Origin of the sequence: Kitasatospora sp. NPDC049258 (assembly GCF_040678895.1) — a bacterium.
Classification (GTDB): domain Bacteria; phylum Actinomycetota; class Actinomycetes; order Streptomycetales; family Streptomycetaceae; genus Kitasatospora.
Genome location: NZ_JBFAQT010000033.1, coordinates 1 through 57,671 on the forward strand (window position 1 = coordinate 1; position 57,671 = coordinate 57,671).

Below are 57,671 nucleotides of genomic sequence, written 5' to 3' on the forward strand. Positions count from 1 at the left end.
GGGGTGACCAATGTGTCGGTCTGGGCGCTGGGCGGCGGCAACGCCTGGTTCTCCGCGGGTGCGCTGGGCGGCGGCGGTGACACGCCCGCCGGCGCTCTGGTCTCCAAGGCGAGCGGGCGGTGCATGAACACCCCGTCGGCGGCCAACAGCACCCGGATCGAGGTCCGGGACTGCGACGGCTCGGGCGGCCAGAAGTTCAGCCCGCAGGCGGACGGTTCGCTCCGGGTGCAGGGCAGGTGCGTGGACGCCTCGGGCCGCAAGACCGCTCCCGAGACCCCGATCGTGCTCTACACCTGCAACGGCGGCACCAATCAGCAGTGGACCCTCAAGGCCGACGGCAGCATCGTCGGGGTGCAGTCCGGGCTGTGCCTGGACGTGATCGGCGGCGCGGTCGCCGCGCCCAACGGCACCAAGCTGGAGCTGTGGCCGTGCACCGGCCAGGCCAACCAGCTCTGGACCGCGAGCTGACCGCCGCCGGGCCGTGGCGAACCACCGCGACCCGGCGGCCCGTACTCCTGGTCGGGGGCGACTCCTCGCCCCCGACCAGGAGCTCAGGAGGACACCGATGATGCGCATCGACGGCCCGTGGCGGATCACCGTGGTCGGCAAGGACGCGGACTTCGAGCAGCGGGCGGTGGTACGGACCGCCTACGGCACCCACGTGCTGGCGGGCCGGGTCGGGGAGTTCCTCGACGTCCGCGAGGACTCCTGGGAGCTGATCCTGGAGCACCACTACCCGGGGCTCAGCTGGCGGCCGGACTTCAGGGTGGTGCCCGGTCCGGTGTCCTCGCACGGCGGCCGGCTCAGCCGGGTCGTCCAGGCCAAGGACGTGCTGTGGCCGCAACACCCGCACGACACCAGCGTCCGCAACTTCGTGATCCGCCTGGAGGCCCTCGGCGCCGAGGCCCCCCGCCGGTCCCCGCAGGCCGCCCCCGTCCCGTCCGCCACCCGCACCGCCCGCACCAGCTCCGCCCCCGACCTCGCCCTGATGCCCACCCCGGACAGCCGCAGCACCCCACGCACCGCCACCGGGCCCGCCGAGCACCTCGGCGAGGCACGGCGGTCGTCGACCACCGGCTCCTGGAGCCAGCACAGCGCCGCCGGCTGATCGGGTCTGCGGGCCTTCGGTGCACCTGACTGAGCGTCTCCGACGGTGGGTGGCAAGATGGCGTGCCGGGCGCCGGTCCTCAGGAGGAAAACATGCGGCAGCGACTCAATCTGATCCTGCTCGGTGTGCGCGATGTCGCCGCCTCGGTCGCGTTCTACCAGGCGCTGGGCTGGCGACGGTCCACGGCGGGCTCGGACGAGTTCGCGCTGTTCGAATTGGGCGGGGTCGCGGTCGCGTTCCAGTCCCGGGCGGCCTTCGCGGCCGACTCCGGTCTGCCCGATCGGGAGCCGGGTGGCTTCGCCGGCTTCGCCCTGGCGTATGTGGCCCGCAGCGCCGACGAGGTCTACCAGGTCATGGCCAAGGCCGCCGAGCTGGGCGCCACCGTCACCCACCCGGCCGGCCCGAATCCCTGGGGACACAGCGGATACTTCACCGATCCCGACGGCCACCTGTTCGAGGTGCTCTACGAAGACGGCTGGATCTTCGACGAACACGACGATCTGGTGCTCTGACTGCCGGTCCGTTTCTTTCGGCGGCACGGTCGACGGCAATTCGGTCGAAGTATGCCTTCTGGTAAATTCACGGTGCTGAAATCGCACACTGGCATGAATGTAAGGTGTGCATTTCGAATCGGGAAGCGATATCGTCGATCCCGAGGTCCTTCGGGACGGGAGACGTCCGTGAGCCGGCGGGTGGGAGGCCGATGATCTCGACAGTCTTCCCGACGCGCCCGGCCATACGGAACTGATCGACGGAGCGCTCGTTGGGCCAGGTGACGGTTCCTGGCGAGCCCGCGCCGGAGGTCATACCGTGCGCGGAATCTCGGTGGAGGTGGCGTGAGGGCGCCGTTACTGTCGGGCGCTATGCGACTTCTTGTACTTGGCGGCACCTCGTTCGTGGGCCGGGCAATCGTCGACGATGCGCTGCGTCAGGGTGCCGAGGTGACCCTGTTCGGCCGGGGCAGAACTGGCACCGACCTGTTCCCGGGTGTGCCCCGGCTGATCGGGGACCGGGATACCGGGGACTACGCGGCACTGGAAGACGGCAGCTGGGACGCTGTCGTGGACGTCAGCGGGTACGTCCCGCGTCACGTCGGGCAGGCGATGGAGGTACTCGGCGACCGGGTCGGCCGGTACCTGTTCATCTCCAGTCAAGCTGTGTATGTGCGGACGGGTGTGGGGCCCGGTTCGGACGAGGACACACCCCGTCGCCCGCCGGTGCGCGACACCGAGGAGCTGGACGAGGATACCTACGGGCCGTGCAAAGTGGCCTGCGAGGACGACGTGGTCGCCCGGTACGGCTCACGAGCGACAATCGTGCGGCTGGGGAAGGTCGCCGGGCCGCACGATGTGCAGGACGGGCTCGTGTACTGGGTTCGCCGGGCCGCGCGCGGTGGCCGGGTGGCCCTGCCAAGCAGCCCCGAACAGCCAGTTCAGGTGGTCGACTCCCGCGACGTGGCCCGCCTCGTGGTGCAGCTGCTGCTGGACGACAGGCCCGGCGCGTTCGACGCCGTCGGTCCGGCTGAGCCGACCACGATGGCCGAGCTGATCACCACCTGCGCCCAGGTGGCGGGCAGCCAGGTCGAGGTCGTTCCTGTGCCGGCCGATACGGTGTCGCCGTTCTTTCCGCTGACCCGCCCCGAATCGATGTGGCCGACCCAGCAGCGAAGCCCTGCGCGCGCCCGCGCCGCCGGAATGCCCGCAACCCCGTTGGCCGTGACCATCGCTGACGTACTGACCTGGGACCGTGAGCGCGGCGAACCGCCGCTCCGGCACGGGTTGTCCCCATCAGAGGAGGCGAAGCTACTCGCCAGAGCCTGACGGTCGCCGGGAAAGAGTCGTGATCACGATCTACGGCTGGAGTACTGGAAGGTGGGTCCGTCGTCAGGGGCGGTGGAGGAGGAAGTCGACCGCGCGGGTGACGGTGGCGTCGTCCGGGGGTGGGGTGGGGTGGGTGGCGGTGGTGCGGATGTGGGCGAGGAGGGCCGGGTCGGGGGCGAGGCCGTGGCGGTCGAGGAAGTAGCCGACGGCCTCGGTCCAGATCCAGTGGCCGTCGGTGAGAAAGCCGCCCGGGACCGCCTCGCCGGCCGCGGGGTCCAGCGGGTCGGCCATCCGGGCGGTGGTGCTGAGCACCGGGCGTCCGGCCGACAGGTGGGCGAGGACGTGGTCGCGGTCGGCGCCCTCGGGCAGGATCGGGTGGTCGGGCCGGAAGCCGGGGCCCAGGTCCGGGTCGACGTGGTCGAAGACGCGGGCGACCTCGAACTCCGGGCCGTCCGTGGCCACCGCGGCCCACAGCAGGAGCGAGTGGTCGAGCACGAGCCGCTGGTAGCCCACCACCTCGGATCCGATCGCGACCACCTCGACGCCGGCCTGCTCGTCGCCCACCGCGGCCAGCGCCTCGTGGAAGGTGCCGGCCAGCACGGGTGCGTCGTCCGGGTACTCGGCCTGCACCAGGTAGACCCGACGGTCCGGCTCGTCCGCGAACAGCGCGCGGCGCCAGCACCGCCAGACGCCGGTGACCTGGTCGGCGCAGGCCTCGGCGGTGAGCAGCACCGCCTCGTCCAGGAGGTCCGCCGCCAGCTCGGCGGCGTCGCCGAACTCGGTGAAGTCGTAGGGCGGGTCGGGTACCCGACCGACCGTCAGGAAGTCGTCCGGTGCCAGTTCCTGCGCCAGGAGCGCGCCCGCCGCGGCCAGCTCCGCCGCCGTCACCGGCCGCCCCTGCCCGGCCAGTTCGGCCAGGGCGAGGGTGGTCGCGGCGTGCACCCCGCCGTCGGCGAGCGCCAGCCGGGCCGATCGCAGCGGCGCGTCGGGGAGCCGCCCCGCCAGGGCGAGCAGCAGCTCGTGGCAGGCGGTGTCGCGCGGTCGTGGATCGGGCATGGTGCTGTCCTGTCGCTGTGCGGTGGTGGGGCGGGCGGTGGTGGGGTGGGCGGTGGTGGGGTGGGCGGTCGTGGGGTGGGCGGTCGGCCCACTCGGCGGCGGGTCTACTGGTCGATGTGGAAGCTCTCGCCGTAGACCTTCCAGACCAGCGGGGGCTGGAGGTCGAGGTTGCCGGCCTTCAGGAAGACCAGCTGTTCGGTGTCGACCCGGTCGGTCTCCTCGTGCGCGGCCTCGGTCTTCATCGCGGCCCTGCGGGCGTCCAGGAAGGCGGTCAGGTAGGCCTTCTCGTCACCGCCCTGGGCGGGTGTCCTCGCCTTCTTCATCGCGCTCGCCCGGATGCCGCCGAAGCTGGTCGAGTCGTCGCCCGGGCCGTGCATCACGATCGCGTCGTAGTAGATGAACTGGCCCAGCGCGCGCAGCCCGTCGCCCTGCGCCTGCATCACGGCGGGGCCGAAGTAGACCCGGTCGCGTTCGTCCTCCTGCGCCTTCTGGAAGGTCGGGTCGGTGGCGGCCTTCTTCCAGTCGGAGACGAAGTCCGGGTCGAGCCCGGAGTGCGAGGAGGAGCCGTTGAGCTTGCTCAGCGCGGGGAGGTACCTGGCGAGCGTGTTGTCCGGCTTCAGCTGCTGGTAGTGCTTGAGCAGGTCGTACATGTCGCCGGTGCCGGAGCAGAAGCCCACGATGCCGGCGGTGTAGCCGCGGCCGTCCTTGATGTCCTCGATGTACGGCACCTGGGCCTTCCAGTCCAGCGAGGAGTTCTCGGCGCTGGACACCAGCTGCTGCGCGATCTCCTTCAGCCGGGGGTCGCTCAGGCCGGTGCCGGCGGCCGCCGTGGAGGTCGGGGAGGCGCCGGTGGGCTGGGTCGTCCGGTGCGGGCGGGCGAAGGCCGCCGCGGCGGGGACGGTGCTCACCAGGACGGCCGCGAGCGCGATGCGCAGGGGGGTGGACCGGTTCGACCGGGCGTGCTTCGACCGCATAGAGGCTCCATGGTGTGTCTTCGCCGCTGCTTCGTCGGACATGCCGGAGGCATCCCCGCCACGGGGAACGGGTGGTGGCGGCGGCGGGGTTCAACCCCGGCCGGGCAGGGCCGGTGGGCGCCGGCTGAACCGCGACCCCCGTTGTGTGCGTCTTACCGTGCGCGGACGGTTCCGCCGTGCGAAGCCCCGATCCGAGAGGCAGATGATGTCGGTACAGTCGATCTCCCGCGCCCCGGCGCCAGGGGCGCGTCGCGTCCCGGCCGGCGCCCGGACGCCGCTGCTGGAGGCGGCCGCCTGCCGCCACGTCGACCCCGAGATCTTCTTCGGCGGTCGTACCGAGGACGCCGACGCGCGCAACGACGCCGCCAAGCGGATCTGCCGCTGCTGTCCGGTCCGCGAGGCGTGCCTGCACCGGGCGATGGCGCACGAGGAGAGCGCCGGGGTCTGGGGCGGCCTCACCCCGGCCGAGCGCCGGCACTTCGGTGACCGGATCCGTGACCTGCTCGACCTCGGCGAGGGTCTCGCCCGCCGCGGCGACCTCGACCTGATGGACCTGGCCAGGACGGATCGTACGGCCCGGCCCGGGGTGGTCCTGCTGCTGGTCGACCGCGGCTGGACCGAGCGCCAGCTCGCCGCCGCGCTGGGGATCGAACCGTCGGTGGTCCGCAACGCCCGGGTGGACGCCGAACGCGTGGTCGGGCACTGCCGGGCGGTCGGCATCGACGCGCCGAGCTGGGCCCGCTTCATCCTGCCGACCGGCGTCCGCTGACCGTCGCCCCGCCAGGCCCAGCTCCGTGCCCGGCCGACCGAGGCACCCCCTCGGCCCCGGACCGGGTCCCTAGGTCGCCGCGTCCCCGGTCGGTGCGGCGGTGCCGTGCTGCGGGAGGTCGATGCCCGGGCTGAGCCGGAAGCGTTCGGGCCGCTCCACCGCGCGGCGTTCGCCGGCGGCCACCTTGTCCCGGCGGGCCAGCCAGGTGTGCAGCCGCTCGCGCGCGCTGCGGTCGCGGTCCGCGGAGTCCGCCCCGGTGGTGGCGGCGGTCTCGCGCAGCAGCACCCGCGCGGGCCGGTCCGGGCCCCCGGCCGGGAGGACCTCGACCACCACGAACCTGGTCCCCGGCGCGAACACCACCTGGGCCTCCTCGCCGGTGGCACCGAACGCGGCCGTCCGCCGACCGGTGGTGGACCAGATCGCGAACTCCACCGCGGTGCCCAACGCGACCGCCGGCGAGGTCAGTCCGGCCAGCGGGGCCGGCTCCAGCAGCTGCCGGCCGACCGGGTAGGCGGCCAGCGCCTCGGCCGCGAGGTCGGCGCCGAGCAGCACCGCCCCGTGGTGGCTCGGCAGCCGCCGCAGGCCCGAACCCAGGCAGGTCAGGTACGGGGCCAGCCGCCCGGGGGCGCCGCTGCGGGCCGCGGCCACCAGCTCCGGCCGGCTTGCCGGGGTGCCGGTGTCGGTGTGGTGCAGCAGCACGGCGACCAGATCGGGCTTGATGTCGTCCTTCCCGTGCGACCGCAGGCCCGGCAGCCGGGTGGCGGCCTGCTCCACCCGGCTGGCGCAGCGCTGGTACTGGTCGCCGAGCAGGGCCCGCAGCGCGTCCCGGTCCGCGGGGCCGCTCACGGTGGCGGCCGGCGCGAAGTCCTGCGGCTCGAAGACCCGCCCGGTGGCCACCGGCTCCGGGACGGGCAGCGGCTCCGGGGGCGGTTCCGGGACGGGGACCGCTTCCGGCCCGGCGGCCGGGGCCGGCTCCGGGTCCACGGCGGGTGGGTACGGCGCGGGCGGCGGGTACGGCGTCGCGGGCTGGACCGGCTCGGGCGCGGGGGGCGGCTCGGCCGGGCCGCCACCGGGCGCACCGGGGCCGGACGGGGCGGGGCCAGGCAGCCCGGAGAGCGGTGCCGGCCCGGGCGGGAGCGGGTCCGGCTGCACCGCCGGATACCCCAGCGGTCCGGGGCCGGCGCCCAGCGCGTGGCGCTCCGGTTCGGCGGCGATGCCCTGCGTCGGCGGCGGTCCGGCCAGCCGACCGGCCGGGTGGCCGGTCGGGTTCGGCCCGGCGTACGGCATCGAGTAGCCGGCCGGGGCTGGCACCGGTGAGCCGACCGAGCCGAGCCACTCCAGCTCGTGCATCCGGGCCATGAACCTGGCGACCGTCTCGGAGGCCTGGTCGACCAGCCCGTGCAGCAGCAGGCCGAAGCCGCGCGGGCCCGGCGGCGGGAAGCGGTCGAGCAGGCTGCCGAGCTCCTCCCAGACCTCCTGGGCGATCGGCCGGGACTGCTCGCCGACGATCAGCAGCGGCCGGGCCGGATCGGGCCGCAGGAACCGCGGTGCCCAGGCGAACGGCGGCTCCGGCCGCAGCCAGAGCCCGGCCGGGACGGTCTCCAGCGCCCAGAACGGGAACGCCTGGAACATCCCCGGCCCGGCCGGCGCCCAGCGTGAGCCGCCGTCCCGCCAGGCGGAGGTGACGATGTTGTGGCGGTTGGTCGAGGTCAGCCGGAGCAGGTACGGCTCCCAGGTGGCGCCGCCGCCCTGGTCGAGCACCCGGCTGGTCCAGCCGGCCGGGCCGGCGACCGGCAGGCCGATCGCGGCGTGCACCGGCCGCCCGAGCCGCGCGGCCAGCGTGCCGGTGAGCACGGTCAGTGTCTCCGGGTCCGCCCAGGGGGCGCTGACCAGCAGCTGGGCCCGGCCGACCGGGAGCGCGGCCACGGCGTCGGCGAAGTCGACCGGGTCGACCACCGGCAGGGCCGGGGTGCCGACCAGCAGGACGACGGTGCCGGGCGGGGCCGCCAGCAGGCCGATCGCGGGCAGCGGAGCGTCCGGCCGGGCGGTCACATGGGTGAGCCAGAAACCGGCCGCGACCTTGGCCACCGCGACCGCGGACGGCATCGGCGGGCGGGCCGGGGCCACGGCCGGCAGCCCGGGCCGGGCCTCGGCCGGGGTGGTCGCGGTCACCGTCTCGCGCAGCCGCCGCGGCCGTTCGCCCGGCCGGCAGATCCACCAGGAGGCCCGTTGGCTCGAGCCGTTGGGCGCTGTGACCTTGAGCGTCCCGTCCGGCTGGATGGCGACCAGGCCGTCCGGCGCGATCACCGCCACGCCGGCTCTGTCGGCCACCTTCTCGGCCGGCCGGCGGCCGTTGGGGGCCAGCGCCGCCAGTCCGGAGGCGGCCAGGATCAGGGTGCCGGCCCCGCGCTCGCGGGCGAGCCGGCCGAGCGAGGCCATCTCGTCGCGCAGCACCGGGGCGGCGTCCGGGGCGGCGGCGATCACGATCAGGCTGTCCGGCACCGGGCGCAGCGCGCCGGCCGCGGCCGACAGCTCGTCATCGCCGACCGAGGCCGGGGCGATCACGAAGTGCGGCCCGAGCGGGCGCAGCACCGAGCGGCCGAGGTCCACCGCCGGTGCGGCCGACGCCACCGCCGGTACGGCCGAGGCCACCGCGGGCACCGCCGGCGCCTTCCGGCCGAACCTGCGGCGCGGGGCCGCCGGACCGTCGGGGTGGGTGCCGGCGTGCGCGGTGCTCACCGCGCTCCCCGGGCCGGGCGGGCCGTTCCCGCGGCGGTCCTGCGCGGCACCTGCTCGGCCATGGCGTCCGCCTCCACTGATCGCTCCTCAGGGCTCGCGCGCCGTCCCCGCGACCCCGCCCAGGTGAACGCGGTCCGCACCACCCCCGGTTCACCCCGCCCCGGCGGGCCCGGCCGGCTCCTCGACCAGGCCGGTCTGCAGCTGGAGCGTGCGGCGCCGGGTGATGTGCAGGGCCCGGCCGGGCGGCAGCTGGCGCGGCTTGACGCTGCCGAACAGCTGGCCCTCGCTGGGCGGGCAGGACAGCAGCACCGCATGGGTGTTGACGTCCTGGAGCCTGCGCAGCAGCGGATCGCTCATCGCCCGGCCGATGCCGTTGGCCCCGCGCGCCACGATCAGGTGCAGCCCCAGCTCGGTGCCCTGCGCGAGGTGGTCGAGCAGCGGGGCGAACGGGTGCGCGCCGACCGGGGCGGTGATCAGGTCGTAGTCGTCGACGATCACGAACAGCTCCGGGCCGGTCCACCAGTCGCGCAGCCGCAGCCGGGCCGGGGAGATCTCCTCGCTGGGCACCCGGCCCTCCATCGCCCGGGCCGCGCCCTGGACGATCTGCTTGAGCACGTCCACCGCCACCGCGTAGCCGAGCCGGTACTCCTCCGGCACCAGCTCGTACAGGCCGCGGCGGAAGTCGATCAGCATGATCCGGGCCTCGCTGGGGGCGTACGCCGAGGTGATCCCCTGGACCAGCAGCCGCAGCAGGTTGGTCTTGCCGGTCTCGCTGTCGCCGACCACCATCAGGTGCGGCGACTCCTCGAAGTCGTGCCAGAGCGGGGAGATCTCCCGGTCCTCCAGGCCGAGCGCGATCCGCAGCCGGCCCTCGGCGGGCGGCAGCGTGGCGGCCTCCAGCCGCAGCGGCAGCATCCGCACCTCCGGCGCCCGCGGGCCGCTCCAGTGGTCGCCCAGCGCGTCCACCAGGTCGGCCACGCCGTCGGCGAGGTCGTCGGTGGTGCCGCAGCCGTCCATCCGGGGCAGGGCGGTGAGGAAGTGCAGCTGTTCGTCGGTGATGCCGCGGCCGGGCACCTTGGGCACGGTCGCGGCGGCCCGCATGTTGACGGTGGAGTCCACCGAGTCGCCGAGCCGCAGCTCGAAGCGGGTGCCCAGCTGGTCGCGCAGCGCCCCGGTGATCTCGCCCCAGCGGTTGGCGGCGACCACCAGGTGCACGCCGTAGTTGAGGCCGCGTCCGGCGATCAGGCCGAGCACGGGGACGAAGTCGGGGAACTCCTGGCGCAGGGTGTTCCAGCCGTCGATCACCAGGAACACGTCGCCGTGCGGGTCGTCGGCCAACCCCAGGTCGCCCGCGGCCCGGCGCTGGCGGAAGGTGGCGGCCGAGTCGATGCCGAGGCGGGCGAAGCTCTGCTCGCGCCGGGCGATGATCCCGTTGATCTCCGCCAGCGTCCGGCCCACCCGCTCCGGATCGTGCCGGCCGGTCACCCCGCCCAGGTGCGGCAGGTCGCGCAGCGCCGAGAGCGTGCCGCCGCCGAAGTCGAGGCAGTAGAACTGCACCTCGCGCGGGGTGTGGGTGAGCGCCAGCGAGGTGATCAGGGTCCGCAGCAGGTTGCTCTTGCCGCTCTGCGGGCCGCCGGCGATGCCGACGTGGCCGCCGGCGCCGGACAGGTCGGCGGTGAGCAGGTCGCGCATCTGCTGGAACGGCCGGTCGATCACCCCGACCGGCACCGAGAGCGCGCCCCGGCCCGCCCAGCCGTCCGTGGTCAGCCCGTACACCGGGTGCGGGGCCAGCGGCGGCAGCAGCTCGTCCAGGGTGGGCGGTACGTCCAGCGGCGGCAGCCACACCCGGTAGGCCGGCGGACCGGCGTCCACCAGCAGCTCGGCCGCCAGGTCGAGCAGGGTGCGGGTGGACTCCTCCTCCTGCTCCACCGGCTCCTGCTCCACCGCCGGGAGCTGCCGGGGCGCCACGTACTCGGTGCCGTAGGCGACGATCTGGCCGGCCACCACCGCCTGCTGGGCGGGGGTGGAGCGCTGGTGCCGGTACGGCCCGGAGACGTACGCGGCCTTGAACCTGGTCAGCGTGGAGATGTCGCTGCGCAGGATGCCGTTGCCGGGCTGCGAGGGCAGCTGGTAGGCGTCCGGCACGCCGAGCACGCCGCGACTCTCCATCGCGGAGAAGGTCCGCAGACCGATCCGGTACGACAGATGCGACTCCAGGGCGTGCATCCGGCCCTCGTCCAGGCGCTGCGAGGCGAGCAGCAGGTGCACCCCGAGCGAGCGGCCGAGCCGCCCGATCATGATGAACAGCTCCATGAAGTCACGGTGCGCGGCGAGCAGTTCGGAGAACTCGTCGACCACCACGAAGAGCGTCGGCATCGGGTCCAGCTGCACCCCGGCGGCCCGCGCGGACTCGTAGTCGAGCAGCGAGGTGTAGTTGCCGGCGGAGCGCAGCAGCTCCTGGCGGCGCATCATCTCGCCGTGCAGGGCGTCACGCATCCGGTCGACCAGCGAGGCCTCGTCCGCCAGGTTGGTGATCACGGCCGAGGTGTGCGGCAGCTGGTCCAGGCCCAGGAAGGTCGCGCCGCCCTTGAAGTCGACCAGCACGAAGTTGAGCGTCTCCGAGGAGTGGGTGAGCGCCAGCGCCAGCACCAGGGTACGCAGCAGCTCCGACTTGCCGGAGCCGGTCGCGCCGATCAGCATCCCGTGCGGGCCCATGCCGCCCTGCGCCGACTCCTTGATGTCCAGGTCGACCGGCGTACCGTCGGCGCCGAGGCCGAGCGGCACCCGCAGCCGCTGCTCCCGCGGGCGCTGCGCCCAGGACTGCGGCACGTCGTGCCGGTGCAGGTCGTTGATCCCGAGCAGCGCGGCCAGGTCGAAGTCGCCCGCCAGCGGCTCGGCGGAGTCCACCGAGTCGCCCAGCCGGTACGGCGACATCAGGGTGGCGAAGCGCCGCGCGGCGGCCGCCCCGAGCGCGTCCGGCCGCCCGAGCGCGGTGACGCTGTCCTTGCGGTTGCGGTCCGCGCCGACCAGCTCCAGCGCGCCGTCCTCGATCCGCAGCCGGAGCGTGTATTTCGCGTGCTTCCACTCCAGCGCGCCGTCCACGTCCAGCACCGTCGCGTTGCGGTAACCCGCCAGTGCGGCCCGGCCGGTGGCCGGCAGCCGGACGCCGTCGAGCACGATCAGGGTGTACGGCTCGTCCCGGCCCGGCTGGGCGTCCGGCTCCCAGGGCGGGCGGCCGGCGAACTCCGCCCCGAGCAGCTGCTCCAGCTCCACCACCGAGCCCGCCACCAGGCGCACCGGGCCGGCGCCGTCGGTGTCGGTCGGGTGCAGCGCGTGCGGCAGCCACTTCAGCCACTCCCACGCGGCCAGCCGGTCGGGGCCGGCCACCACGCCGATCCGCAGCTCGTCGGGCGCCTGGAAGAACGCCAGTTGCGCCACCATCGCCCGGGCCAGCGCCCGGGCCGCGGCCGTGTCCTCGCCGCCGCGCAGCAGGACGTGGGCATAGCCGCGGACGTGCACCGCGATCGGCTGGTCCGGCAGCGTGCCGTAGGCGTGGATGAAGCGGCGCAGCGCGTGCGCGCACAGCGGCTCCAGGTCCTCCACCGGCTTGGTGGCCAGCGGGGCGAGCTTCACGGCGAGCCGCTGCGAGCCGACCGCGATCCGCACGTCACCGAAGTCCGGGTGGCTCGCGCGTCGCTCCCACAGCCGCGAGGTACGGATCAGCGCGGCGAGCGCGCCCGGCGCGGGATGCCGCCAGGCCAGCGCCTCCTGCTGCTTGACCACGTGCCGGCGGACCTGCCGGCGCATCTGGGAGAGGTAGCGCAGGTAGTCGCGTCGCTCGCTGCGCAGCTGCCGCTTGCGGTCGCTGGAGCCGCGGATCAGCTGGACCACCAGCATCCCGATCGCCGACAGGCCCATCATGCCCATCGCCACGTACGTCAGCGGCCCGCCGCCACCGCCGCCGGGATGGATGAAGATGAACAGCATCGAGAACGAGCTGAGCGCCATCGGCGCCATCATCAGCATGCTGGACAGCCCGCTCTGCGACTCGGGCAGGCCGGGCGGCTCCTGGAGCTGGATGTCACCGTCCGGCATCTCCGGTCCGGGGCGCCGGGGCGGACGGTCGACGACGACCAGGCTCAACGGACCTCTCCTCACTCGCGGGCGGCACGCGGGCCCTGCTACCCCAGGCACGGACCGCCGGCCCCGCGGGGTTCACCCGGCCGGCTGAACCGTTCTTCCGGCGCCGCACGTAGTGCCGGGCGGGAGCCCTGGTGGCCGGGCGGATCGGAGGGCGGGAGAGGCGTGAGCAGTGCAGCCGTGACGGGCCTGTGCAGGCTGAGGTTCCGCGCGCCCGACAGCTCCTTCGAGCTGGCCGTCCCCTCCGACGTGGTCCTTGCCGACCTGCTGCCCGGCGTGCTCGGCTACGCCGGCGCCGAGGTCGAGGAGTCGGGCATCGAGCACGCCGGCTGGGTGCTCCAGCGGCTCGGCGGCGAACCCCTCGACGAGGAGCGCACCCTGGAGGGGCTCGGCCTGCGCGACGGCGAGGAACTCTTCCTGCGCCCCCGGGTCGCGGCCCTGCCGCCGGTGCACTTCGACGACCTGGTCGACGGGGTGCGCAGCGGCATGCAGGAGTGCGGCGACTCCTGGCGGCCGGTGATGACCCACCACCTCGCGCTGACGATGGCCCTGGTGGCGCTCGCCGGCGGCGTCCTGCTGCTCGCGCTGCCCGGTCCGGCGCAGATGCGCTGCGCCGCCGCGGCGGTGGCCGCCGTCCTGCTGCTGTTCGGCGCCGGCGGGGCCTGCCGCTCGGTCGGCGACGCCGCCGCCGGGACGGCGCTCGGGGCGGCCGGGATCGGGTACGCGGTGGCCGCGGCGGCGCTGCTGCCCGGGGTCACCGGCTCGGCCCGGCTGGTGGCGGGCGGTTCGGCCGCGGCCGGGGCCACGGTGCTCGCGCTCGCGGTGGTCGGCCGCTCGGTGCCGTTCTTCCTGTCGGTGCTGCTGCTGGCGGTGCTCGGCGGCGGCGCGGGTGCGATGGCGGTGTTCGACGTGCCGCCGCAGCACTCGGCGGCGATGCTGGCGGCCGCGGCGGTGCTGTTCGGCGCGTTCGTGCCGGGCATCTCGTTCAAGCTGGCGGGCCTGCGGCTGCCGGCGCTGCCGCGCAACGCCGAGGAGCTCCAGGAGGACATCGAGCCGTTCCCCGCCGAGGACGTGCTGGCCCGCAGCGCGGTGGCCGACGGCTACCTGACCGGCTTCCTGATCGCGATCGGCCTGGCCTGCACCGGCTGCCTGACCCTGATCGCGGGAGGTGAGGGCTGGGGCCTGCCGGCGATGGCCGCCGACCTGTCGGTGCTGCTCCTGCTGCACGCCCGCGAGATCGGCAGCCTCTGGCAGCGGCTCGGGGTGATGCTGCCCGGCCTGTACGGGCTGGTGCTGCTGACCGGCCGGCTCGGCCTGCAGAGCAGCTGGGAGGGCCGGCTGATGCTGACCGGCGCGCTGCTCGGGGTCGCCGCGGTGCTCGCGGTGGTCGCCTGGACGGTGCCGGGCCGCCGGCTGCTGCCGTACTGGGGTCGCGCCGCGGACCTGCTGCACTCGCTGGTCGCGCTCGCCCTGCTGCCGCTCGCCCTCCAGGTGCTCGGCTTCTACCAGACCCTGCGCGCTGTCGCCGGCTGATCCCGCCGGCCCGGCACGCCGGCACCGTCCGACCGGTCGACGTCGAAGGAGACAACCCCGATGCAGTCCAGACGCGACCAGGTGCAGGCCCACCTGTTCGTGATGAGCCGGGTCTCCTCGGGGATGCTGCGCGGCGAACCCGACGCCCCCGACACCCCGATCGCCCGGACCACCCGGGGCGCCGTGATCGGCCTGGCGATCGCCATGCTGATCGGCCTGGTGGTCGGCGTCTACGGGCTGATCGTGCCCGGCGGTGCGACCGGCTGGCAGAAGCCGGGCACCCTGGTGCTGGTCAAGGAGACCGGCGCCCGCTACCTGTACGCCGGCGGCGCGCTGCACCCGGTGCTCAACCAGGCCAGCGCCAAGCTGCTGGCCGGCGATCAGCTGACGCTCCAGCAGGTCAGCGTGCAGTCGCTGGCCGGCGCGCCGCGCGGTGGCCCGGTGGGTCTGGTCGGTGCCCCCGACGGCCTGCCGACCGCCGACCAGCTGGGGCGCTCCGACTGGCTCGCCTGCGTGGTCCAGGGCGCCCCGGGCGGCCGGAGCGGCCCGCAGCTCGCGCTGTCGATCGGCCTGCGCGGTACCGGCCGCCGGCTGGCGGACGCCCAGGGCGTGCTGGTCTCGGCGCCCGACGGCACGGCCTTCCTGCTCTGGCACGGACTGCGGCTGAAGCTGGACGCCGGCAGCGAAGCCCGGCGGGCGCTGGGCTTCGCGGCGAGCGCGCCGGTGCCGGTGACGGCCGGCTTCCTGAACGCCGTCCCGGTCGGGCCCGAGCTGACGGCGCCCGAGATCCGCGGGCGCGGTACGGCCGGGCCGGTGCTGGCCGGGCGGCCGAGCCGGCTCGGGCAGCTGTTCGCGGGGCCGGGCGAGGAGCGCTACGTGCTGACCCAGGACGGTCTGGCCCCGCTCTCCGGGACGATGCTCGCGCTGGTCCAGGGCGATCCGCGGACCCAGAAGGAGGCGTACGGGGGAGACGCGGTGAACCTCGGCCAGGTCGGGCCCGCCGACCTCTCCGCCCACACCGCGCCCGCCCCGGCGGCGGCCGCCTGGGCGGGCGCCGACCTGCCGGCCGTACCGCCGCAGCCCGCCCCGGCCGGGCCCGGCCAGGCCGTCTGCGCCGAGCTGCGGCCGGGCTCCGGCGCCCCGGCGCTCGGGGTGAGCGTGCTGGACGCGGCTGCCGTGGCCGGCCAGGGCGCCGCCCCGCAGCCGGGTGTCGCGCCGGCCTGCGCGGGCGCCGACCGGATCGCGGTGCGGCCGGGCGGCGGGGCGCTGGTGCGGGCGGTCACCGGGAGCGGATTCGGCTCGACGCTGTACCTGGTGACCGACGCGGGCGTGAAGTACCCGCTGCCCTCGGCCGCCGCGGCCAAGCAGCTCGGGTACGAGAAGGTCGCACCGGACGCCGTCCCCGGGACGCTGCTGGGCCTGCTGCCGACCGGTCCGAGCCTGGACCCGACGCTGCTGGCCTCGGGCGGGATCGTCACCCAGCCGGCCGCCCCGGACCCCTGCAAGGGGTGAACCGGCGGGCCGCCGGGGCCCGTTCACCATGGCGGGTCGGGGCTCCCGGCCCGGGAGAGCAGGCAGCCGGCGGTTCCGGTTGCCGCACCGAGGAGGGACGGCGGATGGCCGGCGACACGACGAAGAACGATCCGAACGTAGTCAGGGCGGTCCTGCAGGTGGTCGAGCAGCAGGAGCAGTACATGGTGGACACCCAGCAGCGGGTCCGCGCCCTGATGGACGAGATCAACGTCCACTTCCGCGCCGCGGCCAGCGATGCCTACCAGAACAACATGGAGGCCTGGCTGGCCAAGTACCAGCAGGTGCAGACCAAGTACTCGGCCTTCCACCAGCAGCTCAAGGATGCCCAGGCCGGGATGGACACCAGCGGTGAGGACGCCACCGTGGTGGCCAACTCGGTGTACGGCAGCAGCGACCACAGCGACTACATCGCCTCCCAGCTCTAGCCCGACCGCTCCGACCACCACCGCGCATCACGAGGAAGGCATTGACCATGGCAACCGAAGGTCTTGAACTCCACCACGGCCAGATCGAGGAGGTGACCGCCATGCTGAAGGACCTGAGCCACCAGATGGAGGACGTCATGGAGCAGACCGCCTCCTACCTGACCCAGGGGCTCGGCCACGAGCTCAAGGGTGCGCTCGCCGCCGGCGCGAGCGACTTCGCGAACCTGCTGCACTCCGCCGACGGCGAGATGAAGGCGGACATCGCCCGGGCCGCCGCCGCCCTGGAGGTGATGCACGGCCTCATCCGGGACGCCGACACCAACGGCGGCAACCTCATGCGCGCCTACTAGGCGGGGCGAACTCCGTGCCCGACACCTCCGAGGAGGGCTCCGACACTCTCAAGGTGACGGACGGCTACCTCCGCGACTTCGCCCACGACAAGCTGCGGCCCTTCCTGGACTCGCTGCGCACCGACGCCGGCCGCAAGGCGCTGCAGCGGTTCCAGAGCGCGGCGGCCAACACCATGCCGGCGCCCGGCGAGTACTCGCTGCTGCTCACCGGCAGCGGCACGCTGATCAGCAGTGTGGCCGCCCTGCAGCTGGCCTTCACCAACTACAGCAAATCCATCGAGACGCAGTTCGTGAAGATCGAGGACCAGATCAACAAGCTGATCCTCGATCTGGAGAATGCGCAGATCCTGCTGCAGAACGGTGAGGACGAGGCGCTCAAGGCCTCCCAGCTGATGTGGCTGATCAACGACGTGCTCGGCGGCGGGCCCGGACCCGTCCACTGAGGCATGCCCCGTCCGGCCCTGCGGGTCGGGCCGCGCCGACCGGGCCCGCAGGACCGAACCTCTAGAGACCCTGGGAGAACACCGAGATGGCGACAGCGACCTGGGAGGACGTGCTGACGGTCTTCGCCGGCTCGACCCAGACCGGCGCCACCACCAAGCGCAGCGCGGTCGCCGACTACAGCCGGCAGTACTGGATCGCGAGTCACGGCAACGAGGTCTACAACGCCTCGGTGGTGGACTCCGGGGCGATGAACACGAAGTACGACATCTGGTACTCGATCAACTACCGGAGCAGCAACGGCGGCGTGTACGCCCAGGTGATCGGCTGCAACCTGGCCTGGCCGCAGTTCGAGTCGGAGTCCACCGAGCTGGGCAAGTTCGTCCGGCAGGGCCCGAACATCCTGAATCCGCTGGCCTGGAGCCCGTACCAGAACGACAAGATGAGCGTCTGGAGCTTCGACGCGGCTGTCGAGATGCTCAAGTCCGTGGAGAACCTGCTCCAGCTGTGGGTGCCCAAGACCCGCGAGTGGGCCCAGTCCGTCAATGCCCCGGGCGCCGACTGGCAGGGCAGCGCGGCCGGCGAGTTCCGCGCGCTGCTCAACATGCTCGCCACCGAGATGCAGATGTTCGAGGCCGAGCTGCAGAATCGGAAGGCGAAGGAGGAGCTCGCCAAGGCCCGGGTCGCACTCGGCGGGGCGATCCTCAAGATGGTCAACACCCAGCAGCAGTACTGGGACAGCCGGCTGGCCTGGCCGGTGAACCCGCTGCACGACGCCGTCCTCGCCTCCTTCGAGGGCGCCCAGGCCAAGGTGACCGAGGACGAGAACGGGATGCCGGAGTTCCAGATCACCACGCCCTGGGGGGACCCGAAGGGCGATGACTTCTGGAAGCACGTGGAGATCAACGCCAAGGATCTCTGGATGAAGAACGTCCAGGACATCCTGGACAAGGGCGCGGTCGACGCCCTCCACCTGATGGACCAGGGGTACACCCCGGTCCTGCCCACCCTGGCGAATGTGGGCGCGGTGGCGCTGCGCCCGCCGCCGGCGCCGGAGAAGGACCTGAGCAACAACTCCACCGGCAACCCCTTCGGCGAGGGTTTCAGCAGCCTCAGCAACAACATGAACGACGCCTTCAAGGGGATGGGCGACGGGCTCAAGGACAGCTTCAGCTCGCTGGGCAACAACTTCAGCTCGCTCGGCTCCGGACTCGGCAGCGGCTTCCAGACCATGGGCAACTCGCTGTCGCAGCTCGGCGGCGGGGTCGGCGGCGGCCTCACCGGCGGGGGTCTCACCGGCGGCGGCACGAGCGGCCCGGGCAGCACGGTCTACGACAGGAACGGCAAGCCGGTCTTCGACGCGAACGGCAACCCGGTCGTCGTCCCGCCGGGCGGTCACATCGACCCGGTCACCCACCAGGTGATCGGTGCCGACGGCAAGCCGGTGCTCGACAAGAACGGCAACCCGATCACCGTCCCGGACGGGGCGAGCACCGACACCCCCGGCCGCTACCTCCAGGTCCCGCCCGGCTCGCACATCGGGGACAACGGCCATGTGATCGGCCCGGACGGCAAGGACGTCCTGGACCGCAACGGCAACCCGATCGTGGTCGACAGCGGCTACACCATCGGCCCGGACGGCACCATCCGGGACGACCAGGGCAACCCGGTCTCGGAGTCCACCCAACTGCTGGCCGACCAGCGGCACGCCTACGACGCCACCCGGGACAGCCTGTTCGGCGGCGACTCCCCGAACCCGTTCGCGGGTGGCGGCGGCGGTCTCGGCTTCGGCCTCGGCCTCGGCCCCTCCGGGAGCAGCGCGATCGGTGGCGCCAACGGCCTGAGCACCAGGTCGCTGGCGAACGGCGGCGATCCCTCGGCGGCGGCCAAGGCGGCGGCCGAGCGCGCCGCGGCGGCGGAGCAGGAGGCACTGGCCGCGGCCGAGCGCCAGGCACTGACCGGCAGCAAGGTCAACACCACCGGCGGCTCGCCGATGATGCCGCCGATGGGCGCGGGGGCCGGCGCCGGCGCGGGCAACCCGAACGAGAAGGACAAGCAGCGCACCACCTGGCTGGCCGAGGAGGAAGAGGTCTGGGGCACCGAGACCACCGCCGTCAGCGGGGTGATCGGCCGCTGACCGGCGCGGCCGACGGCAGAGGCAACGGCCCGACGGGCCCGAGGAGAGGAGCAGCGTGAGCAATTCGTTCAGCGAGCAGATCGAGCAGGCCATGGAGACCATGCGGGCCGAGCACGCCCGAGCGGTGGAGGCCCGGGACGAGCTGGCCAAGGCCACCGTCTCGGTCACCTCGAAGGACCGGCTGGTCACCGTGAAGGTCGGGCCGCAGGGGCAGGTGGTCTCGATGACCTTCCACACCACCGGCTACCGCGAGATGGCGCCGGCCCAGCTCGCCACCCTGCTCACCGACCTGCTCAACGAGGCGCGGGCCACGATGGGCGAGAAGGTCATCCAGGCGATGAAGGGCTTCGACGGCATCGGCGACATGCTCCGGGTCTCGATGAGCGGCGGCGGCGAGATCGACGAGATGCTGGAGCCGCTCCGGGCGATGATGCCGGGCTACGACGCCGAGGCCGCCGCCGGGCGCGCCGGCAAGCAGGAGGAGTTCGGTGGCTGAGCCCGACGTCCTGCTGCTCGGCGAGGACCTGAAGAAGCGGTTCGGGGAGTTCGGCGAACTCAAGAAGTTGATCGAGACCATCGAGGGCGAGGTCAAGGCGATCAACGAGCTGAATCTCCGGGTCGGCGGCAACGACGAGATCGGCAAGCAGTACCACGACCAGGTGGACCAGGCGACCAAGGACCTCAGCGAGCTGGTCGCGAAGGTCAGGGAGGTGGTCGACAAGGCCGGTGAGAACGGCATCAACCTGGTCAAGGAGTTCGACTACGCCAAGGACACGGCCGCCGAGATCGCCGCAAGCCTGTGATGGACGGCGCCACCGCATCCTGGCCGGCGGCGCTGCGGGACACCGCCCGGGCCGTGGCCCTCGCCCGGGTGCTGCCCCGGATGCAGCAGCGCGGCCGGGCCGCCGCCGAAGAGCTCCGCAGCCGGCTGGCGCGGGCCGCCGACGGCGGGGCCGGGCCGGACGCCGGGGAGCACGCCGCCCTGCTCGCGGACGCCGAGGCGGTCTCCCGGCTGCTGGACTCCGGCGCTCCCGCCGACGCCCAGCGGCACGCCGGGAAGCTGGCCCGGGAGGCGGTCGACGCGCTGCCGAGCGGGCTGATCACCGCCGAGGCCGCCGACCGAGCCGTCGCCGCCGCCGGAGCCGTCGCCCGGCTGCGCTGCCTTGCCGCGGCGCTGCCCCGGTCGCCGGCCGATGCGTCGGCGGCCGCGTCGGCCGGGCAGCTTCAGCCGATCACCGAGGCGGTCGCCAGGCGGGCTGCCGGTGCGGCGCTGGCCCGCGCGGCACTGGCCGAACTGGATTTCCGGCTCCCCGAGTTGGAGCTGGCCGCCGAGCAGCTGGCGGCCGAGGAGTTGGCCGCCGCCGAGCCGGCTCCCGCGCCGTCCACCGCGGGTCCGGGCGCCCGGACCCGGCTGCGGCGGCGGCTCGCCGCCGCCCGTCGTCGCCGCGCCCGGCGGGCCGACCGGCTCACCCAGCGGCTGCTGGCCCGCGCCGAACGGCACCTGCCGGCCGGTCCGTACGCACCCGTCGGACCGCCCGCGGCCCCGGCCGATCCGGTCCTGCTGGCCTGGCTGCGCAGGCACACCACTCCCGGGCTCTACACCCCGCAGACCGAGCACGAGATCGTCGAATGGCTGGGCGCCGACCCGTTCGGACGGCGCGAACTGCCCGCTCCGCCGCCGTTCCTGACCGGTCTCGACCCGGCCGCGCTCGCCCCCGGCCAGGTCGCGCCGTTCCTGCGCCGGATCTGCCTCACCCGCCGCCCGCCGACCCCGGCCGAGCTGACCCCCGAGGCACTCGAAGCCGACCGGGGAACCGTCAGCGAGCTCCCGCGCACCCCCGAACTGCGGTTCTGGGGGCAGCCGCCGGAGCCGGGCACCCCGCTGCTCCCCGCGGTGACCCGGCTGCCGCACGTGGTGCACGGCGTCTGGGTGGGCAAGCCGCTGCCCGCCGACAGCGTCTTCTGGCGCAACTACGGTGAGGCGGCGCGCCGTTACGCCGGCCGGGTGGACTTCGTGCTGTGGACCGACGTCCCCCGGGAGCGGTTCGAGCGGGCCCGGGCGACCCCGCCCCCGCCGAACGGGCGCCGCGACCCGCTGGCGTACGTCCGCCGGCTGCTCGACTGGGCGGAGCACTCCGGGATCCGGCTGGTCGACATCTTCGAGGTGTTCCACCGGGACGCGCCGATGCGGCTGCACCGGCAGGCCGTGCTGGAGCTCGCCAAGCAACTGCCCCGGGGCTACGCCAGCTTCGGCGACCTGCTCCGGGTGGAGCTCCTGGAGCGGTTCGGCGGTGCCTACGTGGACGGCGACATCGGCTTCGCGGACGGGCCGGGCGCCGAGCCGCTCCCGGCGTTCTTCGACCGGATCGCCGGCTCCGTGCACGGCTTCACCGTCAACCCCCGCCCGGGCGGCGTGGACAACGACGCGATCGTGGCCCCCGCCGGCCACCCGGCGATCCGGCTGTGGACCGAGCGCGCCCGGCTCAACTACTGCCGTACCCAGCCGGAGATCTTCGGCTCGCTGCGCCACATGGCCGGCCGCTGGATCGGCGAGACCGCCCGCTACCTCGCCCCCGCGCGCACCGGCTGCGTCCAGTACCAGGTCGTCGCGCTGCTCGGCATCCCCTACCTCGACCTCCCGAGCACCGGCCCGGCCCTGCGGATCGGCCACGAGCTGAGCTGGACACCGCCGCCGACCGGCGAGCCGGCCCAACCGGTGGCCCGGACCGAGGAAGAGGTGCTCCAGGTCCTCGCCGGCCTGGTCACCTTCCTGCGCTGGCAGCTGATCGCCCGGCGCGGCGACCTCTACCTGTCCGCCGTCGACCCGGTGGTCCGCGGCCTGCCCGACCCCGACGCGGCCTGGACCGCCCTGCTGCGCGTGCTGCCCCGGCTGGACGGCGACGGGGCCCCGGCCGTCGCCTCGGTGACCGACCTGCGCAGGAACGACGACGGCCGCCTGGAGCGGGTGGCGCTGCCGCCCGAGGCCGAGGCGCTGCTCGACCGCCACCCGCCCGCCGGCCCCTGGATCGGCGCCCCGCTCTCACCGGCCGGCCGGCCGGTCTGGCTGCTGGACGAGCAGGTCGAACGGGCCCGGCTGCGCACGGTGCAGCCCGTGCCGGACCGCGCGGCCGTCCTCGCCCCGTACACCGAGGTCGCCCTCGATCCGTTCGGCCGCACCCTCGGCCTCTGGCTCCGATCACCCCGCACCGCCGCCTTCTGGCGGCACGACGGACGCTTCGCCGGCCTGCTCCCGGGCCAGCTCGGCATCGCCCTCGGCAGCTCCCCGCACGAGGACTGGATCCACGACCTGGAGCTGCGGCCCGAGGATCTCGCCCTGCTGCTGCTCGACCTGGGGGCGGCCGACCGGCCGATCCGGCTGGTCACCCCCGCCGTGGACGCCGCCCGCGACCTGGCCTTCGCGGCCCGGCTGGAGGAACTGCTGGGCCGACCGGTCCAGTTCGCCGCGGACCTGCTGCGCTCGCTCCCCGTCCCACCGCCCGGCCCGCCGATCGTGCCGCCGGTCAGCTACCGGGCGGCTGCCGCCGAGCTGTGGCGCGGCCCGGGAACGGGCGGCGCCGGGTGACCCGGCCGACCGCGGCCCGGGCGGTGGCGCTCGCGCACGCGCTGCCCACCCTCCGGGACGACGGCCGGGACGCCGCGCGGGGCCGGCTCGCCGAGCTTGCCGACCCGGCGCAGCTTGCCCGCCTGGCCGACGCGGAGCTCGCCGGGCTGCTCGCGGACGCCGCCGCGATGGCACGGATCCGGTCCGTCGGCAGCGCCGCCCGCGCCGCCCGGGAGGCCGCCGAGCTCGCCCGCGCGGCGGTCGACGCCCTCCCGCCCGGGCGGCTCGCCCCCGAACTGGCCGAGCGCGCGGTCGCGGCGGCGGGCTCGGAGGCCCGGCTGCGCCACCTCGCCGCGGCACTGGACGGCCCGGCGCACCGGGCCGACACCGCCCGGTGGACCGCCTGGCTCGCCACCCCGGCCGGCCGGCACGCGGCCCTGGACGAGCTGCGCGGGCATACGGAGCTCTCCGGCGCCCGGACCGCCGCCCTGACCCGGGCGGCCGCGGCCGTCCTCGACCTGCGCCGGCCCGAACTGGCCGCCGCCACGGCCGAGCTGGCCGAGCGGCTGGCCGCGGCCCTGTCCGAGGAGCCGGCCGTCGACCCGGTGGCCGCGCCGAGTGCCGTACGGGAGCGGCTCCGCGCGGCCGCGGACCGGCGCACCCGACGCGCCGCCCGCCTCGCCGACCGCCTGCGCTCCCTCGCCCACCGGAGCCCGGCCGACCCGGCCGCGCCCGCCGTACCCCGCCCCCCGGCCGACCCAGTCCTGCTGGCCTGGTTGCGCGAGCACACCCACCCCGGCCTGTACACCGAGGAGTTCGAGGCCGAGCTGGCCGCCTGGTACGGCACCGACCCGTTCCGGCTGCGCGAACTGCCGCCGCCGCCCCCGTTCCTCCACGGCACCGACCCGGGGACGCTGCCCCCCGAGCACCTCGCGCCCCTGCTGCGCCGGCTCAGCCTCACCCGCTCGGCGCCGAGCGCCGAGGAGCTCACCCCGCGCGCGCTGGAGCGCGACCGCGGCCGGACCGCCGACGCGCGCCGAAGCCCCGAACTGCGCGGCTGGGGGCGCCCGCCCGGTCCGGCGGCGCCGCCGCTCCCGGAGCTGACCCGGATCCCGTACCTGGTGCACGGCATCTGGCTCGGCGGCCCGCTGCCGGCCGAGAGCGTGTTCCGGCACAACTTCGGACGGGCCGCGCAGCAGTACGCGGGCGAGCTGGACTTCGTGCTGTGGACCGACCTGCCGCGTGCCCTGCTCGCCGAGGCCGCGGCCGAGCCGGCGCCGCCCGGCGCCACCCCGCTCGCCGAGGTCCGCTCGATGCTCGACTGGGCCCGCGCGCACGGTGTGCACCTGATCGACCTGTACGAGGTGTTCCACGCCGGTGCGCCGATGCGGCTGCACCTGCCGTTCGTCCTGGAGACGGCCAAACAGCTGCCCCGGGGCCACGGTTCGGCCAGCGACCACCTGCGGGTGGACATCGTGGCGCGGTTCGGCGGCGCCTACGTGGACGGCGACATGGTCTTCGCCGGGGCCCTGGCGCCCACCGAGCGCCTCACCGCCCTGATCGACCGGGTCGCGGCCGCGCGCCTCGGCTTCACGATGAACCCGGGCCTGGGCGTCGGCAACGACGTGATCGTGGCACCGGCCCGGCACCCGGCCCTCGCGCTCTGGTCCGAATGCGCCCGGCTCAACTACGGCCGGAGCCAGCCCGAGATCTTCGGCGGACTCGACACCATGGCGCAGCCGTTCGTCGCCCGTATCCGGCAGGACCAGCGGTACCTGGCGCCGCACCGCTCCGGCCGGATCCATCACGAGGTGCTGCGCCTCCTGGGCCTCGATGTCGAGCAACTGCCGCCCACCAAGCATGCTCTGACGGACAGTCACGAAGTGAGCTGGGCACGGCCGATCGCCGGCGGCCCCGCGACACCGAGGCGGGTCGCCCCGGCCGAGGCCGCGGGTGTGCTGGCGCGGTGCGTCACCTTTCTGCGCTGGCAGCTGATCGCCCGGGAGGGCGACCTGTACCTGTCCGCCGTCGACCCGGTGATCCGGCGGCTGCCCGACCCCGACGCCGGCTGGCTCGCCCTGCTGACCGCCCTGCCGGAGTTCCTGGACGGGCTGCCGCCGATCACCTCCGTGACCGACCTGCGCCGGCGCGACGGCGACGGCCTGCCGGAACGGGTCGACCTGCCCCCGGAGGCCGAGGCACTGCTCGACCGCGCCGCCCGGCCCGGCCGGTGGATCGGCGCCCGCGCGTCCCGCCACGGCGAGCCGGTCTGGCTGCTGGACGAGCGGGTCGCGCCCGCCGCCCTGCGCCCCCCGGCCGGACCGCTGCCCGACCTGTCGGCGGCGCACACGGCCCTCGCCGAAGCGGCCTTCGATCCGTTCGGCCGGCTGCTGGGCCTGTGGATCCGGCCGGAGCGGGCCGCCGGCCGCCGGCGCGCGGACCGGCGCTTCGCCGAGATCGCACCTGGCCGCCTCCGGCTCGCCCTCGGCAGCGCGCCGAGCCTGGAGGCGATCCACGAACTGGGCGTACGGGCCGAGACGGTGGCGCTGATGCTGTGCGCACTGGAGGCCACCGGGCGGGCGGTGGAGCTGGCCGCTCCGATCGGCGGTACCGAGGCGCTGCGCCCCTTCGCGGGCCGTCTTGCGGCGCTGCTGGGGCAGCCGGTGACGGTCGTCGAACAGGAGCTGCGCGCGCCGGAACCGGGCCGGCCGGATCGGCCGCTGGTCCCCGCGGTGCACCACCTGCCGGTCGGGCCGCTGCTGTCCGGCTGAGCCGGAACACCGGGCCGAGCCGGCCCGTCATCCAGTGGTCACCGTCGTGTACGGCTGCCGTTCATGGGTCGACTCCTGCAACCGGGATCGTCGGAACAGAGCTCTGTCTCTTTTCATCTGACGGTCCATCAGTTCAGGGGTTTCTCCGTGTCATATCCTTCGATCGTCGTGCCGTCGGGTGTGGACACCTTCTTCTCGGTGGTTTCGGGCATGCCGTGGCCGCAGGTGAAGGAGGGTGATCTGCGGGAGATCCGGGACCGGTACGAGCAGCTGGCGAAGGATCTGCCGCATCTGCGGGATCTGATCGCGACGGTGGCGGTGAAGGCGCGTCAGCAGTTCGAGGGGCAGGCCGCGGAGGCGTTCTCCTCGATGATGAACGACTTCATCGGCGAGTCCGGCGGCTCGGACTACGTGGGCGCCGCGGCGAAGACGGCGCGGGCCCTGGCGGACTGCGCGGGCGATGTCGCCAACTCGGTCGAGTACACGAAATGGATGGCGATCGCCCAGCTGGTGCAGCTGATGTTCGAGACCTCGATGGCGGTGCTGTGGGGGCCGTTCTCGTTCGGTTTCGAGCTGGAGTACCTGGCGTTGCGGTACTGGTTCACGCGCCAGGTGCTGTGGTTGCTGGTGAAGTACTTGATCAAGTCGATTCTGACGCACACGTTCTCGGGGATCGTCACGGGTCTGCTGATGGACGCGATCATTCAGGGGATTCAGTTCTCGCACGGTGATCGGCATGTGTGGGATGTGGACTCGACGAAGCAGTCGGTGCTGTTCGGTGCGTTGGGCGGGGTGGTCGCGGGCCCGTTGAACCTGCTGGGCATGGGGTTGGGCAGGCTGCTGGGCTCCTTGGTGGGGAAGTCCGGTGCGTCGGTGTTGGCGCACGAGCTGGCGACGGTGATGAAGGGCGGGGAGAAGGAGGCGCTGAAGGGGGCGTTGGAGGCGGCGACGAAGAAGGCGGTGGCCTCGGCCGGGGGGCACGCGGGCGCGGGTGCGGTGGGGCACGCGGGCGCGGGTGCGGTGGGGAAGGGGGCGGGGAGGGCCGGAGCCGAGGCGGGGGGCCGGTGGCTGTCGAAGGACGCTTCGCTGGCGTTCGCGAGGGATCTGGGTCGGGTGATGGATTCGACCAAGGGGTGGCTGGCGGAGGGATTCGGGAAGGGCGGTGCGGGTTCGGTCGCGCACGAGTTCGTCGGGCATGTGGCGGCGGCGTTCGAGAAGCACCTGGGAATGGAGTTGGGGGAGAAGGCCGCGCGGACGCTGGGGCGGGAGTACGGGGAGGCTTTCGTCGCGGGGTGGGCGAAGGGCGGGTTCGGGCACGAGGCGTTGAGCGCCTCGTTGCGCGGGGTGTTGGAGCGGGGGGAGCACGGCCTGGCCGAGCGTGGTGTGTCGGCGTTGGCGGATCACCTGCCGGGGTTGGCCGCGCACCTGCCGGAGGGCAACAAGCTGTTCCGGCTGGGGTTCGCGGTGGGCGAGCAGTTGACGGAGGGCATGCAGGGGAACCTGTCGGAGGGCTTCTCAATCTGGCGTTCTCGGATTCGCACCAGTTCTCGTCGTCGGCGGCGACGTTCGGTTCGGGTATCGCGATGGGATTGCTGGGTCGTGGGGTGCACCATGCCTTTGCGGCGACGGGGATCGGGCACAGGTGGGGCGAATTCGTCCGGTCGTGGCAGTTCGAAGAGGTGCGGGACGGGCGCGGCCGGTTCTTCCCGCCCTACCACCCGTTGACGATTCTGTCGCTGGCGTCGAATCTGGCGGGGCATCCGGCGCCGTTTCCGGTGCCGCGGATGGGGCCGTCGGGGCGGGACGTGGCGGCGGGGGAGGTGTTGGGGTTCTCACGGGGGCTGGAGGGGGCGCCGGACCACGAGTACGCGAATCTGTTCGCGCAGGCCTTCGGACATGCGGATCTGGAGTCCCTGTTCGGTGACGGACCGGTGGTGGAGCCGGCGGCCGATGCCCCGGGCGCGCCGGGCAGGCCGGCGCCGGTGCGGACCGACTCGCAGGCGACACTGGTCGACGACGCACCGGTGAGGGCGCCCAAGCCGGGCCGTACGGTCGGCGCCGGGGAGACCGTGGCGGGGCCCGAGCCGGTCGGTGCACCCGAGCCCGTGAAGGTCACCGCCTCCGCGGGTGGGCGGCCCGGGCCCTCGGACACGCACTCCGTCACGACGCACGGCAGCACGACGCACGGCAGCACCACGCACGGCGACCCGGCGACCCGCCCCGAGCCGGTGACCCGCCCCGAGAGCGCGGGCCATCCGGGCGACCCTGCGCCGACCCGTCCGGATCCCGACGAGGTCGAGAAGCTGATGGCGCCCTGGTGGTACAAGGACGGGTTCCCGGACGAGGTGCTGGCGCACTGGTCGGACGAGGACCTGGCGGCCGCCGCGTACCGGGTCGTCCAGAACCCCGACCGGAGCTACCCGGACCCGCTGCGCCCGAGCGGCGACCTGATGCTGCACGAGGGCGAGGTCGACGGCCTGAAGCTGGTGGTCGGCGTCGAGGACGGCCGGATCTGGCAGGTCCACCACGGCGGCCCCGCCGACCGGCCGGAGCAGCGGCCGCACCACGCGGACGACGCCGCGGACGCCGCGGACACCGCCACGCTGGTCGACCACGGGCCGCCGCGGCCGACCACGGGCCGCCGCGGCCGGGACGAGTTCGAGGCGGACGGCGGCGGCCCGGACCACGAGCCCGACCACTCGTCGGACGGGTCGGACCCCGGGCCCCAGCCGCAGGCCAAGCGCCCCCGCCCGGACCTCGGCCCGTCGCCGTCCACCCGCCACCCGTTCGACGCGGGGGACGGTACGCCCCAGCCGCTGCTGCCGCTCGACTCCTTCCTGCACACCTTCTCCGGGGACGGCTACGACGCCGCGCACCCGGACGCCCGGTCGGCGCTGGAGCAGGCGGTGGGCGGCGCCGACGGCCCGAAGCGGTTCGCCCACCCGGCCGAGTGGGTGGGGATGGTCAACCCGCGCGACGCGGGCGGCAGCCTGCTCGGCCAGGTCAACTGCGGTGTGGCGGCGATGGCCTTCCACGCCACCTTCCACGGCGACCCGCAGGTCGCACCGACGCCGCAGCGACGGCCGCAGAGCGCGCACGCCGACGCCCAGGAGTGGACCGGCCACCCGGCCGAGTACGTCGGCCTCGGCTCCGCAGGCCTGGACGAGGTCGCCCGCCGGATCACCGAGGGCGGCCCCGGCGCCGGAGCGATGGTGTTCGCCTGGCGGGAGAACGGCCGGGGCCATGCCTGGAACCTGGTGCACGTGCCGGGCGACGGGCTGGTCTGGGTGGACGCCCAGCAGGGCCTGCACTCCCCGGGCGACCGGCCGCTGCCGACGGAGGTCACCCGGGTCTGGGCGATCATGCTCGACCGGGACAACCGGCCGATCCCGGGCTCGGCCGGCTTCAACGCGGCCGCGGGTGACAGCGCGGAGCAACACGCGCGACCCACCGTCGCGGACGCCTTCACCGGCACCGACGGCCAGGGAAGCGGCGCCGGCACCCGGCCGCCGGTCGAGCCGCCCTTCCCGGCGCCGGGCCCGCGGGTGCCGGTGGTCGGCGACGGCCTGTGCCTGCTCAACTCGGTGGCGACCAGCGATCCGGCCGGGATCGGCCGGCTGCTCGCCGACCGCGGCATGACCGGGCGTGGCATCTCCGTGTCGTTCGCGCTCAAGGAGGCGGTCTCCCAGCACCTCGTCGCCACCGGGCCGGCCGACCTCCCACCGGAGGTGACGCAGGGCTACCGCAAGATCGCCACCCAGGAGCTGCAGGCGAGGTTCTCCGCACAGGGCCGGCCCGAACTGCTCGGCGGGCTGGCGGGGCTGGGCGTCGGCGGGGTCACCACCCATGAGGTCATCCCCACCCGCCTGCTGCGTGAACGCTACGTGGCGGCCCGCACCGACGAGCTCGCCGGGCCGGGCGGCGACCGAACGTCCGCCCGCGACCAGGCCGAGCTGACCGTGCCGTGGAAGTTCAAGAGCCCGGCCGAGCAGGCCGGCGCCGAGGCGTACCTGCGGGGCCACGGTGTGGTGCCCGCGACCGACGCGCACGCGCTGCGCCGGCAGTACATCGACGAGCGGGTCGCCCGCGGCGAGGACCGCCGCCTGGTCGAGGAGGAGATCGGCTGGAACCTCGGTGACGGCGCGGTCGGCCCGGAGCAGCAGTTCCACTTCCTGCTCGGCAAGCCGCACGAGATCGGCCTGCACGACCTCCCGGACGCCTCGTTGGTCGACCTGAACGTGCGCCATCTGACCCTCAGCGAGCGGCCGTTGTCGCCGACCGAGTTCACCGGGCTCCAGCACGCGGTGCGGAACTGGGAGCGCTCCTGGCACCAGGGATACGGCGAGACCTTCCCGCCGCTGCTGGCGGACACCCTGGGCCTGCGGCTGCGGATCCTCGGCCCGGACGGCCACGGCGGCTCGACCGAGTACCTGCGCTACGGCCCGCCGGACGGTCACCAGGTGACGGTGTACTACAACGGTTCCAACCACTACGACGCCAGCTCCACGCCGGTGCCGGGGCCGCACACCCCGCCCGGCCCGCTCACCCCGCTCACCCCGCCCGGACCGCCCGGCCCGCACAGCGTGAGCACCGTCGGCGGCGGCCACGCCCAGCCGGCGCCGCCCTCGATCGTCATCACCCCGCCCGACCGCACCACCGCGTCCACCGGCCCCCATCCGCCGTCGCCGCAGGCCTCGGTGTTCGCGATGTCGATGTTCTCCCACGACTCCCACAGCCACGACCAGGACCCGGCGTTCACGCCGAAGAAGCCGATCGACCCCGATGCGGTGCGGCTCCCTCCGGCCCGGGTGGCCAACCACAGGCGACTCTCGGCGTCCGACCTGGTGGTGGGCCTGCACCAGGAGGACACGGTGGTGTTCCGCCGGATCACCGACCTGTTCAAGGCGAGCTTCCAGAACGACCTCCCGGCCGCCCGGACCGTAGCGCAGGACTTCTTCGACCCGATGACGCTCCGTCCGAAGCTCACCGCGCTCTCCCGGGGCGATGTCTGGGAGGCGCCGTTCGAGGCCAACGGTTGGAAGGGCACGATGTCGATCCGGGTAGACGCCGAAAACCTGGTCCACCAGGAGACCGCCCCGAGCGTGGAGTTCGAGAACGGTGCCGACCGGTATGCCTCGATCGGACTCCAGGAGGACAGCCTCAACCGCTTCAACGCCGGTTTCCAGGCCAAGTTCAAGTCGGGCAGGACCGACTTCACCGAGACCTTCGGCTACCACCACGACGAGATGCACGGTGCGGCCTCGCTCGACGTGGGCCGGACCATCGCCCGCGGCAAGACCGTGGAGCCCGGTGCCCTGTTCGCCGGCAAGCTGCGCCTGGCCCTGGACTTCACCGAACTGACCCATCACGGCGAGCCGGTCGAGCTGACCCAGGGCAGCCGGGTGCAGCGGCTCGACATCGGTGCCACCATCGGCATCCCGCAGCGCGACACCCTCGACGTCCACGGCAGGCCGGAGCTGCCGGCCAAGGACAGGCTGTTCGCCCCGCCCCAGCGGGTGGTGGAGGGGCAGCGGCTCGGCGGCTCCGACATCGTGCTCGACGTGTCGACGCACCGGCACGGGCGCCCCGATGCCGACCGTCCGATGGAGGAGGTGCTCGACGGCGTCGAGGACAAGGCCCGGGAGGTGGTCGGCAGCCTGTGGCCCAAGCTGCGCGAGAAGATGATCGCCGAGCTGGACCTGACCCGGCTGCACCAGGACCTGAAGAGCATGATGTCCGGCGAGCGCACCCGGATCGAGGTCACCGGCGACCGGGGCATCGGCAGCGCCTCGGTGGAGATCACCGCGTCCGTCAAGGCCATATGGCAGACCGGCACCACCCCGCAGACCGAGTTCAACGTCGGCACCGGTGTCCAGCGGGTGCGCTCGCGGCAGGACACCGAGAGCGACGGCCTCCAACTCCCGCTGCCCACCCAGGTGTCCGGCGGCGGCGCCGGCTCCTCGATCGGCTCCGGCGGCGGTGGCCTCCAGCTGATCCGGGACCAGGTGCACATCTCCGGCACCAGCCAGGAGTCCCAGATCACCACGAAGACCAAGGGCCCCGGGGTGGTCTTCGACGGCCGGGCCGAGCTCCGGCTGAAATTCGAGCACAAGGGTCTCACCGGCGAGTCGCACGACACGGCGACCACCACCATCGACTTCCGGACGCTCATCGAGCAGGCCGAGGCCCGCAAGGTGGCCGACAGCCCCGGCGCGGACCCGACCCTCTTCATCGCGTCGGACGTCCCGCAGCCCGCCACCCCGAGGACCTTCGAGCCCGGCAGCACCATCCCGAGCCCGCCGGACGGCGTCTGGCAGCACAAGGACGGCGCGGGCGGGCTTTCGGACACCGTCACCGTGCGCGACCTGCCGACCGTGGCCCCGCTGCACCAGCAGGTGGAGGCCCTCGGCCGGGATCTGCTCAAGGACGCCTGGCAGGACGTCAAGGACGACATCCACCAGCTGTTCAGCCACCCGATGGTCGCCTCCCGGCTCACCTCGATGACCCGGGACATCGCGCTGGAGGCCCCCGAGCGCACCGCTGCCAGTCTGCTGAAGCACGGCGTCAAGGTCTCCGCGACCGCGACGGTGACCGAGCTGGCGTACAAGCGGCCGGAGAGCAAGGCCGAGCTCAATCCGGTCGACGAGACCACCTCGTTCAGCTCCGGCCGCCGGCTGCTGTCCGACACCAAGCAGATCCAGGGCTCCGGGGGCGGCACGGCCGGGCTGCCCGACAGGAACGCGCTCGACATCAGCGGCGGCTACGCACGGCAGGTCCGCGACCGGTCCGGCTGGCGCGACGGCAACTCCAACAAGGTGTACGCCAACGGCAAGTACGCCCGTCCGCAGGAGATCTACGACGCGGCCCTGAACGTGCACGTCAAGGTGACCGTGGACGGCACCGAGCACACCGTCACGGTGCCGATCCGGGCCGAGGTGAGCCTCGACCGCAAGGAGACCGGCAGCTACCAGGTGAAGGCCGACGGGCTCGGTGTCTTCACCGGCCCGGGCGCCGGCACGCCGGTCCACCACAACCCGCCGGCCGAGCTGCACGACCCACCGCGCCGGATCGCCGAGCGCGGGGCGATGAGCGCCTCCGACGTGGTGCACAGCCTCGGTGGCGGCGACGCCACGGTGCTCAAGTCCATCGAGGGCCGGCTGAAGCAGAAGTTCGGCACCCTGCCGGACGACGCGCTGATGAAGCTCAAGGCGCGCTTCGACCCGTTCGCCCTGAAGCCGCAGCTGTCCAAGCTCAGCCGGGGCGGTCACCTCACCGAGACCGTCTCGATCAACGGCTGGGACGCGAAGGTCACCGTCAAGGCGGGCCTGGGCAAGGACTTCGCCCACACCGACACCGTCGAGAAGTTCGAGTTCGAGCTCGGCACCCAGACCCGGGTCTCCACCGGTGTCGGCAAGGACCGGCGGATCCGCGACATCTTCTCGCTGCCGACCCGGCTCAAACTGCCGCACCTGGAGCTCGGTTTCAACGCCTCGCGGCGGACCGACCTGGTGAGCGGCTCCACGGTGGACAGCGCCGGCGCCACCGTCAGCAAGGGCAAGTCGGTCGAACCGGCCGGCCTGTTCACGGGTACCGCCGACTTCAGCGTCCGGTTCGAGTTCAGCACGACGGGGGAGAAACACGGCGCACCCGAGTTGAACGTGCCGGTACAGGCCACCATCGCCACCCCGCTGCGGGACGCCCCGCCGCACGGGTCCAGCGACCCCGCGCCGGTCAGGAAGCCGCTCGACCCGCCCGGCCGGATCGAGCGCACGCACCGGCTCGGCTCCTCCGACGTCGTCACCGACGTCCACCCGCTGCGACCGCGCGGTGGTCCTGGTGGTCCCGGTGGTCCCGGTGGTCCTGGAGGTGCGGGCCCCGGCGGGCCGCAGCACTCGGTGGGCGAGTCGGCCGTGCACCACCTGAACGGGACGGCCTCGCGGGCGCTCGGCGGTGACTGGTCGGGGATCCGGGAGAAGATCGCCACCGCGCTCGAACTCGACAAGCTCCAGCCGCAGTTGAAGTCGATGATGGCCGGCCACGAGATCGTGGTGAAGCACGGGCGGAGCACCGTTCGGATCACCGCCGCCGTCTCCCGGCTGGAGCACACCGGCGAGACCGCGCAGACCGAGTTCAACACCGGTACCCAGGTGCAGAAGTCCTTCGCCAGCTCCGACGGCGTCACCAGCTTCGGCGCCGGCAAGGGCAACAGCGTCACCGTGTCCGCCCAGGGCACCAGCAGCCCGCTGCCGCTCGGCCCGGCCGTCACCGGCGGCGCGCAGGTCACCCGCTCCTGGGGGCACGACCAGCTGGACGTCCAGGCGCAGCGGACCTCCACCGGCGCCGCGACCAAGGCCAAGGTCCCCGGCAGCGGTTACACCGGTGAGGCGACGCTGATCTTCCGGATGGAGCGGCGCCCGCTGGTCGACCTCGGCCGGGACCGGATCGTGCCGGACCCGCACCGGGCGGCCCCGCCCGGCACCCGGGTGGAGCAGGCCAGGGCCGCCGCCGGCGACGCCTGGCGCAGCCTGCGCAGGATCGGCACCTCGACGCACGCGATCGGCACCGCGAAGATCGGCTTCGAGACCGCCGTCGAGGCCGTCGAGGGCCGGCCCTCGAAGGGCGCCGCGCCCGCTCCGTTCGAGGCACCGGACCACCGCACCGCCCCGGCCCGCGCTCCGAGCGAGCCGCCGGTGGAGGTCACCGTCAAGGCACCGCCGGGCCGGGTCTGGAGCGAGGGCCTGCGCGACATCGACGTGATGCGCTGGCTCGGCGACTCCTCGGGTGTGCAGGACATCCTGCGGGTGCGCGGCCCCGAGTTCTTCGGCAAACGCACCTGGGACCGGATGGAGAGCATGGCCCGCAACGCCACCGACCACGCCCAACTGGCCAGCCACTTCGGCTCCGCCACCCGCGGCGAGGAGATCGCCACACCCTCGCCGGGGCGGCGGCTGCTGGTGTCGAACGGCGGGGTGGAGGTCAACCTGAAGGTTCTCCAGCTGGAGTACGACCGGACCGACGGCAAGGTCGAGCTCAGCCCGTCCAACGCGACCTCCACCACCTCCACCAGGACCCGGTTGGACTGGAGCATGTGGAGCGGGCAGGTGCAGGGCGGCGTGAAGACGGACCTCGGGGGGACGGAGGGCACCTTCCAGGCGATCGTCGGCGGGGCGCACCGCGGCCGCGAGGGCATCTCGCTCGGCAACGCGGGGCAGGTGGTCTCGCACGCCAAGTTCGGCACCCCGATGGCCCGGTACGACGGCTTCGCCGAGGTCGAGGTGGTGCTGTTCAAGGGCGACAGGCGGCTGGTGGAGAAGGGTGTCATCCCGATCTCGGTCGACATCCCCGAGCGGGAGACGCGCGATGCCAAGGTGATGAGCGACCACTACCTCGCGTTCAGCCAGGACGCTCCGGACGGTGCGGCCGTCCCGAAGAACCCGCGCACCGACCCGCTCGGCGAGGCCTTCGACGGCACCGACTTCGACGCCCTGATCGGCGAGTTCGGCGCCCCGACCCCGACCCCGGCCCCGACCCTGCCCGCGGTGCCCCGCCCACCGGCTCCCAACCGGCCGCTGCCGCCGCCCCCGGTGCAGCCGTCGTCGGTGCCGGATCCGGTGCGTCCGCCCAAGCCGACCCGTCCACTGCCCCCGACCCCGACCCCGACCCCGACCCCGACCGCGACCGCGACCCCGACCCCGACCCCGACCCCGGCCCCGACGGATCAGCCCGCGCCGCCCCGGCCCGACCCGGAGGGCTCGGACGACGAGTTCGGGAGCGGTCCCGATCTCGCGGACTTCATCGCCAAGGCGCTGTCCGGTTTGGGTGGTGTTTGACCGTACTGCGACGGTGAAATCCGCCCGTCCGGGCAGGAACTGAACAGATTCCGCGCGTCCGCCCGTAGACCTGTCCAAAGGGTTGCCGACAGCTGTCCCCCAGGGAACGGCCGAGTGGTGAGCCTCCGGACGGCTACGGGCGGGGTGTGAGCGATGTCGACATGACGTCACCGTGACGACCGGGCCGTCCTGCCGGCGGCCGGTCGTGCTCGTACCCGCGTGTCGCGGTCCGTCCGATCAGTTCTGCCCCGCCGGAGGTCTCTGTGCCGTACTCGTCGATCGTCGTGCCGTCGGGTGTGGACACCTTCTTCTCGGTGGTTTCGGGGATGCCGTGGCCGCAGGTGAAAGAGGGTGATCTGCGGGAGGTCCGGGACCAGTACGAGAAGTTGGCGAAGGATCTGCCGCATCTGCGGGATCTGATCGCGACGGTGGCGGTGAAGGCGCGTCAGCAGTTCGAGGGGCAGGCCGCGGAGGCGTTCACCTCGATGATGAACGACTTCATCGGTGAGTCCGGCGGGTCGGACTACGTGGGCGCCGCGGCGCGGACGGCGCAGGCGTTGGCGGACTGCGCGGGTGATGTCGCCAACTCGGTCGAGTACACCAAGTGGATGGCGATCGCCCAGCTGGTCCAGCTGATGTTCGAGACCTCGCTGTCGGTGCTGTGGTCGCCGTTCACGTTCGGGTTCGAACTCGAACTGCTCGCGCTGAAGTACTGGTTCACCCGCCAGGTGCTGATCGCCCTGGTCAAGTACCTGGTGAAGTCGATCCTGCTGCACACCTTCTCGGGGATCGTGGGCGGGCTGGTGCTGGACTCGGTCATCCAGGGGATCCAGTTCGCCAACGGTGATCGGCACACCTGGGATGTCGAGTCGACCAAGCAGACGGTGCTGTTCGGGGCGTTGGGCGGGGTGGTGGCCGGTCCGCTGAACCTGCTGGGGATGGGCCTGGGCAAGCTGCTGGGGTCGCTGGTCGGGAAGTCGGGCGGGTCGGTGCTGGCCCACGAGCTGGCGTCGGCGATGAAGGGCGGGGAGCGGGAGGCGCTGCACGGGGCGTTCCAGGCGGCGCTGGGCGCGGTGACGAAGGACGCGGCGGGCGAGGCGGGGGCCGGTGCGGTCGGGGCGCTGGCGAAGGCGGGCGCGGGTGCCGGGGGGAAGGCGGCGGGCAAGGACGCCTCGCTGGCGTTCGCCAAGGACATCGGGAAGTTGATGGACTCGACGAAGGGGTGGTTGGCCGAGGGCTTCGGCAAGGGCGGTGCCGGGTCGGTCGCGGATCACTTCGTGGGGCATCTGGCGGATGCCTTCGAGAAGCACCTGGGTGCGGAGCTGGGCGCGGGCGCGGCGTCGGCGCTGGGGCGGGAGTTCGGGGAGGCGTTCGTCGCGGGGTGGACCAAGGGCGGTCTGGGGCACGAGGCGTTGAGCGCCTCCCTGCGGGCGGTGTTGTCACGGGAGGAACGCGGTCTGTCGGAGCACGCCGTTTCGGCGCTGGCGGATCACCTGCCGGGGCTGGCGACGCACATGCCGGAGGGGAACAAGCTGTTCCGCCTGGGGTTCGCGGTGGGCGAGCAGCTGATGGAGGGCGTGCAGGGGAACCTCTCGGAGGGCTTCTACAACCTGGCGTTCTCGGAGTCGCACCAGTTCTCCTCCACGGCCGCGACCTTCGGCTCCGGTCTGGCGATGGGGCTGCTGGGGCGGGCGGTGCACCACGGGTACGCCAAGCTGGGGCTGGTCGAGAAGTACACGAGTTGGGTCCGCTCCTGGCAGTTCGAGCAGGTGGGGGAGGGCCGGGGACAGTACTTCCCGGCCTGGCACCCCCTGACGGTGCTGTCGCTCGCGTCGAACCTGATGGGCCATCCGGCGCCCTTCCCGGTGCCGCGCCTGGGTCCGTCCGGGGCGGATGTGACGGCGGGTCTGGTGCTCGGCCACTCGCGGGGAACGGCGGGGCCGCCGGACCACGAGTACGCGAACCTGTTCGCCCGGGCCTTCGGCCACGCGGATCTGGAGTCGGTCTTCGGCGACGGCCCGGCGCGGCCGGTACCGGTGCGGACGGACTCGCAGACCACCCTGGTGGGAGAGCCGGAGCCGAAGGCGGCGGGCAAGCCGGCTCCGGTGCGCACCGACTCGCGGGCAACCCCGGCCGAAGACGCGCCGATCACGGCTCCCAGGCCGGGCCGTACCGTTGGCGGCGGGGACACGACGCAGGCGCCCAAGCCCACCGCCGCGCCCGCGCCCGTGACCGCGACCGCCTCGGCCGGCGAGCAGCCCCGTCCCGAACCCCCGGTCGCCCCGGCCCCGCACCCGGACGAGTCCCTCGCGCCGTGGTGGGTCAAGGACGGCTTCACCGGAGGTCGACTCCCCGAGGGCTGGACCGACCAGCGCCTGACGGATGCCGCGCACCGGGTCGTGCGGCAACCCGACCGCAGCCACCCGGACCCGGAGCGCCCGGGCGGCGGCCTGATGCTGCACGAGGGCGAGGTCGACGGCCTGAAGCTGGTGGTCGGCGTCGAGGACGGCCGCATCTGCCTGATCCGCAACGGCTCGGCCGCTACCGGGGAGAACGCCACCCCCACCCCTGCCACCCCCACCCCTGCCACCCCCACCCCTGCCACCGCCACCGGGCCCTTGGGGCCGACCCCGGCCGGCGGCCCGCACCACCCGACCGGCGCCGAGGGGATGATGTCCCCGCTGATCATCACCTCGACCGCCGGCGCGGACCAGCGTGTGGATCTGCCGCGGCGCCTCCCGGAGCCGTCGTCGGAGCCCGTCGCCGAGCTCGGCCGGGGCGAGGTCAGGAAGGGTGGCTTCCGTGCGATCGACGACACCTCGGGCACGGCACCGACCTTCGCCTTCGAGGCGCGCCGCTACCGGCTGGCGGACGGCGGGGCCGAGTCGCGGGCCGTGGTGCGGATCCACCTGGACACCACCCGGCTGGCGGGCCGCCCGGACGCCGCGGCCGAGGTCCGGGCGCTCACCGAGCGGGCCAGGCGCGGCATCGACGAGAACTACAACCTGGGCTACCGCCTCCCGAACGGCGACCGGTTCAGGCTGGAGCTGGAGTTCGTCGACGACCCGGCGGCGGCCCACCGCACCGTGACCGTGCACGCCGACCTCGGCCGGGAGGACTGGGGCAACTGGGGTCTCCACAGCACCGCCAAGACGCTGGCGCACGAGACCGGCCACCTGCTCGGCCTGTACGACGAGTACCGGTCGAGCGACATGCCGATGACCCTGCCGGTCTACGGTGACCTGGAGCTGATCGGATCGGGCTGGGTCGACAGCAGGTCACGGGTGGTCGTCGACCTGGACCACCAGCCCGAGAACGCCCGCTACCTCGACCAGTTGACCGTCTCGCCGCGTGACCTGCGCCAGTTCGGCCGCTGGATGGAGGCCGCGGCCGGCGGCCCGGCCCCGCAGGGCCCGGATGTCCGGACGCCCGCCCGGGCGCGCTTCTCGCTCGACACCCGGCAGGCGGTGCTGCACGGCGACTCGGGTGTCGGCGGGTACCTGCCGCCGTCCGGGATGTCGGACCGGGTCCGGCCGACCCGGGTCGGCGAGACCCACCCCAACGGCACCTACCGGGCGCACTACCCCCAGCCGGGGCAGCCGTCGCCGCAGCGCGACGGCCGGCACCCGCTGGCCGGGGACCTGGCGATGCCGGCGAAGCCCGGACCCGTCCGGCCGCGGGAGCAGGTGATGTTCCCCGACCACTGGTCGGCCGACGACGCCGTCTACGCCGCGGAGCAGGCCTACCTGGCCGCGAAGCGCGCGGGCACGGTGACCCGCCCGGACCCCCGCGCGCTCGCGGAGTCCTACCACTGGGTCGGCGAGTACGCCGGGGTCCGGATCGAAGGGGAACTGCGGCACGGCGAGTTCGTCTCCTTCCGGCCGTCCGACGACCAGAGCGGTCTGACCACCCCCGCCTACGCGCCGGTGCCGCTCCCGGTGTCGGCGTTCGGGCTGCGGGTGGAGGACGTGGCCCGCTACGGCGACCGGCAGACCCTGACCGGCGCGCACCACGAGCCGAAGGAGGCCGCGAGCGAGCGGCACGGGCTGCAGTTCGAGCCGAAGGGCCCGGCCTCGAGCAACGGCACCTACCTGGCGACCCCCTGGTTCCTGGACCCGAAGGTCGAGCCGGGGAGCCCGCTCGCCGAGTTCCCCTCCCGCTGGCGGGCCCGGGAGAACTGGCACGAGCACATGATGTTCCCCCAGCACTGGGCGCCGGACAAGGTGCTCGACGCCGTCGAGGCCGCGCACGCGGCGGCCACCCGCCTCGGCTCCACGGTGCTGCTGCCCGACGGCCGCACCACGCACTGGGTCGGTGAGTCGGACGGGGTGCGGATCGAGGGCCTGTACCGGGACGGCCAGCACGTCGCCTACCGGCCCACCGTGGTGCAGCCGCACCGCAGCTGGCCGAAGAACGCCGAGCCGGTGGCGCGGACCTCCGCCGTCCAGGTCCGCTTGGGCAACGGCGGGACGGCCGATCTGCGGCACGTCCTGCTCGACAACGGCCAGCGCGGGACGGTGCTGAACCTCAAGGTGCACCTGGAGCGGTCGCCCGACCGGCCGCAGTGGTACGTCGATCTGGTGCAGAAGACGCTGACCGGTCAGGCCGACGGCTACAACCGGCCGCTACCGGAGGGCGAGCCGCTGCTGAAGGTCGAGTTGGAGTTCACCGACGGGCCGGGCGCCGCCCACGCGACGCTGGCCATCGACGAGATCTCCCACCAGGCGTTGCAGGACGCCGTCCCGACCATGCTGGGCACCGACCCGGCCGGCCTGCGCGCCCTGCTCGACGTACCGGAGGCGAAGGCCTCGACGGACGCCTGGGAGCAGCCGGCCGACCAGGACCCGGCGGACTGGCGGCGCGCGGTGGACGCCGCGCTGAGCGCCGGCGACGTGCTCGGCCTGCCCACGGACCTCCGCGAGCCGGGGCCGCTGCCGGCCGACGACCCGTCGATGCCGATGATCACCATGATGGACTACAACGCGGGGGAGCTGACGTCGGCGTTCGCCGAGGACGCGCCCCGGGGCAGTGCGGAGTTCCCCAAGGAGTGGACCGCCGAGGAGGCGAGGTTCGCGGCACTGATGGTCTCGAGGTTCGGCGAGGCCGAACCGTCCGAACCGGCCGACCCGTCCGATCCAAAAGCGCCGCAACTATCGTTCGTCCGTGGTGAGTTCGGAGGCGTCCGGCTGGAGGTGGATCTGGCGGACGGCCTCATAGTCGACTACCGGCCGGAGCCCGGGCAGGACCTCGACGCCCGGTTGTCGAAGCGGCCGCCCGGGGCGCACGTCCCGCAGCACCGGAGCCCGGCGATCGGGGAGTCCGACGCGGGCGGCCCGAGGCGGGCGCCCACCCCCGACCGGCGCCGGTTCGCCGAGGAGCTCCAGGACGGCGCACCGCGCAGCGGGTGGACCCCGCAGAAGTACCCGCGGACCTGGTCCGCGGAGGCGGCCAAGTTCGCCGCCGTCGCGGTGAAGCGCAGGCCGCTGTCCAGCACGGTGGATCCGTCCGACCCGAACGTGACCGTGCTGCGGGGCCGGTTCGCCGGGGTGGAGCTGGAGGTCCGGCTGGAGCACGACCTGATCGTCGACTTCGCACCCGTCGACGGCGGCTCCACCACCCCGCCGCACCCGACCCCGCCGCAGGGCCCCGGCCCGCGCGGGGACAGCCCCGTGCTCCCGCTGGAGCACGGGCTGTGGTTCCCCCAGGCCGATGCCTCGAAGCTGACCGGGACCGCGGCGCACGCGGTGCCGGGAGCGAGCGGCTGGCAGCTGCTGGTCGGCCACGGCGCCCCGGGCGGGGTCGAGTTCGACGGCGCGCTGCACCCCGTGGACCACCTGCTGGAGCACCTCTCGTCCGAGCAGGGCCAGGCCTTCGTCACCTGCTACGCGGCCGCGCCCGGCCCCGGCGGGGAGTCGGTGGTCGAGGCCGCCCACCGGGCCACCGGCCGGCCCACCCTCGGCCCGACCGGCGAGGCGATCGTCACCGCGGACGGCGACGTGATCTCCGGGCGGATCGGCATCGGAGCGGACGGCCGGCCCGAGGTGATCGCGGACGGCGACTGGGTGGTGCTGGAGGACGGCCGCCCCCGCAGCCTCGGCACCGCGCGGCTGAAGGAGGCCTGGGCGCTGCTCGGCGCCGAGCCGAAGCCCGGCGGGCCCGCCCCCGGCACCGAGGTCCCGCTGCCGTACGGCCTGAGCTCCGCCCAGGGTCCGGCGCTGGCCCGGTACCGCCAGGAGGTGGTCGCCACCGAACTCGGCAACGCCGCCCGGCCCGACTCGTTCTTCTCCTCGCTGCGCCTGACGGTGGACCGGCAGCTGGCCCGGCACCTGCCGGCCGTCACCGACGACGCCGTCCGCACGGCGATGGCCGACCACCTGGCCGCCGAGCTGAGCCTGCCCGGCTCCCGGTACCGCGAGTACCTCGAGCCCGGCCGCACCGCGGAGCAGCTGGTCGCCGAGCTGCGCGACCCCACCCGCTGGTCCCCGACCCTCGGTGCGCTCGCCCCGCACCTGGCCGCCGACGTGTTCCGGCTCGACCTCGGCGTGGTCGGCGCCAACGGTGTGGTGGAGGGGGTCGGGACGCTGACCGGTGGCGGGCTGACGGGCCGCCCGGACGGTACGCCGTTCCTGCTGGCCCGGGTCGGCGACAACCACTTCGTGCCGACCCGGCCGCTGACCGGGGCGGTCGCGGCCCCGCCGCCCGTCCCGACGCAGCACCGCTCACCGCACCCGGTGGACGCCGCCGACCCGTGGAGCCGGCCGCTCACCGAGACCGAGCAGGCCCGGCTCACCCAGGCCGGCGCCGACGCCGTGCGCCACCCCGAGGTGGAGCAGCGCGCCGAGAACCGGGCGTTGGCCGCCCGGCTGCGGGCCGCCACCGAGGCGCTCGGCCCCGAGCTGCGCCAGGACCGGCAGGGCAAGGTCACCGACCTGGTCGCGCGGGCCCTCACCGGCGATCGGCGGGCGCTCGACCGGCTCGACCGGCTGGAGCGGATCGCCCGGCGGCACGAGGAGCGCACCGGCCCCGGGCAGGCCTTCGACGAGGCCACCGAGGTCGCGCGGGCCAAGAACGCGGTGGCCGACAGCGCCGACCTCGGCGCCCTGAGCGGCGCGGCCCGCACCGCCGAACGCACCAGGCTGCACGACGCCGCGCACCGGGACGCGGTCGCCGCCGCCCGGATCCGCGCCTACCGGGCGATCCACGCCGAGACCGCGGACCCGGCCGCGCTGCCGGCGCCGCCGCACGCGATCGCCGACCGGATCACCGGCCTCGGCGCGGCAGCCGAGCAGGCCGTGAGCGGCGCCGCCGACCGCGCCCGCCGGCAGGTGCTGGACGACGCGCGCGCCCGGGTGCCCGCCCCGGCGGTGGCCGCCGACACCGCGCCCGAACTCCGCGAGCAGCTGGAGGCGGAGCACCGCGAGGCCGTCGAGCAGGCCCTCGCGGTCGCCGCCGACGCCGCCGCCCGGGCCGCCGACGCGGCCCGCGAGGACGCCTTCCGTCGGCACGTCGAAGCCGTCTACGACCACGACCGGCTGGAACGGCTCGGCTGGGCGGACCTGGTGAGCGAGCACCGGGAACTGCTGGCCACCGCCGACGCCCGCGGCGCCGAGGCCGCGGAGGAGGCCCGCCGGCAGGTCGAGTCGCCGGTCCGGGACGCGGCCCGCAGCGTGGCCGAGTGGCGGCTGCGCGGCTCCGCGGCCGAGCACGCCCGGCTGGCGGCCGACGCCCTCCGGGAGCTGCCGCCGGGCTTCGGCGAGCAGGTCGGCGGCCGCCCGCAGTACCCGCTCGGCTACCGCGGCCGGGTGCTGAGCCTGGGCGACGCCTGGTTCGGCAACGACGGCGCGGTGGCCGCGCTGGTCCGGCGCGCCCTGCCGGCGGGCACCGGCCGGCCCGTCGCGGACGCCGTCGAGCAGGCCTTCCGGACCAAGCTCGAGCAGATCGGCAGCCGCGACGCGGCCCAGCGGATGCTGGAGGAGGGGTTGCCGCTCGCCGTCGAGGTGCCCGGCGCGGGCCGGCACGAGGTGACCGTCCGGCTCGACCTCGGCCGGACCGACCTGGCCCGCAACGTACCCGCGTGGGAGGCGCAGCGGCGGCAGGCCGGCGCACCCCCCTCGCACCAGGCGCTGTTCGGCCAGAAGCACGGCTACGCCGACTCCGGTGACCACGAGGCCGGTGCTTCGGGCAGCCGCAGCGGTGAGAACAGCCGCACGGTCACCGCGGCCCTCTCCACCTCGGTCGCCTTCGGGGAGCTCCCGTTCAAGCTCTTCTCCGCCTCGGTGTCCGCCTCGGTGTCGGGGGACAGCGCCAAGGGCTTCTCGGACGGCTCCGGCGCCTCCTCGGGGGCCAAGTACCAGCTGGGGCTGGGCGGTCGGGAGACGCACTTCGACTTCCCCGACGCCGCGCTCCGGGTCGAGGTCAAGGGGCCGCAGGACGCCGCGGCGCGGGCCGGCGCGCCGGTGCCGGCACCCGCCAGGATCGGGTTCCCGAGCGAGCTGGCACCGCCCCGGAGCACCGACGCGGGCCCGGCCCTGCCGGTCGCCCCGCAGGGCTCGACCGGCCCGGTGTTCGGCCTCGGGCCGACCCGGCTGGCCACCGCCAGCCCCCAGCAGATCGAGCGCACCGGCGAGGTGCTCGGCCAGGTGCTGAACCTGCCGGAGTCGATCTCGGGGCTGCGCGACCTGCGCGAGCAGGTGCTGCGCAATCTGCCGCGCGGGCTGGCCCCGGTCGGCTCGGAGCTGCACGAGGGCGTCCAGCACTGGCTGGGCGAGGCCAACCTGCTGCACAACTACGGCGACCTGACCAGCACCGGCGCCGGCTCGCCCGGCTACCGGACCGCGGACGGCAAGGACGCGGTGCACCTGACCGTGCGGTCCAGGCTGCTCGGCGCCCAGCGGGTCACCGAGGGCGCGGTGCCGCTGAAGGAACAGCACTCGCGGTACGTCAGGACCGCCAACGCGGTCTCCAACTCCGGCGGGCTCGGGCTCTCCCCGCTCGGCGGCAACCTCGGCTACACGATCGGCGACCCGGCGGCCCCGATGGGCTTCAGCCACTCGCTCGGGGCCGGGTTCAGCCTGGGCGCCAAGCTCTCCGGCACCCGCAGCGGCAGCCGGAACCTCGGCGGCGGCGACATCCGCACCGTCGGATCGACCGCCGAGAGCGTGCTGTACCGGCTCACCGTGCGCACCACCGTGGACGCCACCGGCGACCTGGCCGGGCTCGGCCACCGGCAGCAGGTGGGCGGCGCGGACCACGCGATGTTCGTCCGGGTGCCGGTCGGCGAGGCCGAGCGGTTCGAGCACCTGCTGGAGCGGGAGGCGGCCGGCGAGCTGGGCAGCCAGGCCTGGGCCGACGTGCTGGTGCCCAAGGACCTCGACCCGCGGCCGCAGGATCCGGCGCGGCGCCAGGAGTTGGAGGACGCCGAACAGGTCGACAAGCACCCGCCGGCCGTGCTGGCCACCGGCCAGGGGCTGGGGCCCGGCGCGATCGAGTACCTCTCGGGTGCCGAGCACGTCATCCCGGAGATCACGTCCACGCTGGCGAAGGTCGAGTTCGCCCGGCCCTGGAGGGTCGACCGCAGCCCGCTTGAACAGCTCCACCTGGAACAGCAGTTGAAGGCGAAGTTCAGCCGGGAGTCGCTGCTGGCGCAGGGTGACTCGCTGTTCCGGCCGGGCGGCGTCAAGGAGCAGTACACCCGCCCGGTGCGCGGCGGCACCGAGGTGATCACGGTCGAGGTGACCGTCCGGAAGACCCCGGCCCTGGACGGCCGCGGCCGCCGGGCCGGAGGGAAGGTCGACCTGATGCCGGCCGGCTTCGCGGGGGTCGGCGCGGGCGACTCGGTCTCCGCCTCGCTCAGCGCGAGCGGCTCGCTCTCGGCCGGCGTCGGCATCGGCGAGCGGACCGGCGACCGGCTGCGCACCTTCGGGCCGTCCCTGGGAGCCTCCGCGAGCACCTCGAAGTCGGCCGGCACCAGCATCGGCGCCTCCACCTTCCAGCTGCACGGCTCGCTCTACGAGGGCCCGGTGCGCACCTACGACTACGACGTGACCTACCTGGTGCGGGTCTCGGTGCGGCACGAGCCGACCAGGAGCTCGTTCGCGGACCTGCCGAGGACGGCGCTGACCGGCCTGGGCCGGCTGCTCCGCGGCCCCGGCGCCCCCGGCGGCCCACCCGGGCCGGACGTCCTGCGCAACGCCCCGGAGGGGCACGTGGCGAGCATGTCGCAGGAGCTGCGCGGCCACCCCGCGGCGCCGTACCGGGTGCGCTTCGTGGTGCCCGAGGCGCTGACCCTGGACGCCCGGCACGCCGGACCGATCCCCGGCGGACTGCGCGAGCACCGGTACGGGGTGGAGTCGGTGCACCGGCGCCACGACCGCCGGTGGGCCGTCCAACTGCCGCGGATCGACCTGGCTCTGAGGGATCGTCATCAGCCGCTGGACGCCCGTGACATCGTGTTGGGCACCCCCGGCACCCGGCACGTCGAGACCAAGCTCCGCGACCTGCTCCGGCAGGTGGGCGTCGGCCGCGAGGCGGCGGGCAACGTCTCCTGGACGGCGACCGACCCGGACCTCCTGATGGGCGCCCATGTGCGGGGCTCCTCGGAGGTCACCGCGGCCTTCGTCCGGCAGGGGTTCGTGAAGGACCGCAACGTCCTGGTGCGGATCGAGGGCTTCCCGCTGGACAGCCGGCCGAGCGGCCGGGGGATCACCACCACCAGGATCGACAACACCGAGGGCTCGCTGAGCGTCTCCGGCAGCCGGGGCTCCGGCCTGAGCGGCTCGCTGAAGGCGGCGTTCGGCTTCGGCACCCGGGCCGGCGAGGCCGGCGGCGGCACCCAGACGGTGACCCCCGGCTTCGACCACGCGCGCGGGGGCGGGCTCGGCTCCGGGGTCGGCGCGTCGCTGAGCCCGACCGCCGGCCGGCTGACCGTCGGCAAGCAGGCCTTCGGTGAGCACGCGGCGGACATGCTCTACCGGGTCACCGTGATCAACCAGGAGAAGAACGTGTTCGGCTCGGACCGGCCCCGGGTCGCGTCCGCGCTGCTGGAGATCGGCGAGGGCATGTACTACCTCCGGCCGGTCGGGGCCGGGTCCGACCCGCACGATCCGGACCTCGCGGGCGCGGTGAACGAGGCCCCCGGCGGCGCCCCCACGCTGATCCGCACCGACCACCCGGTCGGCCCCACCGCGCCCCCGCCGCCGCCCGGCACGGCCGCCCCGGCGCCGCGGATCCAGCGCCCGTCCGACCTGGTGCTGCCGACCGTCCCGGCGACCCCGAAGGACGCCGCCGCCGGCGCGGCCGGGCGCCGGGTGACGGTCGACCCGCTGTTCCCGCCCGGGTCGGTCACCGAACGCCTGGTGGTCAAGCCGGACGGCACCCCCCGGCCGCTGGACGTCACCGGGCACGGCAACCCGATCGTGGCCAAGGTGCAGCAGCTGCTCGCCGAGCACGCCCCGGGCGCGCTGGAGGACCACTGGGTGGTGGAGGCGCCGGGGGCGGCGGCCCGCCCGGTGAAGCAGACCCTGACCAGCATCCTCGACGTCAAGTCGGCCGAAGGGTTGCTCGACGCGATGCTCGGCCCGGGCCTGGTCCTGCACTCCACCAAGGCGGGGGTGCTGCACCACGAGCGGGTCTCCCTGGTGCTGCGCGCCCACCGCGATCCGGACAACCTCGGCTACTTCCACCTGGACGCGACCGGGGACACCACCGCCACCAGCTACACCGTGCGCCAGCACCGCGCCGACGACTCCGCCTCGCAGAGCCGCAGCACCGGCTGGTCGGCGAGCGCGCCCACCTCCGTGGGCCTGCCCCCGGGCACCGGCGACGGCCGGCTGAACGGGGTCTCCACCGGGGTGGGTGTCTCGGTCGGGCGCGACACCGGCCGGGACCGCTCGGTGGGCACGGGGGAGGTCAGCCGGAACTCCTTCTCGGTCTCCGGCCCGGCCGACCGCTACGCGGGCGACCTGCGGATCGACGTGAGCGTGGTGCGCACCACCAACCCGTCCCGGGTGGCCAACTCGCTGCTGCTCACCCTGCCCGACAAGGGCGCCCGGGCGCTGGGCCACCAGCAGGACGCCGGGTTCACCCACGGCGGCACCTCGGTCACCCTGACCGAGGTGGTGCTGGTCCCGAAGGCCGTCCGGCAGCGCGATCTGGAGCCCTACCGGCCCGCCCCCGACCAGGTGGCGGTCCGGGAGGTGCCGTACGGCAGCACCGCCGCCCACCTCGGCGGCGCCCCGCTGCCGGTCACCCCGCAGCAGGTGATGGACCGCCAGGTGGTCAACCTCGGCTTCCACCACGAGAAGCTCCGGATCCTGGCCGACGAGGTGCTGGAGCGGCTGAGCGGGTCCACCCCGCCGCTGAACGGCTCCGGCAACGCCGCCACCGCGCGGATGGCCAGCCACGGCACGCTCGGCCGGGACGCGGTCGGCTACCTGCTCTCGCACGCCGGCATGACCGGCGAGCTGGACCTGCTGGTCGGCACCGACGGCCTGCTCTCGCCCGCCCTGGTCCGCGAGGGCGGGCTGCTGACCGACACCGTGGGCCGGCTGCGGATCAAGGTGGAGCCGTTCAACCACCGGCTGGGCGGCTTCCTCAAGGGCGAGCTGGAGAGCGACACCTTCCGGTTCCGCGCCACCGGCGACGGCCGCTCCTCGGGCACCAGCCGGGGCCTGAACACATCGACCGGTGTCAGCACCACCTCGGGCAGCCTGGATCCGGACCTCCCACCGAACGCGCACGAGGCCCAGCACCCCGGCGCCGCGCTCAGCGGCGGCCTCGGCCAGCGGATCGGCGAGTCGGCCTCGGCGAGCCACAAGGACCAGCTCAGCACCGTCTCGCGCAGCCGGGACGTGCACTGGCCGACCGTCCACGCGGACGCGGTGGTCACGATCGAGTTCGAGGCGCACGACGAACGCGGCCCGCTCCGGTACGGCGGTGGCACCACCCGGATGTCCTTCGAGGTGAACCGGGCGCTGAAGCTCGCGGTCGCACCGGAGTACGCGCTCGACCACTTCCCCTCGCCGGCGCTGCACACCCACGGCCTGAGCACGCCGTCCGGCTTCCACATCCCGGCGAAGGGGCTCCAGGGCAGCCCCGGGTACGAGCACTTCCGGGACGACGGGTACCAGCAGCTCCAGGCCGCGTACAACTTCCCCGAGATCGGCAACGGGACGGTGCTGCACGTCCACGGTGACCCGGCCAACCCCGGGAACTTCCTGGTGGGCAACCGCTCGCTGCCGCCGGACCGCTTCCACCAGGAGGTGATCGCCCCGAAGAACCTGCCCGACGGCCACCTGCTGGTCTTCGTCGGCTGCGACGTCAACACCGGCTTCAACGGCGGCCCGTCGGCCGCCGAGGTGATCCACGCCCTCGCCCCCGGCCTGCACCTGGTGAGCGCCGACGGTCCGGTCTACACCACACCGGACGGTGCGGTGCTGGCCGGGCACTTCCTGCACGACGCCGACGGGCGGCCGGTGGCCGCCGGCTGGCGGCCCGCCACCTTCACGCTGATGCCGGGTGCGGGTGCGGGTGCGGGTGGGGCGACGATCCCGCTCGGTCACGACCTGCTGGCCGGGCTCAAGGGCCTGGAAGGCCCGGACGGCCCGCTCGGCGGCGCCGGCTTCCCGGTCTCCGAGAAGCGGGGCGCGCTGCCACCGACCGAACCGGTCCGCTGGGGCGGCAAGGACCCGGACCCGCCCGGCCCATCGGCCGGTGGCGGTCCGTTCGGTGCGGGCTCATCCGGTGCGGGCTCATCCGGCGCGGGGCCGTCCGGCGAGGGCTCGTCCGGCGGTACCGGGCGGACCCCCCGGTTGTCGGACTCGCTGCCGGAGAGCTCCTGGTGGCGGCTGTTCATCGACCCCAACGTCCACGAGGCGGCGCTCGCGCACAGCCCCTCGGACGCGGCCGAGCACCTGGACACGACCAAGTACCCCGGCTACCGGCAGAGCATGACCGAGCTCTACCGCGAGGTGCTGGACGGTGGGCCGGGCGGCCGGGACTGGTCGCGGATCGATGCCGACTCCTACGAGCACCTGCACGAGCTGGCGACCCGTCACCTGGTCGCCGGGCAGGGTGCGAACGTCGCCACCCGGTGGTCCGGCAGCACCGACGGGCTGAACACCACGATGCGCGGCACCGGCCGGACCCAGGTCGCACACGACCTGGCCGAGGACCTGGTCGGCGGGCGCCGGCTGCTGCTCGACATCACCCGCGAGGGTCGGGAGCAGACCGGTGGTGTGGCACCGCTGGTGATGTTCTCGCGCGGGCAGAGCGGCGAGGGCATGATCTCGATCAACTACCAGGCGGGGGAGGCGCGCGAGCACGTCCGGACGGTCCTGGACCGCTACTACCACGAGGTCGGGGCGGCCCGGGACGAGCGCGGGCGGCTGCTGGCGGTCGCCCGGGTGACCCGCGCGCTGCAGATCATGCAGCCGTTCACCGACGGGAACAGCCGGGTCAACGTCCACCTGCTGATGCAGAAGTTCCTGCTGGAGCAGGGCTTCACGCCCGCGGTGCTGACCAACTCCTACTCGCTCTTCCTCGGCGGCTTCAGCGTGCACGAGATCGCCGACCATCTGGTCGAGGGGATGGCGCGGTTCGAGCGGCTCGCGGCCGGCTCCGGGGCGGACCTCTTCAACACCCCCGCCGGGCCCACCGACCCGGGCCTGATCGCCGAGGTCGGCGCCGCCCTCGGCCTGAGCGCCGGGGCAGCACCCGGCGACGCGGCCGTCCACCACCACCGGGTGCTCGAACTGGTGCGGTTGGGGCGGTCGATCTACGGCGACCGGGTGCCCTCGCTCGACGAGCACGGCGTCCGGCTGCTCGACACCGTCCGGACCATGGCCGAGCTGGCCGCCGCGCAGTTCCCGGGCGTGCCCACCAGGACGGCGGTCGCATCCTGGACCCATGCGCTGCTCGGCCTCGGGGACCTCGGAGTGACGGCGGACCACCTCCGGCTCGTCGCCGACGCGGTCGGCGGGACACTGGCGGACGGCCTGCCCCTCTCCGAGGAGAACCTCCGGTCCCACCTGAAGCCCGCGGAGCCGGAGCCCGTGGAGCAGGCGCTGGCGGAGGTTCAGCACCTGATGGGGTACCTGGCCGAGGAGGCCCCCACGGCCGCGCCGCTTCCCGGCCGGGGCGGCGAGGCCGTCGACTGGGACTCGGTGGTGTACCCGGCGCCGGAGGACGGGCGCTCGGAGGTGGCGCTGGAGGTGCGGGAGCTCGCGGGCGGCAGCGACCGGCCGTTGGACGCGGACGGGCTGATCGGGGCACTGATGCCGCAGCTGTCGGCGCTAACGATGGGGTCCTTCCGGCTGGTGCTGAAGGCGCAGGACGGTGCGCTCGGGGCCCTGCCGGAGCGGGTGGTGCGGGACACCGCGGAGATGATGATGACGCCGGTGGACCTGCTGCTGGCGGAGCCCGGTGGCGGTGTGCGGCTGCTGCGCTTCGACGACGCGGGTCGCCACGAGGATCTGGGCCTGCTCCCGGACGCCCCGGCCGAGCCCGAGCGCGTACCCGAGCCCGAGCGCGTACCCGAGCCCGAGCCCGAGGTCGCGCACGTGCCCGAGGCGGCGCCCGAGGCGGCGCCCGCGCCCGCGCAGGGTCCGCAGGAGCCCCTCCGGACGGTCGTCGCCTTCGAGTCGGGCCGGCCCGAGCTGTCCCCGCCGGCCCGGGAGGAGCTGCGCGAGTTCGCCCGGGCCTACGCCCGGACCGCCCGCGCGCGGGTGGCCGCCGGTGGGGGGATGCCCGAGATCCGGGTGACGGGGTACGGCAACTCGCTCACCCACGCCCGGCAGACCGGCCTGGACCGGGCCGTCGCCGTCCGTACCGCCCTGATGCGGGAGCTGCGCACGGAACTCAACCCCGACGGCGCCGGCCTGGCGCCGACCGACCCGCTCACCGGGCGGCCCCGCCCCGGCGGGCAACTCGGCGCGCAGTACCTCAAGGTGACCGTCGATTCCGGTGGCCGGGCGATGCCCGGGGCGACCGAGCCGGCGCACCGGCGCAGCGTCCGGATCGAGATGCTCGGCACCGACTCCCCGCCGGTCTCGCCGCACCTGCCGGAGGTCCCCGACGCGCCGCCGCCCGTGACCGCCCCGGAGACCGACCGGCCCGGCCCGGCCGGGGGCGGTGCCATCGCCGACCAGATCTACCTGGAGCTGATCAAGTGAGCCGGCAGCGGACCAGACCCTGAACCGCCCCCGACCCGGGGCCCGTTCCCCTGGGCGTCCGGGTATGTCGCTTTCGTGGAGAAGGACTTGATGAGCACTCTCAGGAGCAGGTGGCGGGCCGTCCTGCGGGCGGGGGTCGCCGTGCCGGCCCTGGCGGGGCTCACCGTCGTCCCGGCGACCTTCGCCTCGGCCGCCGGGCCGGCGGGCCCGGTGCAGTGGCTGGGGTTCAGCAACGGCCGCCTGGTGTACGGGCACGACGACCGGGGCAACCAGGTGCCGGACTACTCCCACGCCGGCTACGCGGGCGGCGGGGTGGCGATCCCGAAGGTGGCGACCAGGGTCACCGTCCCCGCCCCCGGCGGCGGGGACGACACCGGGGCGATCCAGGCCGCGATCGACAGGGTGTCCGCGCTGGCGCCCGTCGCGCAGGGGTTCCGCGGCGCGGTCCAGCTCACGGCCGGCCAGTACCACCTGGCGGGCGCGCTGACCATCGCGGCCGACGGCGTGGTGCTGCGCGGCGCGGGTTCCGACGCCTCCGGCACCACCCTGGTGGCGACCGGGGCGAGGGCGCGCACGCTGGTGAACCTCGGCGGGAAGTCCGGCTACACCGTCCAGGGCCCGCAGTCGAAAGTGACCGACGACTACGTGCCGGTGGGCGCCACCGTGCTGAACCTGAGCAGCACCGAAGGCCTGGCGGTGGGCACCGAGGTGGTGGTGGAGCGCCCGACCACCCAGGCCTGGATCGACGCGGTGGGGATGAACGGCACCTGGACGCCGGGCTGGAGCCTGCGCTCGGAGCGCCGGATCACGGCCCTCTCCGGCAACCGGATCACCCTCGACGCGCCGCTCACCACCGCGCTGGAGAAGCAGTACACACCATCCCTGGTCTACCGGTACGGCTACCCGCGGATCAGCCGGGTGGGGATCGAGGACCTGGGCGCCGACGGCCGGGCGATGACCGAGGACCCGAGCTACCCGAGCACCTTCTACCACGCCAGCTTCTCGCACTTCGGTGCCGTGCAGGACGGCTGGGTGAGCAATGTCTTCACCCACCACTTCGGCCAGGACGGGGTCACCGGCCTCGGGCCGGAGAGCCGCCGGATCTCGGTGCTGCACACCGGCGCGCTGGACATGGTGACCAACACCGCGACCTCCGCCAGGTCCGACGGCTACACCCTCCAGGGTCAGCAGAACCTGGTCCAGGACTGCACGTTGACCGCCGCCAAGATCCACGCCTTCGTCACCGAGGCCCGGCAGTCGGGCCCGAACGTCTTCTCCCGCTGCACCGCCACCACCACCGGCGACACCTACGACTCCGGCGGCCACCAGCGCTGGGGCAGCGGGACGCTCTACGACAACCTGACCATCCAGGGGTCGCTGGACCTGGTGAACAACGGCAGCCGCGGGAGTGGCCACGGCTGGTCGGACGCCAACAGCACGGCCTGGAACTGCACCGTCGAGCGGATCGCCGTACAGAGCCCGCCCGGCGCCCACAACTGGGCCTTCGGCACCCGGGGCACCCCGGACCCGGCGCGGCACGACGGCGAACTGGTCTCCACCGGCACCGCGATGACGCCGGCCAGCCTGTACGAGCAGCAGCTCGCCGAACGCGGCGGATCCGCCCCGGCCCCGGTCACCGAACCGACCAGGACCGCCGCCCCGGCGCCGACCGCCGGCCCACCGAGCCCGAGCGCCACCGGGTCCGCCGCCCGGCCGTCGGCGAGCGGCTCCGCACCGTCCACGCCGCCGGCGAGCGCCCCCGCGAGCAGCCCGGCGGCCCGGAAGCCGGAGGAGAGCCTCGCCTCCACCGGTGCCGAGCTGGGCGCCGAACTGTCCATGGCGGTCGGCGCGTTGCTGGTCGGCGGCGCCGCGATCGGCCTGACCAAGGAGCGCCGCCGCCGGGGCCGCCACGGCGGCTGAGCCGCACCCGGCCCCCGGGCCCGCCGCACCCGCTACCGGGCGTGCCGGGCCCGGCGCCGCTCGCGGGTGAGACCGATGGCGGCGCTGCCCACCAGCAGGGCCCCGGCCGCCATCGAGAGCTCGGCGCCCAGCTCGGCACCGGTGGAGGCGAGACCGTCCCGGGTCTCGGGCCGGCGTGCCGCGGCCGGGGTCGCGGCCGGGCTCGGGGCACTGCTCCGGGTGCCGGCGGACGCCGCGGTCGGGGCACCGGTCGCCGTGGCGGAAGCGGAGGCCGACGGCGTGGGCGCGGCGGGAGCGGGCACCGGTGCGGGCGTCGCGGTCGGTGGCGGCGGTGCCTGCCCGCCGCGTTCGGCCAGCTGCTGCGCGTACAGGCTGGCCGGCGTCATCGCGGTGCCGGTGGAGACCAGGACACCGCTCTGCCGCCCCTCGACCGGGGTGCCCCGGGTGCCGAAGGCCCAGTTGTGGGCGGTGGGCGGGCGCTCCACGGCGTAGTAGCCCACGTCCGCGTTCCACAGCACCTGGTTGGCGCCGGCCCAGCCCTGCCCGGTGCCCATGTTGCCCCGGTCGGTCAGCGCCAGGTCGTCGGCGGGCCCCCGGGAGTGCCGCATGGTGATGGCGTCGTAGAGCGTGCCGGCGGCCCACCGCTGGTGCGGGCCGGCGTCCAGACGGTAGCGGCCGGTGTTGTCGGAGGTGCAGTGGGAGAAGACGTTGGGCCCGGGCACCCGGGGCCCGGTCATCCAGGCGTGCAGATTGCTGCCGCTCACCGTGCAGTTGACGATCAGGTTCTGCTGCCCGTCGACGGTGTACGCCCCCGGCTGGGCCAGCGGGGAGCGTTGCGGGATCGCCTTCTCCATGCCGATGGCGGCGGTGTCGGTGACGGTGATCCGGGAGGCGGTGCTGCCGATCGAGCCCATGCCCGAGCCGAAGCCGTCCGCCACGATGTCGCGCAGCCAGCCGTCCTGGACGGCCGCGAAGTGGGCGAAGCCGCTCCTGACGTACCCGTCCGAGTCGTAGCCCGGGGCGGAGACCACCCCCGAGCCGTCGGCACTGATGCCCTCCACGCCGACCTGGGAGATCCGGCCGGGGAAGTCGTAGGCCCAGACCGTGGCGTGGGTGAACTCCTTCTCCAGCGCGTTGGTGAGAGGGACGTCCAGGGTGATCCGGTTGCCGTCCACCGCCGTGACGGTGCGCTGGAACCGGAGTCCGTCGTTGGGGGTCCAGGGCTTGGTGGTCCCGCTGTCCCGGGCCGGGATCCGGTCCATGCCGATCGCCCGGATCCAGGAGTCCTCCTGCGGGCGCTGCACGATGACGGTCCGCCCGGGCTCCAGCCCGGCAGTGGAGGCGAGGGTGAGCGTGGTGGCGCCGACCGGCACGTAGGCGTCGGTGACGGCGTGCTGCTCGCCGCTGCGGCGCGGCGCGCCCTCGCCGGCCAGCTCGACCAGCACGTGCGGCGCCCCGGTGGCGACCAGCCGGGTCCCGCCCGGGCCACTGCCCGCCCCGCGCAGGACGACCCCGGAGGCCCCGATCCGCAGCGGCTTGGCGAGGCGGTAGGTGCCGGCGCCCAGCTGGACGGCGCCGCGCAGGCCGTCGGAGCCCTGCGGCAGCGCGGCGACCCGGTCGATGGCCTGCTGGACGCGGTCGGTGTCGTCGCCGCCGGAGCCCGGGCCGAGCGTGACGGCGGCCTTGGCGGTCGGGAGCGGCACGCCGCCGCCGCGGTATCCGGCGTAGGAGAAGTCGGGGATCCGGTTGCCCTGCCGGTCCTGGCCGTAGACCAGGCGGCCGCCGGCGAGGCGGAGCCAGTCGGCCGGGTCGCCGGGCGCGGCGGCCGGCGCCGAGCTGCCGGCGGCGGGCCCGGAGCCCGCGGCCACGGCCGCGGTGCTCCACACCGAGGTCGGGCCGGCCAGTGCGGCCAGGGCGACGGCGGTGCGCAGCACGGCGCGGCGGCCGGCACGGTGGGGGGTCATGGCACTCCTCGATCGGCGCCGGAATCGGCCCGGAACCTGGGACATCTCGACACCCGGAGAACGCCTGCGGGTTCGGCCCGGGTTCAGCGCCGCCGCGGTGAACCCTCCGCGCCCGCCGGGCCGTTTCCCGGGATGGAAGCGCCGGCGGCCTGCCGTCAGGCGGTTCGCGACGGGAAACGAAGTGGAACCAGGGGGCTGCGGTGGGCACGGGCCAGAACGAGAACGGTGGCACCTCGACGGGATACCAGCTGCCCGCGGTCGCCTGGATGATGGACGACCAGGAGGGCGAGGCCGAGGCGCACCAGCAGCAGCGGCAGCCGGCCGCGCCCGCGCAGGCCGCGCCGGTGGCGACCGCCCCGCCCGGGCCGTCGCCGCTGGGGCCGGTGCGCCGCGCCGCCGGGCCGGTCCAGGGCTCCGCCGCCGCGCCGGACGCGGTGGCGGCCGCTGCCGCTGCCGCCGTGGCGCCCGGCGCCGCCCCCCTGGCGGTCGCGCCGCCCGCCCCCACGCCCGCGCCGCTCGCCCAGGCGCCCGCCGGGCCGGCCCCCGAGCGCGCCGAGCCGGCCGGCCCCGGACGGGTGGTCAGGCTGACCCGGCTCAAGCGCCCGGCCGTCGCCGCCGCCGCGACGGTCGGCATGGTGCTGATGGGGCTGCCCCTGGTCATCTCGCACGGCAGCGGCTCCGCGCAGAGCCTCGGGGACACCGACAGCGCCGGGCTGAGCCGCACCGACGCCCCGGTCACCGAGCCCGGCACCGCCCCGCACCCGCCCGCACCCGGCGATGTCACCGCCTCGCCCTCGGCCGCTGCGGGCACCCCGGGCGTGGCTCCGGACGCCGCCGCCGACCCGGCCGCCGCCGGTGCCCCGGGCAGCGTGCCCGGCCAGCCGCCGGCCCCGGGGGCCACCGCCGGGCCGGGCGCCGCCGTCCCCGCCGCGGGCGGCGCCGCCGTCGTCCCCGTCACCGCCCCCGGGAACAATCCGGGCACCGACCCCGGCCGCACCACCACGCCGGCGGTGCCCTCCACCCCCGTCGCCGTGCCGCCGGTCCAGCCCACCCCGAAGCCGACCACACCGCCGGCCGCCGCGCCCTCGTACACCGGGATCGGCGGCGCCTGGTGCAACAGCGCCAGCGTCTCCTTCAGCCAGTACGGCTGGTGGGAGGGCAGCCACGGTTGGTTCACCCAGACGGGCGGTTTCGCGGGCGCCAGCTGCAACGGCAAGTTCACCTCGATGCCGATGTCCGGCTCGGCCACCAAGGACGACGGCAACTCGGTGGTGTGGACCTTCCGCACCGCACCGGTGACCAGCGGGACCTGCAAGATCTCGGTCTACATCCCCAACAACAAGGACATCAGGGTGGTCGGCGGCGCGCCCGCCTACTACACGGTGCAGAGCGGCAGCGCGCCGGGCAGCGGCACCATCGGCTCGTTCGGCGTGAACCAGGTGAAGAACCTGGGGCAGTGGGTGAGCGCCGGGTCCTTCACGCTCACCGGCGGCTACATCTCGGTGATGCTGCACACCCGGGGCGTCGACTTCGACGGAGCCAACCACGCGCACCTGGCCGCGGCCGCGGCCCGGGCCGACTGCAGCTGACCCCCGCGCGGCCCGGCCCGCCGCACCGAGTGACGCAACAGCAGGACGAAGGGAAGACCAGGTCATGTCGCGCCATGTGCTGACGGTGTGCCAGGAGCAGCGCGGCGGCTCGTACCGCACGATCGGCGAGGCCCTGGAGGCGGCGCGCAGCGGCGCGGTGATCTCGGTCCGCCCGGGGCGGTACGAGGAGAACCTGGTGATCACCAAGATGGTCACCATCACCGCCGAGGACGTCCGGGGCACCGTCCGGATCACCCCCCGGCGCGGCTGCGTGGTCCAGGTGGTCGCCGAGGCCGTCCAGCTGACCGGGCTGGTGCTGGCCGGCCAGGACGAGGAGATGCCCGCGATCGACGTCCCGCGCGGCCAGGCGGCCCTGCAGGACTGCGAGGTGGTGGGCAACTCGTGGACGGCGGTGCTGACCCGCCAGCAGGGTTCGCTGGCCATGCGCGGCTGCCGGGTGGTCAACTCGGCGGGCGCCGGCATCGTGGAGACCTCCACCGGCACCAGCGTGATCGAGGACTGCGTGATCGAGCACCTGGGCACCTCGGCCGTGGTGATCGGCGAGAGTGCCGACCCGGTGTTCCGCAACTGCGTGATGCGCGATGCCCGGGGCAACGGCGTGTGCGCCAACGGCGAGGCCCGGGGCACCATCGAGGACTGCGAGATATCGGCCACCGACAAGCCCGCGATCGCCCTGGAGGAGCACAGCAGCACCCGGGTGCTGCGCACCGCCGTCCGCGACACCACGGTCGGCGTCTACATCAGCTCCGCCTCCCGGGTCCTGCTGGAGGACTGCAGCGTCACCGGCACCAAGGGCCACGGCATCGCGCTGGCCGGCGGC

At 74.5% G+C, this 57,671-nt stretch carries 26 protein-coding genes and 1 pseudogene (1 of these 27 running past the window's edge); 22 read left to right on the forward strand and 5 right to left on the reverse strand.

Annotated features, from left to right (window positions below; translation table 11 throughout):
• From AB0K43_RS24030 to AB0K43_RS24050, 5 genes and pseudogenes are all read left to right on the forward strand, one after another.
• On the forward strand, positions 1-468 hold a 468-nt coding region (locus AB0K43_RS24030), incomplete at its 5' end, for an RICIN domain-containing protein (RefSeq protein ID WP_363643027.1).
• 97 nt (positions 469-565) lie between these two features.
• Positions 566-1,108 carry a hypothetical protein gene (locus tag AB0K43_RS24035; protein WP_363643029.1) on the forward strand — a complete coding sequence of 181 codons (543 nt, stop codon included), beginning with the start codon at positions 566-568 and terminating at the stop codon, positions 1,106-1,108.
• 92 nt (positions 1,109-1,200) lie between these two features.
• On the forward strand, positions 1,201-1,620 hold the full coding sequence (locus AB0K43_RS24040) for a VOC family protein (RefSeq protein WP_363643031.1): 420 nt from the start codon (positions 1,201-1,203) through the stop codon (positions 1,618-1,620).
• A gap of 130 nt (positions 1,621-1,750) precedes the next feature.
• Positions 1,751-1,873 (forward strand): annotated as a pseudogene (locus tag AB0K43_RS24045) (Uma2 family endonuclease); the annotation flags it as partial.
• A 98-nt stretch (positions 1,874-1,971) separates the two neighbouring features.
• Positions 1,972-2,928: an NAD-dependent epimerase/dehydratase family protein gene (locus AB0K43_RS24050; protein WP_363643033.1), complete on the forward strand. Its 957-nt coding sequence runs from the start codon at positions 1,972-1,974 to the stop codon at positions 2,926-2,928.
• Positions 2,929-2,991: 63 nt separating this feature from the next.
• Here the strand turns inward: AB0K43_RS24050 and AB0K43_RS24055 are convergent, their stop codons facing one another.
• Positions 2,992-3,984 (reverse strand): hypothetical protein, encoded by a 993-nt coding sequence (locus AB0K43_RS24055; protein WP_363643035.1) that lies wholly within the window; start codon positions 3,982-3,984, stop codon positions 2,992-2,994.
• 104 nt (positions 3,985-4,088) lie between these two features.
• The gene (locus AB0K43_RS24060) at positions 4,089-4,958 is read right to left on the reverse strand and encodes a chitosanase (RefSeq protein ID WP_363643037.1); all 870 of its coding nucleotides are present in this window, start codon (positions 4,956-4,958) and stop codon (positions 4,089-4,091) included.
• 202 nt (positions 4,959-5,160) lie between these two features.
• On the opposite strand from AB0K43_RS24060, the gene AB0K43_RS24065 reads away from it, so the two are divergent.
• Positions 5,161-5,727 (forward strand): WhiB family transcriptional regulator, encoded by a 567-nt coding sequence (locus AB0K43_RS24065; RefSeq protein ID WP_363643039.1) that lies wholly within the window; start codon positions 5,161-5,163, stop codon positions 5,725-5,727.
• A 69-nt stretch (positions 5,728-5,796) separates the two neighbouring features.
• On the opposite strand, the gene AB0K43_RS24070 is transcribed toward AB0K43_RS24065, so the two are convergent.
• Together AB0K43_RS24070 and eccCa are read right to left on the reverse strand one after the other, a co-directional pair.
• Positions 5,797-8,466 (reverse strand): hypothetical protein, encoded by a 2,670-nt coding sequence (locus AB0K43_RS24070; RefSeq protein WP_363643041.1) that lies wholly within the window; start codon positions 8,464-8,466, stop codon positions 5,797-5,799.
• A gap of 150 nt (positions 8,467-8,616) precedes the next feature.
• Complete coding sequence (gene eccCa / locus AB0K43_RS24075) at positions 8,617-12,561, reverse strand: type VII secretion protein EccCa (RefSeq protein WP_363643087.1); 3,945 nt, start codon at positions 12,559-12,561, stop codon at positions 8,617-8,619.
• Positions 12,562-12,771: 210 nt separating this feature from the next.
• Here eccCa and eccD point away from each other — a divergent pair, with 210 nt between their 5' ends.
• The 14 genes from eccD to AB0K43_RS24145 all read left to right on the forward strand — a co-directional run bounded on the left by eccD (position 12,772) and on the right by AB0K43_RS24145 (position 53,277).
• Positions 12,772-14,139 carry a type VII secretion integral membrane protein EccD gene (gene eccD, locus AB0K43_RS24080; protein WP_363643043.1) on the forward strand — a complete coding sequence of 456 codons (1,368 nt, stop codon included), beginning with the start codon at positions 12,772-12,774 and terminating at the stop codon, positions 14,137-14,139.
• Positions 14,140-14,199: 60 nt separating this feature from the next.
• Positions 14,200-15,651 carry a type VII secretion protein EccB gene (gene eccB / locus AB0K43_RS24085; protein ID WP_363643045.1) on the forward strand — a complete coding sequence of 484 codons (1,452 nt, stop codon included), beginning with the start codon at positions 14,200-14,202 and terminating at the stop codon, positions 15,649-15,651.
• A 104-nt stretch (positions 15,652-15,755) separates the two neighbouring features.
• Positions 15,756-16,097 (forward strand): WXG100 family type VII secretion target, encoded by a 342-nt coding sequence (locus AB0K43_RS24090; protein WP_363643047.1) that lies wholly within the window; start codon positions 15,756-15,758, stop codon positions 16,095-16,097.
• 47 nt (positions 16,098-16,144) lie between these two features.
• Positions 16,145-16,447 carry a hypothetical protein gene (locus tag AB0K43_RS24095; RefSeq protein ID WP_363643049.1) on the forward strand — a complete coding sequence of 101 codons (303 nt, stop codon included), beginning with the start codon at positions 16,145-16,147 and terminating at the stop codon, positions 16,445-16,447.
• Positions 16,448-16,461: 14 nt separating this feature from the next.
• Entirely contained in the window at positions 16,462-16,890 is a 429-nt protein-coding gene (locus AB0K43_RS24100; RefSeq protein ID WP_363643051.1) for a hypothetical protein, read from the forward strand.
• Positions 16,891-16,976: 86 nt separating this feature from the next.
• On the forward strand, positions 16,977-19,025 hold the full coding sequence (locus tag AB0K43_RS24105; protein ID WP_363643053.1) for a hypothetical protein: 2,049 nt from the start codon (positions 16,977-16,979) through the stop codon (positions 19,023-19,025).
• A 55-nt stretch (positions 19,026-19,080) separates the two neighbouring features.
• Positions 19,081-19,521 carry a YbaB/EbfC family nucleoid-associated protein gene (locus tag AB0K43_RS24110; protein WP_363643055.1) on the forward strand — a complete coding sequence of 147 codons (441 nt, stop codon included), beginning with the start codon at positions 19,081-19,083 and terminating at the stop codon, positions 19,519-19,521.
• Entirely contained in the window at positions 19,514-19,828 is a 315-nt protein-coding gene (locus AB0K43_RS24115) for a hypothetical protein (protein WP_363643057.1), read from the forward strand. The genes AB0K43_RS24110 and AB0K43_RS24115 overlap by 8 nt, the downstream gene beginning before the upstream one ends.
• Positions 19,828-22,608, forward strand: coding sequence for a hypothetical protein (locus tag AB0K43_RS24120; protein ID WP_363643059.1), 2,781 nt, complete (start codon positions 19,828-19,830; stop codon positions 22,606-22,608). The genes AB0K43_RS24115 and AB0K43_RS24120 overlap by 1 nt, the downstream gene beginning before the upstream one ends.
• Complete coding sequence (locus tag AB0K43_RS24125; protein ID WP_363643061.1) at positions 22,605-25,358, forward strand: hypothetical protein; 2,754 nt, start codon at positions 22,605-22,607, stop codon at positions 25,356-25,358. The genes AB0K43_RS24120 and AB0K43_RS24125 overlap by 4 nt, the downstream gene beginning before the upstream one ends.
• A 180-nt stretch (positions 25,359-25,538) precedes the next feature.
• On the forward strand, positions 25,539-27,083 hold the full coding sequence (locus AB0K43_RS24130) for a hypothetical protein (RefSeq protein ID WP_363643063.1): 1,545 nt from the start codon (positions 25,539-25,541) through the stop codon (positions 27,081-27,083).
• A 98-nt stretch (positions 27,084-27,181) separates the two neighbouring features.
• Positions 27,182-35,188: a toxin glutamine deamidase domain-containing protein gene (locus tag AB0K43_RS24135; protein ID WP_363643065.1), complete on the forward strand. Its 8,007-nt coding sequence runs from the start codon at positions 27,182-27,184 to the stop codon at positions 35,186-35,188.
• A 263-nt stretch (positions 35,189-35,451) separates the two neighbouring features.
• The gene (locus tag AB0K43_RS24140) at positions 35,452-51,357 is read left to right on the forward strand and encodes an EndoU domain-containing protein (protein WP_363643067.1); all 15,906 of its coding nucleotides are present in this window, start codon (positions 35,452-35,454) and stop codon (positions 51,355-51,357) included.
• 90 nt (positions 51,358-51,447) lie between these two features.
• Entirely contained in the window at positions 51,448-53,277 is a 1,830-nt protein-coding gene (locus tag AB0K43_RS24145) for a peptidoglycan-binding protein (protein ID WP_363643069.1), read from the forward strand.
• Between the two features lie 32 nt (positions 53,278-53,309).
• On the opposite strand, the gene AB0K43_RS24150 is transcribed toward AB0K43_RS24145, so the two are convergent.
• Positions 53,310-55,241, reverse strand: coding sequence for a hypothetical protein (locus AB0K43_RS24150; RefSeq protein ID WP_363643071.1), 1,932 nt, complete (start codon positions 55,239-55,241; stop codon positions 53,310-53,312).
• 200 nt (positions 55,242-55,441) lie between these two features.
• On the opposite strand from AB0K43_RS24150, the gene AB0K43_RS24155 reads away from it, so the two are divergent.
• Positions 55,442-56,830 (forward strand): hypothetical protein, encoded by a 1,389-nt coding sequence (locus AB0K43_RS24155; protein WP_363643073.1) that lies wholly within the window; start codon positions 55,442-55,444, stop codon positions 56,828-56,830.
• A gap of 64 nt (positions 56,831-56,894) precedes the next feature.
• Positions 56,895-57,671 carry the start of a right-handed parallel beta-helix repeat-containing protein gene (locus AB0K43_RS24160; RefSeq protein WP_363643075.1) on the forward strand. Its footprint extends 2,553 nt past the window's final position, so only the first 777 of its 3,330 coding nucleotides appear in the window; it begins with the start codon at positions 56,895-56,897; the stop codon falls past the right edge of the window.

Coding starts and splice junctions, on each gene's coding strand:
- AB0K43_RS24035 (WP_363643029.1), top strand. CDS start 566: ATGATGCGCATCGACGGCCCGTGGCGGATCACCGTGGTCGGCAAGGAC.
- AB0K43_RS24040 (WP_363643031.1), top strand. CDS start 1,201: ATGCGGCAGCGACTCAATCTGATCCTGCTCGGTGTGCGCGATGTCGCC.
- AB0K43_RS24050 (WP_363643033.1), top strand. CDS start 1,972: ATGCGACTTCTTGTACTTGGCGGCACCTCGTTCGTGGGCCGGGCAATC.
- AB0K43_RS24055 (WP_363643035.1), bottom strand. CDS start 3,984: ATGCCCGATCCACGACCGCGCGACACCGCCTGCCACGAGCTGCTGCTC.
- AB0K43_RS24060 (WP_363643037.1), bottom strand. CDS start 4,958: ATGCGGTCGAAGCACGCCCGGTCGAACCGGTCCACCCCCCTGCGCATC.
- AB0K43_RS24065 (WP_363643039.1), top strand. CDS start 5,161: ATGATGTCGGTACAGTCGATCTCCCGCGCCCCGGCGCCAGGGGCGCGT.
- eccCa (WP_363643087.1), bottom strand. CDS start 12,561: ATGCCGGACGGTGACATCCAGCTCCAGGAGCCGCCCGGCCTGCCCGAG.
- eccB (WP_363643045.1), top strand. CDS start 14,200: ATGCAGTCCAGACGCGACCAGGTGCAGGCCCACCTGTTCGTGATGAGC.
- AB0K43_RS24090 (WP_363643047.1), top strand. CDS start 15,756: ATGGCCGGCGACACGACGAAGAACGATCCGAACGTAGTCAGGGCGGTC.
- AB0K43_RS24095 (WP_363643049.1), top strand. CDS start 16,145: ATGGCAACCGAAGGTCTTGAACTCCACCACGGCCAGATCGAGGAGGTG.
- AB0K43_RS24105 (WP_363643053.1), top strand. CDS start 16,977: ATGGCGACAGCGACCTGGGAGGACGTGCTGACGGTCTTCGCCGGCTCG.
- AB0K43_RS24120 (WP_363643059.1), top strand. CDS start 19,828: ATGGACGGCGCCACCGCATCCTGGCCGGCGGCGCTGCGGGACACCGCC.
- AB0K43_RS24145 (WP_363643069.1), top strand. CDS start 51,448: ATGAGCACTCTCAGGAGCAGGTGGCGGGCCGTCCTGCGGGCGGGGGTC.
- AB0K43_RS24150 (WP_363643071.1), bottom strand. CDS start 55,241: ATGACCCCCCACCGTGCCGGCCGCCGCGCCGTGCTGCGCACCGCCGTC.